The 55,834-nt window shown below is 50.7% G+C and carries 53 protein-coding genes and 2 pseudogenes; 20 read left to right on the top strand and 35 right to left on the bottom strand.

Going from position 1 to position 55,834, the window contains the following annotated elements; all coding sequences use genetic code 11:
* Positions 1–333 precede the first annotated feature (333 nt).
* Both lysS and TRESADRAFT_RS11265 read left to right on the top strand, forming a co-directional pair.
* On the top strand, positions 334–1,968 hold the full coding sequence (gene lysS, locus TRESADRAFT_RS11260) for a lysine--tRNA ligase (protein ID WP_002705809.1): 1,635 nt from the start codon (positions 334–336) through the stop codon (positions 1,966–1,968).
* Positions 1,969–2,507: 539 nt separating this feature from the next.
* Positions 2,508–3,344 (top strand): hypothetical protein, encoded by an 837-nt coding sequence (locus TRESADRAFT_RS11265; RefSeq protein ID WP_002705810.1) that lies wholly within the window; start codon positions 2,508–2,510, stop codon positions 3,342–3,344.
* Positions 3,345–3,465: 121 nt separating this feature from the next.
* On the opposite strand, the gene TRESADRAFT_RS11270 is transcribed toward TRESADRAFT_RS11265, so the two are convergent.
* The gene (locus TRESADRAFT_RS11270; protein ID WP_002705811.1) at positions 3,466–4,740 is read right to left on the bottom strand and encodes an O-acetylhomoserine aminocarboxypropyltransferase/cysteine synthase family protein; all 1,275 of its coding nucleotides are present in this window, start codon (positions 4,738–4,740) and stop codon (positions 3,466–3,468) included.
* Positions 4,741–5,013: 273 nt separating this feature from the next.
* Between TRESADRAFT_RS11270 and TRESADRAFT_RS11275 the strand changes: the two genes are divergently transcribed.
* The 3 genes from TRESADRAFT_RS11275 (at position 5,014) to TRESADRAFT_RS11285 (ending at position 7,050) form a co-directional block, all read left to right on the top strand.
* On the top strand, positions 5,014–5,553 hold the full coding sequence (locus TRESADRAFT_RS11275; RefSeq protein ID WP_040843035.1) for an NADH peroxidase: 540 nt from the start codon (positions 5,014–5,016) through the stop codon (positions 5,551–5,553).
* 183 nt (positions 5,554–5,736) lie between these two features.
* Positions 5,737–6,672 carry a hypothetical protein gene (locus TRESADRAFT_RS11280; protein WP_002705813.1) on the top strand — a complete coding sequence of 312 codons (936 nt, stop codon included), beginning with the start codon at positions 5,737–5,739 and terminating at the stop codon, positions 6,670–6,672.
* Between the two features lie 9 nt (positions 6,673–6,681).
* Positions 6,682–7,050, top strand: coding sequence for a hypothetical protein (locus tag TRESADRAFT_RS11285; protein WP_002705814.1), 369 nt, complete (start codon positions 6,682–6,684; stop codon positions 7,048–7,050).
* A gap of 325 nt (positions 7,051–7,375) precedes the next feature.
* On the opposite strand, the gene TRESADRAFT_RS11290 is transcribed toward TRESADRAFT_RS11285, so the two are convergent.
* From TRESADRAFT_RS11290 to TRESADRAFT_RS11300, 3 genes are all read right to left on the bottom strand, one after another.
* Positions 7,376–9,055 carry an AMP-binding protein gene (locus TRESADRAFT_RS11290; protein WP_002705815.1) on the bottom strand — a complete coding sequence of 560 codons (1,680 nt, stop codon included), beginning with the start codon at positions 9,053–9,055 and terminating at the stop codon, positions 7,376–7,378.
* 77 nt (positions 9,056–9,132) lie between these two features.
* Positions 9,133–9,579 (bottom strand): MarR family winged helix-turn-helix transcriptional regulator, encoded by a 447-nt coding sequence (locus tag TRESADRAFT_RS11295; protein WP_002705817.1) that lies wholly within the window; start codon positions 9,577–9,579, stop codon positions 9,133–9,135.
* On the bottom strand, positions 9,579–11,708 hold the full coding sequence (locus tag TRESADRAFT_RS11300; protein ID WP_002705818.1) for a methyl-accepting chemotaxis protein: 2,130 nt from the start codon (positions 11,706–11,708) through the stop codon (positions 9,579–9,581). The genes TRESADRAFT_RS11295 and TRESADRAFT_RS11300 overlap by 1 nt, the downstream gene beginning before the upstream one ends.
* Before the next feature lie 190 nt (positions 11,709–11,898).
* On the opposite strand from TRESADRAFT_RS11300, the gene TRESADRAFT_RS11305 reads away from it, so the two are divergent.
* Positions 11,899–13,581: a formate--tetrahydrofolate ligase gene (locus TRESADRAFT_RS11305; protein WP_002705819.1), complete on the top strand. Its 1,683-nt coding sequence runs from the start codon at positions 11,899–11,901 to the stop codon at positions 13,579–13,581.
* 72 nt (positions 13,582–13,653) lie between these two features.
* On the top strand, positions 13,654–14,433 hold the full coding sequence (locus TRESADRAFT_RS11310; RefSeq protein WP_002705820.1) for a YesL family protein: 780 nt from the start codon (positions 13,654–13,656) through the stop codon (positions 14,431–14,433).
* 290 nt (positions 14,434–14,723) lie between these two features.
* Here the strand turns inward: TRESADRAFT_RS11310 and ribH are convergent, their stop codons facing one another.
* The 8 genes from ribH to TRESADRAFT_RS11350 all read right to left on the bottom strand — a co-directional run bounded on the left by ribH (position 14,724) and on the right by TRESADRAFT_RS11350 (position 23,042).
* The gene (gene ribH, locus TRESADRAFT_RS11315; protein ID WP_002705821.1) at positions 14,724–15,212 is read right to left on the bottom strand and encodes a 6,7-dimethyl-8-ribityllumazine synthase; all 489 of its coding nucleotides are present in this window, start codon (positions 15,210–15,212) and stop codon (positions 14,724–14,726) included.
* A gap of 81 nt (positions 15,213–15,293) precedes the next feature.
* Positions 15,294–16,427 carry an NADase-type glycan-binding domain-containing protein gene (locus TRESADRAFT_RS15325; protein WP_050985091.1) on the bottom strand — a complete coding sequence of 378 codons (1,134 nt, stop codon included), beginning with the start codon at positions 16,425–16,427 and terminating at the stop codon, positions 15,294–15,296.
* A complete protein-coding gene (locus TRESADRAFT_RS11325; RefSeq protein ID WP_002705823.1) occupies positions 16,424–17,641 on the bottom strand; it encodes a bifunctional 3,4-dihydroxy-2-butanone-4-phosphate synthase/GTP cyclohydrolase II in 1,218 nt (405 codons plus the stop codon). The genes TRESADRAFT_RS15325 and TRESADRAFT_RS11325 overlap by 4 nt, the downstream gene beginning before the upstream one ends.
* A 64-nt stretch (positions 17,642–17,705) precedes the next feature.
* Positions 17,706–18,362: a riboflavin synthase gene (locus TRESADRAFT_RS11330; protein ID WP_002705824.1), complete on the bottom strand. Its 657-nt coding sequence runs from the start codon at positions 18,360–18,362 to the stop codon at positions 17,706–17,708.
* Between the two features lie 2 nt (positions 18,363–18,364).
* Positions 18,365–19,504, bottom strand: coding sequence for a bifunctional diaminohydroxyphosphoribosylaminopyrimidine deaminase/5-amino-6-(5-phosphoribosylamino)uracil reductase RibD (gene ribD / locus TRESADRAFT_RS11335; RefSeq protein ID WP_002705825.1), 1,140 nt, complete (start codon positions 19,502–19,504; stop codon positions 18,365–18,367).
* Positions 19,505–19,722: 218 nt separating this feature from the next.
* Entirely contained in the window at positions 19,723–20,121 is a 399-nt protein-coding gene (locus tag TRESADRAFT_RS11340) for a hypothetical protein (protein WP_002705826.1), read from the bottom strand.
* Between the two features lie 235 nt (positions 20,122–20,356).
* A complete protein-coding gene (locus TRESADRAFT_RS11345; protein WP_040843038.1) occupies positions 20,357–21,667 on the bottom strand; it encodes an ABC transporter substrate-binding protein in 1,311 nt (436 codons plus the stop codon).
* Positions 21,668–21,752: 85 nt separating this feature from the next.
* Positions 21,753–23,042, bottom strand: a complete 1,290-nt coding sequence (locus tag TRESADRAFT_RS11350; protein ID WP_002705828.1) for an aminotransferase class I/II-fold pyridoxal phosphate-dependent enzyme — start codon at positions 23,040–23,042, stop codon at positions 21,753–21,755.
* Positions 23,043–23,109: 67 nt separating this feature from the next.
* On the opposite strand from TRESADRAFT_RS11350, the gene TRESADRAFT_RS11355 reads away from it, so the two are divergent.
* From TRESADRAFT_RS11355 to TRESADRAFT_RS16750, 8 genes are all read left to right on the top strand, one after another.
* Positions 23,110–24,099, top strand: a complete 990-nt coding sequence (locus tag TRESADRAFT_RS11355; RefSeq protein WP_002705829.1) for an AAA family ATPase — start codon at positions 23,110–23,112, stop codon at positions 24,097–24,099.
* A 5-nt stretch (positions 24,100–24,104) separates the two neighbouring features.
* Complete coding sequence (locus TRESADRAFT_RS11360) at positions 24,105–24,995, top strand: DUF58 domain-containing protein (protein ID WP_002705830.1); 891 nt, start codon at positions 24,105–24,107, stop codon at positions 24,993–24,995.
* Positions 24,995–26,005, top strand: a complete 1,011-nt coding sequence (locus tag TRESADRAFT_RS11365; protein ID WP_002705831.1) for a hypothetical protein — start codon at positions 24,995–24,997, stop codon at positions 26,003–26,005. Before TRESADRAFT_RS11360 ends, TRESADRAFT_RS11365 begins: the two co-directional genes overlap by 1 nt.
* Positions 26,005–27,015, top strand: a complete 1,011-nt coding sequence (locus tag TRESADRAFT_RS11370) for a VWA domain-containing protein (protein WP_002705833.1) — start codon at positions 26,005–26,007, stop codon at positions 27,013–27,015. The genes TRESADRAFT_RS11365 and TRESADRAFT_RS11370 overlap by 1 nt, the downstream gene beginning before the upstream one ends.
* Before the next feature lie 12 nt (positions 27,016–27,027).
* Positions 27,028–28,647 (top strand): vWA domain-containing protein, encoded by a 1,620-nt coding sequence (locus TRESADRAFT_RS11375; protein WP_002705834.1) that lies wholly within the window; start codon positions 27,028–27,030, stop codon positions 28,645–28,647.
* On the top strand, positions 28,628–29,974 hold the full coding sequence (locus TRESADRAFT_RS11380; RefSeq protein ID WP_002705835.1) for a hypothetical protein: 1,347 nt from the start codon (positions 28,628–28,630) through the stop codon (positions 29,972–29,974). Before TRESADRAFT_RS11375 ends, TRESADRAFT_RS11380 begins: the two co-directional genes overlap by 20 nt.
* Before the next feature lie 13 nt (positions 29,975–29,987).
* On the top strand, positions 29,988–30,563 hold the full coding sequence (locus TRESADRAFT_RS11385) for a Smr/MutS family protein (protein ID WP_002705836.1): 576 nt from the start codon (positions 29,988–29,990) through the stop codon (positions 30,561–30,563).
* A 104-nt stretch (positions 30,564–30,667) separates the two neighbouring features.
* A complete protein-coding gene (locus TRESADRAFT_RS16750) occupies positions 30,668–31,231 on the top strand; it encodes a DnaJ domain-containing protein (RefSeq protein ID WP_002705837.1) in 564 nt (187 codons plus the stop codon).
* A gap of 52 nt (positions 31,232–31,283) precedes the next feature.
* On the opposite strand, the gene infA is transcribed toward TRESADRAFT_RS16750, so the two are convergent.
* Complete coding sequence (gene infA / locus TRESADRAFT_RS11395) at positions 31,284–31,505, bottom strand: translation initiation factor IF-1 (protein WP_002705838.1); 222 nt, start codon at positions 31,503–31,505, stop codon at positions 31,284–31,286.
* Positions 31,506–31,666: 161 nt separating this feature from the next.
* Here infA and TRESADRAFT_RS11400 point away from each other — a divergent pair, with 161 nt between their 5' ends.
* Positions 31,667–32,023, top strand: coding sequence for a TraR/DksA family transcriptional regulator (locus TRESADRAFT_RS11400; RefSeq protein ID WP_002705839.1), 357 nt, complete (start codon positions 31,667–31,669; stop codon positions 32,021–32,023).
* A gap of 130 nt (positions 32,024–32,153) precedes the next feature.
* On the opposite strand, the gene TRESADRAFT_RS11405 is transcribed toward TRESADRAFT_RS11400, so the two are convergent.
* The 4 genes and pseudogenes from TRESADRAFT_RS11405 to TRESADRAFT_RS11415 all read right to left on the bottom strand — a co-directional run bounded on the left by TRESADRAFT_RS11405 (position 32,154) and on the right by TRESADRAFT_RS11415 (position 36,294).
* Positions 32,154–32,993 (bottom strand): histidinol-phosphatase, encoded by an 840-nt coding sequence (locus TRESADRAFT_RS11405; protein WP_002705840.1) that lies wholly within the window; start codon positions 32,991–32,993, stop codon positions 32,154–32,156.
* Positions 32,990–34,747, bottom strand: a complete 1,758-nt coding sequence (locus TRESADRAFT_RS11410) for a response regulator (RefSeq protein WP_002705841.1) — start codon at positions 34,745–34,747, stop codon at positions 32,990–32,992. The genes TRESADRAFT_RS11405 and TRESADRAFT_RS11410 overlap by 4 nt, the downstream gene beginning before the upstream one ends.
* Positions 34,748–34,862: 115 nt before the next feature.
* Positions 34,863–35,021: pseudogene (locus tag TRESADRAFT_RS16840) on the bottom strand (histidine kinase dimerization/phospho-acceptor domain-containing protein); the annotation flags it as partial.
* On the bottom strand, positions 35,002–36,294 hold the full coding sequence (locus TRESADRAFT_RS11415; RefSeq protein WP_002701601.1) for a response regulator: 1,293 nt from the start codon (positions 36,292–36,294) through the stop codon (positions 35,002–35,004). The gene TRESADRAFT_RS11415 and the pseudogene TRESADRAFT_RS16840, both read right to left, overlap by 20 nt.
* A 786-nt stretch (positions 36,295–37,080) precedes the next feature.
* Between TRESADRAFT_RS11415 and TRESADRAFT_RS11420 the strand changes: the two genes are divergently transcribed.
* Positions 37,081–37,665, top strand: a complete 585-nt coding sequence (locus tag TRESADRAFT_RS11420) for a DJ-1 family glyoxalase III (RefSeq protein ID WP_002701602.1) — start codon at positions 37,081–37,083, stop codon at positions 37,663–37,665.
* Positions 37,666–37,821: 156 nt separating this feature from the next.
* On the opposite strand, the gene TRESADRAFT_RS11425 is transcribed toward TRESADRAFT_RS11420, so the two are convergent.
* A complete protein-coding gene (locus TRESADRAFT_RS11425) occupies positions 37,822–39,585 on the bottom strand; it encodes a subtype A tannase (protein ID WP_002705842.1) in 1,764 nt (587 codons plus the stop codon).
* Positions 39,586–39,778: 193 nt separating this feature from the next.
* On the opposite strand from TRESADRAFT_RS11425, the gene TRESADRAFT_RS11430 reads away from it, so the two are divergent.
* Entirely contained in the window at positions 39,779–40,666 is an 888-nt protein-coding gene (locus tag TRESADRAFT_RS11430) for a LysR family transcriptional regulator (RefSeq protein WP_002705843.1), read from the top strand.
* Positions 40,667–40,684: 18 nt separating this feature from the next.
* Here the strand turns inward: TRESADRAFT_RS11430 and TRESADRAFT_RS11435 are convergent, their stop codons facing one another.
* The 17 genes and pseudogenes from TRESADRAFT_RS11435 to TRESADRAFT_RS11510 all read right to left on the bottom strand — a co-directional run bounded on the left by TRESADRAFT_RS11435 (position 40,685) and on the right by TRESADRAFT_RS11510 (position 52,324).
* Positions 40,685–40,927, bottom strand: coding sequence for a DUF7683 domain-containing protein (locus TRESADRAFT_RS11435; protein ID WP_040842997.1), 243 nt, complete (start codon positions 40,925–40,927; stop codon positions 40,685–40,687).
* 10 nt (positions 40,928–40,937) lie between these two features.
* Entirely contained in the window at positions 40,938–41,192 is a 255-nt protein-coding gene (locus TRESADRAFT_RS11440) for a DUF7336 domain-containing protein (RefSeq protein WP_040842999.1), read from the bottom strand.
* A 92-nt stretch (positions 41,193–41,284) separates the two neighbouring features.
* Entirely contained in the window at positions 41,285–41,593 is a 309-nt protein-coding gene (locus TRESADRAFT_RS11445) for a hypothetical protein (protein ID WP_002705844.1), read from the bottom strand.
* Complete coding sequence (locus TRESADRAFT_RS11450) at positions 41,593–41,796, bottom strand: hypothetical protein (protein ID WP_002705845.1); 204 nt, start codon at positions 41,794–41,796, stop codon at positions 41,593–41,595. The genes TRESADRAFT_RS11445 and TRESADRAFT_RS11450 overlap by 1 nt, the downstream gene beginning before the upstream one ends.
* 17 nt (positions 41,797–41,813) lie before the next feature.
* The gene (locus TRESADRAFT_RS11455) at positions 41,814–42,182 is read right to left on the bottom strand and encodes a hypothetical protein (protein WP_002705846.1); all 369 of its coding nucleotides are present in this window, start codon (positions 42,180–42,182) and stop codon (positions 41,814–41,816) included.
* Positions 42,183–42,194: 12 nt separating this feature from the next.
* On the bottom strand, positions 42,195–42,947 hold the full coding sequence (locus tag TRESADRAFT_RS11460; RefSeq protein WP_002705847.1) for an AAA family ATPase: 753 nt from the start codon (positions 42,945–42,947) through the stop codon (positions 42,195–42,197).
* Positions 42,948–43,109: 162 nt separating this feature from the next.
* Positions 43,110–43,397: a helix-turn-helix domain-containing protein gene (locus tag TRESADRAFT_RS11465; protein ID WP_002705848.1), complete on the bottom strand. Its 288-nt coding sequence runs from the start codon at positions 43,395–43,397 to the stop codon at positions 43,110–43,112.
* Positions 43,387–43,746 carry a type II toxin-antitoxin system RelE/ParE family toxin gene (locus TRESADRAFT_RS11470; protein WP_040843002.1) on the bottom strand — a complete coding sequence of 120 codons (360 nt, stop codon included), beginning with the start codon at positions 43,744–43,746 and terminating at the stop codon, positions 43,387–43,389. The genes TRESADRAFT_RS11465 and TRESADRAFT_RS11470 overlap by 11 nt, the downstream gene beginning before the upstream one ends.
* Before the next feature lie 45 nt (positions 43,747–43,791).
* Entirely contained in the window at positions 43,792–44,295 is a 504-nt protein-coding gene (locus tag TRESADRAFT_RS11475; RefSeq protein ID WP_050985093.1) for a GNAT family N-acetyltransferase, read from the bottom strand.
* A gap of 129 nt (positions 44,296–44,424) precedes the next feature.
* The gene (locus tag TRESADRAFT_RS11480; protein WP_002705850.1) at positions 44,425–45,330 is read right to left on the bottom strand and encodes an NAD-dependent epimerase/dehydratase family protein; all 906 of its coding nucleotides are present in this window, start codon (positions 45,328–45,330) and stop codon (positions 44,425–44,427) included.
* Between the two features lie 87 nt (positions 45,331–45,417).
* Positions 45,418–46,206, bottom strand: coding sequence for a hypothetical protein (locus TRESADRAFT_RS11485; protein ID WP_002705851.1), 789 nt, complete (start codon positions 46,204–46,206; stop codon positions 45,418–45,420).
* A gap of 96 nt (positions 46,207–46,302) precedes the next feature.
* A complete protein-coding gene (locus TRESADRAFT_RS16855; RefSeq protein WP_479668565.1) occupies positions 46,303–46,470 on the bottom strand; it encodes a type II toxin-antitoxin system PemK/MazF family toxin in 168 nt (55 codons plus the stop codon).
* The gene (locus TRESADRAFT_RS16860) at positions 46,433–46,642 is read right to left on the bottom strand and encodes a type II toxin-antitoxin system PemK/MazF family toxin (RefSeq protein ID WP_479668566.1); all 210 of its coding nucleotides are present in this window, start codon (positions 46,640–46,642) and stop codon (positions 46,433–46,435) included. Before TRESADRAFT_RS16860 ends, TRESADRAFT_RS16855 begins: the two co-directional genes overlap by 38 nt.
* Before the next feature lie 105 nt (positions 46,643–46,747).
* Entirely contained in the window at positions 46,748–48,094 is a 1,347-nt protein-coding gene (locus TRESADRAFT_RS11495; RefSeq protein WP_002705852.1) for an acetate and sugar kinases/Hsc70/actin family protein, read from the bottom strand.
* An 11-nt stretch (positions 48,095–48,105) separates the two neighbouring features.
* The gene (locus TRESADRAFT_RS11500; protein ID WP_002705853.1) at positions 48,106–51,213 is read right to left on the bottom strand and encodes a DEAD/DEAH box helicase; all 3,108 of its coding nucleotides are present in this window, start codon (positions 51,211–51,213) and stop codon (positions 48,106–48,108) included.
* A gap of 185 nt (positions 51,214–51,398) precedes the next feature.
* Positions 51,399–51,800, bottom strand: a pseudogene (locus tag TRESADRAFT_RS11505) (tyrosine-type recombinase/integrase); the annotation flags it as partial.
* A gap of 143 nt (positions 51,801–51,943) precedes the next feature.
* Complete coding sequence (locus tag TRESADRAFT_RS11510; protein WP_141607360.1) at positions 51,944–52,324, bottom strand: hypothetical protein; 381 nt, start codon at positions 52,322–52,324, stop codon at positions 51,944–51,946.
* A gap of 280 nt (positions 52,325–52,604) precedes the next feature.
* On the opposite strand from TRESADRAFT_RS11510, the gene TRESADRAFT_RS11515 reads away from it, so the two are divergent.
* Positions 52,605–52,949 (top strand): metal-sensing transcriptional repressor, encoded by a 345-nt coding sequence (locus TRESADRAFT_RS11515; RefSeq protein ID WP_040843004.1) that lies wholly within the window; start codon positions 52,605–52,607, stop codon positions 52,947–52,949.
* Between the two features lie 79 nt (positions 52,950–53,028).
* Positions 53,029–55,590: a heavy metal translocating P-type ATPase gene (locus tag TRESADRAFT_RS11520; protein WP_245534353.1), complete on the top strand. Its 2,562-nt coding sequence runs from the start codon at positions 53,029–53,031 to the stop codon at positions 55,588–55,590.
* Positions 55,591–55,834 lie beyond the last annotated feature (244 nt).

A 55,834-nucleotide genomic window follows, 5' to 3' on the forward strand; every position in this document is an offset into this window, starting at 1 on the left:
GTTAGCGTATTATAGAAGCTGTATATTGTGCTCATTTTGAAAAAAAACGATGTTCAAGGCAGAAATCCGTCTTTTTCCATTCTGTCCCAGAAAAAGCGGGCAAAATTTCGTCATGGTCCCGCATTTCTGTATTTGGCGTACACGGATTCAGAAGCAAGTTCTCAATGGCGATGGAAATCGTGTGTCCGCCGAAAATACGGACATGGCCAAATAAAAAGCCTGAAAGTTTTGCTCAGCATCCCCCGTTTCCGCTTAATTGTGAATCGTCCCGATTTTCGGTAGAATTGTGCTTCCTGCGAATCAGCAAAAAATCATTTTTTCAAGGATTTATATATGGCAGAACGAAACGAAAACGAGCTTTGCCACTGGGCGGACACCCAGGCGGCAAGAATCATCAAGGAGAAGGGCGAGCGCGACTTGTACACCTGCGCCTCTGGAATCACGCCTTCTGGAACTGTGCACATCGGAAACTTCCGCGAAATCATCACGGTGGACTTGATTGTGCGCGCTCTCCGCGACAGGGGCAAGAACGTCCGCTTCATCTATTCGTGGGACGACTACGACGTGTTCAGGAAGGTTCCGGGAAACATGCCGAACCCGGACGAGCTTGCGAAATACCTCCGCTTCCCGATTACGATGGTGCCGGACACATTCGGACGCGACGAGAACTATGCGCGCCACCACGAGAAAGACATCGAGAACCAGCTTCCGCGCGTGGGAATCCACCCGGAATTTTTGTACCAGGCTTCCCGCTACCGCGCCAACCGCTACGCCGAGGGAATGAGAATCGCTATGCAGAAGCGCGACGTCATCAAGGAGTGCCTGAACGCATACCGCGACGACGAGCACAAGATGAAGCCGGAGGACGTTTATTGGCCGGTTGCCGCATTCTGCTGCAAGTGCAACAAGGACGAGACTGAAATCATCGACTACGACGGCGAGTACGGAATCACATACAAATGCAAGGCTTGCGGACACGTGGAGAAGGGCGACCTCCGCACTTCCAAAGAGTTCAAGCTCGGCTGGCGCGTTGACTGGCCGATGAGGTGGAACGAGGAGAAGGTCTGCTTCGAGCCTGGAGGAAAGGACCACATCAGCCCGGGCGGAAGCTACGACACCGCGAAACTCGTCTCGAAGAAGCTCTACGGCTGGGACGCGCCTGTAACGATGAAGTACGATTTCGTAAAACTCAAGGGCGTTCCTGGAAAGATGTCATCTTCAAAGGGAAAAGTAATCTCCCTCGTAGATGCTCTCGAAGTCTATCAGCCGGAAGTTCTCCGCTACATTTTCGCTTCGAACAAAGTTGACCACGAATTCTCTATCTCGTTCGATTTGGACGTCCTCACAATCTACGAGGCGTACGACCGCACCGAGAGAATCGTCTGGGGCGACGAGCTTCCGAAGGAGAAGGACGAGAAGAAGAGGGAGGCCATCATCCTCCGCGAGAAGAGAATCTACGAGCTTTCGCAGATTGAGAGCGGAATGCCGAAGGTGAAGCCGTACCAGGTTCCGTTCCGCCTTTTGACGACGCTCCTTCAGACGTATTCGGGCGACATCGACGCTGTGATAGCGACGTTCAAAGATATAAAGAGCGAGCAGGTCGAGTGCCTGCGCCGCCGCCTTGTCTGCGCTTGGTACTGGATTACGTCGTGCGCGCCCGAATGCGCCGCGGACATGTGCTTCCGCATCCGCGAGGACGGCTCGAAGGCCGACGACATCGCGGGCGACATCCTCACGGCAGTGTGCCGCGTCCGCGACGAAGTCGTCCCGAACCTCGACACGTTCGCCACCGACAAGGACTGCCAGCAGGCTATGTACGCCATCGCGACCGAGCTCGGGCTTGAGGCGAAGGCTCTCTTCACCGCGCTCTACCACGCGCTCGTCGGAAAGGACCAGGGCCCGCGCCTTGCGAATTTCATGCGCATCATAGGAAAGGAGCGCCTGACGAAGATTCTGTCGGTCTATTGATGTACTGAAAAGTGAGGGAAGCCCCTTCCGCATCCGTTTCGGGGCGCGGCGGGGGCGTTTTTGAGGTGCCGCTTGCGCATTGCGATAATTCGGCACGTATAGTAAACTGGATGCCGGAAAGCGTCGTTTCGGGGGACCTGCATTTTTGCGTGCGGGTCCTTTTTTTTGTCCGGTTTCTTTGGCGATTTTGTCCCGAATTTGCGCCATTTTATGCGCATTTATCGGGGTTTTTGGGGGATTTTATACGGATAAAACCAGCGCGTTCATCCGCATAAACGGAACTGTCCGTGCGGATGAACGGAGCGCGTTTATGCGGACGGAGCGGGCCGTGCCATCGGGATGAATTTTCCGGTGCGCGCGGATGCGTTTCCGCTGCGAAAGCCGTTTCGGCACGACGGGGTTGGGGCATCGTTTTGACATTCCGAAAATCCTGTTCCCGAAATCCCTGTTCCGGCTTCGGCAGGCGGTCAGGCGGCGCGAATGTAAATTGCTGTTTTCCGTATTTTTCCACTGATTGCGAGTGTGATATACTCGTGCGCATGTACTACATTTTTGACGAAAAAACAGGGAAGTGGACGCCTTCGCGTACGGAAAAACTGCGCGACGTCGAGTGCGATTCCGAGAAACTCGTGCTGCAGCTCGTCACCATAGAGCCGAACGCCGAGAAGCTGACAGTTGATTTCCGCGCGACATACGCGAAGGTCGAGAAGATTGTCGACGAGATGAAGATGCGGCAGATATATTACGAGAGCGTGTTCGACATGAGAAACCATGCCGTAATCGAAAATCCGCTTGAGCGGAGCCAGTTCAGCCTGCTTGAGTCGTCGGAATGCCAGATACCGCTTGAGGTGCTCGAAATCCTCAAGAACGTGCTCGAGCTTCTTTCTTCCGGCGTCTACGGGATGCGGCTCGGCTTCGCTCCGAAAACGCTTTCCGACATCGAGAACTACGTGCGGAACCCGCTCCGCCGCATCGCGGGCGACGAGAACAAAATCGAGAACACGAAGATAAACTACCTCGACACAAGCTCGCTCGGCTGGCGCGACAGCGGCATGGATTACGAGTTCATCCTCCCGAAGAACACCGACGAGGTGTATTTCTACTCCGACTGGCTTTCGATGTTCAGGAAGGAGGACGGCAAGGATTACATCGCCGAGGTGCTTGCCAACGACATCGTGCTGATGTTCGTGAAGAAGGGAAACGAGATTGTCGCGGGAATCGAGCTGCACGGCCCGAAGATTGTGCAGGTCGCCGGAAAGTACAAGAACTGGTTCTACGGAAGCAAGGACAAATACAACGATTTCTGCGTCAACGTCAAGCGCTGGGCGGTGAAGCATTCCCTGAAAATCGCCGACGAGGAATTCTCGCGCCGGTAGGACGGGGCAAGAAAACAAAAGGGCTGCCCAAAAAGCGGTGCCGTGCGGCGGCTTTCGCTTTCGGGGCAGCCTTTTAGTTTGCGCGGGAATCTGCCGAAAAGGCGGTTCAGGCGCTTTTTTTTCAGAGCGCGGCGAGCGCGTTCTTGATGTCGGCGATAAGGTCGTCCGCGTTCTCAAGCCCGACTGAGAGGCGCACGAGGTCGGGCGCGACTCCCGCGGCGAGAAGCTCCTCGTCGTTCATCTGCCGGTGGGTGCTGCTTGCCGGATGGAGGCAGCAGGTGCGCGCGTCGGCGACATGCGTCGCAATCATGCCGAGCTTCAGCCCCGCCATGAATTTTTCCGCGGCCGCGCGTCCGCCCTTGACGCCGAACGAGACGACGCCGCAGGAGCCGTTCGGGAGGTATTTTTTCGCGCGCTCGTAGTATTTTCCCGATTTCAGCCCCGGGTAGTTCACCCACGCGATTTTGTCGCTGCTTTCGAGGAATTCCGCTATTTTCTGGGCGTTCGCGCAATGGCGCTCCATGCGGACGGGGAGGCTCTCAAGCCCAAGGTTCAGCATGAACGCGTTCATCGGCGACTGCACCGTGCCGAGGTCGCGCATGAGCTGTGCCGTCGCCTTCGTGATGTACGCCGCTCCGTTGCCGAACTGCGTGGCGTATGTGATTCCGTGGTAGCTTTCGTCCGGGGTCGTAAGCCCGGGGAACTTGTCCGCGTGCGCCATCCAGTCGAACTTTCCCGAATCGACGATGACGCCGCCGACCGTCGCGTCGTGCCCGTCCATGTATTTCGTCGTCGAGTGCGTCACGATGTCGGCGCCCCACTCGAACGGGCGGCAGTTTATCGGCGTGGCGAACGTGTTGTCCACGATGAGCGGGACGCCGTGCGCGTGCGCTGCTTTCGCGAACCGCTCGATGTCGAACACGATGAGCGCGGGGTTCGCGATTGTCTCTCCGAAAACAGCCTTCGTGTTCGGCCTGAACGCCGCCTCAAGCTCCTCGTCGGTGCAGTCCGGGTCCACGAACGTGAAATCGATTCCCATGCGCCTCATCGTCACGTTGAACAGGTTGAACGTGCCGCCGTAGATGGTTGAGGACGCGACGACGTGGTCTCCTGCCCCCGCTATGTTGAACACGGAGAGGAACGTCGCCGCCTGGCCGCTTCCGGTAAGCATTGCCGCGCTTCCGCCTTCAAGCGCCGCGATTTTCGCCGCTACCGCGTCCGTCGTGGGGTTCTGCAGCCTCGAATAGAAGTATCCGTTCGCCTTCAAATCGAAAAGCTTTCCCATCTCCTCGCTTGAGTCGTACTTGAACGTGGTGCTCTGTACAATCGGAAGCATCCGCGGCTCCCCGTTCTTCGGCTCGTATCCGGCGTGGAGGCATTTGGTCTCGATTTCCATTTTTTTTCTCCTGTAGTTTTGAATTCCTGTTTCCGCGGAAAAATTCGGAAAATCCCCGCGGCGGTTTTATTCTACCTCATTGCGATTTTTTCGTCGCTTTTGCATCCGTTATCCCGTATCATAAAAAAAAAGAAAAATCGCGGCCGATGCGTTTTTTCCTTCTTTTCCGCTTGACGTACGGAAAAAATTGTATATAATACAATATTGTAATCGTTACAAAAAAAGCGGAGAGCTGAGATGCCGCATGACGATTCGATACAGGGGGTATATATTATGAAGAAATGGGTTTGCAAGGTCTGCGGATATGTGCACACTGGCGACAACGCTCCTGAGGTTTGCCCTCAGTGCAAGGCGAAGAATGCGTTCTCCGAGATGAAGGAGAGCGCTGGTTTTGCCGACGAGCACAAAGTCGGAGTCGCAAAGGGGCTTGACGAGAGAGTCGTCCAGGATTTGCGCGACAATTTCAACGGCGAATGCTCGGAGGTCGGAATGTACCTTGCGATGGCGCGCCAGGCGGACAGGGAAGGCTATCCCGAGGTCGCTGAGGCGTTCAAGAGATATGCGTTTGAGGAGGCCGACCACGCCTCCCGCTTCGCGGAGCTTCTCGGGGAAGTCCTCACGGATTCCACAAAGAAGAACCTCCAGATGCGCGCCGATGCGGAAGCCGGTGCGTGCGAGGGAAAGCTTGCGCTCGCAAAGCTCGCCAAGGAGCTCGGCTACGATGCCGTCCATGACACTGTCCACGAGATGGCAAAGGACGAGGCCCGCCACGGTGCCGGATTCCAGGGACTTTTGAAGAGGTACTTCGGCTGATTCAGCCTTATGTAGTTGTCGCCCCGCGCGGAGAAGTTTTTTCCGCGCGGGGCATTTTTTTTCGTCGGGGCGCTGCGGTTTGGAATGCTTGATACGTTTTCAAGACTGGGGGAATGATATAATATAACAAAAAAAATATTGTCGTCCCGGACTGAAATCCGGCATGACGCGAATGGTGAGCATATGACGTATCTTCTGAAATCAGTTCGGGCGGCGTTTGTCCTTGCGGCGGCTCTTGTTGTTTCCGGCTGCGCTTCCCTGTCATTTGAAAAAACGGGTGACATAATCAGCAAATCGAACCTTTGCGCGGGCGAAAAAATCGGGGAGGGGCGCATCTTCTTTTCGGAGAAGAAAAGCGCGCTCGGAGCTTTTTTTGCCGGAAAAAGCGTGGAAAAGCCGCGCGATTTGAAAAAGGGCGATTTCTTCATCTCCGGAAGGCGGACAATCTCCGACACGCAGGGGTCTATACGGTTTTCCGGCGAGGACGCGCTTTCCGATTTCATTTTCTCGTCGAACGGATATGCGTACCGGTGGGAGGGGAGCGCGCTTGAGGACGGAGAATCGGTTCCCCTCATTTACGATTTTTACGTTTACGGCGATTTCCCGAAGGATTTCGACCTCGTGAAAGGATATTGCGGCGCGCCGGAACCTTCTTCCGTTTCGCAGAAAGTCAGGGCGTTCCTCTTCGATTCCGTTCCCGACGGCGGCGGGCGGCTTACGATGCCCCATCGCATAGACAGCTCCCGCCGGAAGATTCCGTTCGTCGTCGCGGAATTCGTGTCGGAAAGCGGCGCGGAATTCGCCATAAGCGCGACTCGCGACTACGGGTACAGGATTGGCAGGGCGACGGGAAAGTACGCGGAGATGAGCGAGGGCGAGCTTTGGGAGCTTTTCAGCGACTGGACGACGGTGCGGGATTTCGTTTTTGACGGGAACCAGGTCTTCCAGATTACGGACAAGGAGGGCGGCGTCCTTTATGCCGAATGCTCGTCGGGCGGTTATGAGATGTATGCCGCCGCTTCCGGAAACGCCGGGGAGGTCGGGCAGTGCATAAAGTCGTTCATCGGGTATTTGTGGGCGCTCGACGAGCACAACAAGTCGCGCTCCCGGCTTGAGTAGAGGAATTTTATGAGACGAAAAATCTGCGTCCTTGCTTTTGTTGCCTCCGCTTTTTTGTTTTTGTCGTGCGAGGCGTTCTTTGAGGCGTTCTTTTTTGCGGAAATCGAGGGCGCCGAATTCTCCGGCGACTTCAGGACAATCTGCGTCCATTACGACAAGGTTCCTTCGGATGCAAGCGTCTCCGTCACGGTATACAGGAAATCAGGATGGCGTGACGACTCATTTTGGGTGGTCGATTTCAGCTACAACGCGTTCCGGAACGCCCGGGAATCAATCGTCGTGCTGAACAAGGAAGTCCCGGAAAAAGGCTCGGTCGTCATAACGGCGGCTGACGGCAATTCCGAGCTTTTCGGCAAGACCGTCCTTTACCGGAAGTGACGTCGCGCGCTTTTTTAATTGGCTCTGTCCGGATTTTCGGTGGATACATGTTTCTGTCGACATTTTTAGAGATTGTCACACGGATTTGAGATTCCTAACGGAATCTCTTTTGAATGAAAACGCGGGATGATAAATCCGATTGTCATATGACAAAATTTAAATCAACCGTTTTTACGGACATAGCCTTTTGATTTGTTTTCCGAACGGATTTCTTTGGAATCGGATTCCTTGAAAAATCCGTTCGGCATGACAATATCTGAATCAATCGTTTTCAGGCAGGGCGTATCAAAAAAGGCGGCTGGAAAAATCCGGCCGCCGTCAGCTGTTATTTGTCGTTCTCGCGGATTTCGACGCGGCGGATTTTTCCGCTTATCGTTTTCGGAAGCTCGCTGACGAATTCGAGGACGCGCGGATGCTTGTAGCTTGCCGTCTTCGACTTCACGAATTCCATGATTTCCTGCTCAAGCTCCTTCGTCGGCTCGTATCCCTTCGTGAGGACGACGGTCGCCTTGACTGCCTGCCCGCGGTGCTTGTCCGGGATTCCCGTGACCGCGCATTCGAGGACGGCGGGATGCTGCTGGAAGACGCTCTCAACCTCGAACGGGCTGACCCTGTATCCGGCCGTCTTTATGAGGTCGTCCGCGCGCCCGACGAACCAGATGTATCCGTCCTCGTCGTATTTTGCCGTGTCGCCGGTGTGGTACAGGCCGTCCTTGAACGCGTTCGCCGTAAGCTCCTCGTCGTTGTAGTAGCCCGCGAATAGCCCGACGGGATGCCCCTTCGTGAATTTGAGGACGATGGAGCCGACTTCACCGGGCGCGCATTTTTTGCCGTCGCCGCCGATTATCTCCAAATCGTATCCGGGGGCGGGTTTTCCCATCGAGCCGGGCTTCGGCTCCATTCCGGTGAAGTTTCCGGCGATAATCGTGCTTTCCGTCTGCCCGTATCCCTCGAACATCTTGATTCCTGTCTGCTCGTAGAATTTGTTGTAGACCTCGGAGTTGAGCGCCTCGCCCGCAGTGACGCAGTATTTGAGCGACGAGAGGTTGAACTTCTTGAGGTTCGAGCGGATGAGGTAGCGGTAGACGGTCGGCGGGGCGCAGAACGTGTTTATTCCGTATTCCTCGATTTTGTGCATGAGGAGGGCTGGCTTGAACTGAATCATGTCGTACACGAAGACGGCGCTGCCGCAAATCCACTGGCCGTATATCTTTCCCCAGACCGCCTTAGCCCAGCCCGTCTCCGCCACCGAGAAATGGAGCCCGTCGTCGATGACGTTCTGCCACCACTTCGCGGTCGTGATGTGCCCGAGCGGGTAGAGGAAGTTGTGCTGGACCATCTTCGGGTTTCCCGACGTTCCCGACGTGAAATAGAGGAGCATCGTGTCGTTTCCGCAGGGGAACGCGCTTCCCTCGGGCTTCTTGAAATCTTCGCCGAACGCCGCCACTTCCTTTCCGAAGTCGAGCCATTCCTTTTTCGTCTTCGTGTCGTTTTTCTGCGAGCGGACAATCACCATTTTCTCGACGCTCGTGGATTTTTCGAGCGCCGCCTCGATTTCGCCGATTATCTTTTCCTCGTCGAGGGCGACAATCATCTTCACCTTCGCCGCGTTGAACCGGTACTCAATGTCTTTCGTCAGCAGCTGGTTCGTCGCGGGGATAGCGACCGCGCCGATTCTGTGCATGGCAAGGAGAATCACCCAGAATTCCCAGCGCCTGCGGAGAATCATCATCACTTTGTCGCCTTTCCGTATTCCCTGCGCGGAAAAAAATGCCGCGGCCTGCTTCGATTTCCTTGAAAGCTCCGAGAACGTGAACGTCCTCTCGTTGCCGTCGTCGTCGCACCACACGAGCGCGCGTTTCTCGGGCGCGTCCTTTGCGTATCTGTCCACCACGTCGTACGCGAAGTTGAAGTCAGCAGGCGCCTTTATCTCGTATTTTGATTTCAGCTCGTCGTAGGAGATGTTTTCGTCGGTTAGATTTGTAAACTCTTTTATCAGGTTCATTTGAAAATCCTTTGTCTGTTGTTTTCGCGTAAAATTAGACAGCGGAGATGAAAAAATGTTGCGGAAAAATCAGTTTTTTATGGGAAATCTCTGTCGTCCGATATGTTCTGCGAGAGGCGGACGAGAAGAGAGAGGAGCGTCCTCACGTCCTCGTCCGCAAGCCCCCGGTACGCCGTTGCCAGAAGTTCCTGCGACAGCGCCGATGTCGTCTCGTTGTATGCGCGCCCCTTTTCCGTGAGGGAAACGAATTTCCTGCGGGAATCGGACGCGCAGACATGAATCTCGACAAGCCCGAGGTTCTCAAGCTTCTTTACGAGGGCTGTCGTCGTCGATTTGTCGCGGTTTATCTTTTCCGTCAGCTCGGAGAACGACAGCGCGCCCTTCGAGAGGCAGAAAAGAATGAATCCGTGGGAAGTCGCAAGGTCGGGAAGACCGTTCTCCGCCATTTTTTTGTGGAGGAAATTCTGCGACTGCGAATGGATGCGCGAAATCAGCGACAGCACCGATGATACGCTGTATTCCATCAGCTTATCTTGAATCCGTTTATCTTCGTCGAGATTGCGTTTATTGCCGAGTCGACGCGCTCCGCCGCTTCCGTGAGCTGCGTTTCGATTTTTGAGACGCTCTTCGCCGTCGAGCTTGTCCGCTCAAGCGATTCCTCGACCTCGCTTGCCGAGCGCGAAAGCTCCTCCGCGATTCCGTTGAGCTCGTCCTGGCTTGCCTTCATCTTGTCGCCGGCGTCGCGCACCACGAACGTCACCTCGCGCATCTGCTTGAGGACGTCGATTATCTGCTGCGAGCCGACGTCCTGCTCGCTCATCGCGTTGCGTATCGTCGTGACAATCTGCGACGTGTTGTCCATCTCGCTGTTCGTCGATTTGTAGATTGCGTCGGACTGCGCCGCCGCGTTCACGATTTTGTCGATGAGGGCTTTGATGTCCGCAATCTTCGTCTTGATTTCCTTCGACTGCACCGATGACGATTCCGCGAGCGTCCTGATTTCGTCCGAGACGACCGCGAATCCGCGCCCCGCGTCCCCCGCGTGCGCCGCCTCGATTGCGGCGTTCATGGCGAGAAGGTTCGTCTCGCTCGCGATGTTCGCGATTGTCTTGTTCGCGACGTCCAGGTCCTTCGATTTCTCCGACATCTCGTCCACGATTGTGCGGATTTCGCGCTGCGCAAGAAGACCTTTCTTGGAAAGTTCCTTGAGCTGCTCGAACGTCACGCTCATGTTCTCGCTCGATTTCGTGACGCTCCTGATGTTTCCTATCATCTCCTCGACGGCGGAGCTTGCCTCCTCGACGGCGTTGCTCTGGCTGTTTATGAGTGAGTCGAGGTTCGTGACTTTCTCCGCGATTTCCCCGACGACGCGCTTCGAGTCCTGGACCGATGTGAGCTGCGTGTGCATCTGCCCCTCGGTCTCGCTGATTGATTTGTCGAGGTGCTCGACGTGGTCGTGCGTCTGCCCCAGGCTCCGGAGGAAATCCTCGTTCGCGGAAGACATAAGGTCGCGCGAGTTTGAGATGTCCGCGAAAAGCTGCTGCTGCTTCGCCATGAACTTGTTGAAGTTGTGCGTTATCTGCCCCACCTCGTTCGTCCCGCTTTCAGGAAGCCTGCGCGTGAGGTCTGCGTCGCCCGTCGAAATCTGCCCGAGGTTCTTGTTGATGAACTTGAGCGGCTTTATGGAATGGAAAAGGAGGAGCGATGTTATCAGCGCCATCATCACTGCCGTGACGAGAATCGTCACGCCGAGGATGAGCGCGAGCGTGTTCGCCGTCTTCTTCATCGTGCTCGTCGGGATTACGGTGATGACCGTCCACGATGTGCTCGGAATCGCGCGGAGGAAAATCTCGTTCTTGACGCCTGCGTTGTACAGCGTCGAGTGCAGGATTGACCTGTTCTTCGTCTTGCTCGGCTCTGCCGTCCGTATGTATTCGAGGGCGTCGTCGGCGAATTTCGACTGCTCAAGCGTCCAGCACGGGAACTTCAGTATCGTCTCCGTCGCGGGGCCGGCGATGTAGTATCCGCGCGAGTCGACCGTCACGCCGAATCCTTTGGGGCTTGCGATGTCCTTTCCCTTTATTTTGAGGACCGCGTTCTGAAGGTTCGACACCGGAGCGAAACCGACGAAGAATCCCTTGTCGTGGAAGTTTCCCGTCTTGCAGTACGGAATCAGCCCCGTCTCGTAGCTGTCGCCAATCGGCTCCGCGTAGAGCTGGTCGAGCTGGTTGTCCTTCATCTTCCTGAAATACGGGTATGTCGAGCAGTCCTCGATTGTCCCGTCGTCGTTGTAGAGCTTTTCAGTCGCATAGTCGGCGTACGATATCCTCACGAAGTTCTTGCTTCTCATCTTGCTGTACGAGATGAGCATACTGTGTATCTCGACCGGGTCGAACGACTCCATGCCGACCTCGTTGAACATCGTGTATGTGCGGATTTGCTGCATGTGCATCTGGTTTCTGTTGCTGATTGAGTCCGCGGCGGAGTTCACCAGCTCCATCGTGTCATCTACGACCATCTGGTCCACCTGCTTTGACGTAAGGATTACGCAGATTATGGACGAGCCCAACAGCAGCATGACCATTACGGCTATTATTTTCCATGCAATCTGGATAGCCAGGCTGCTCTTCTTGCTTCCGCTTTTCGTTCCCATTTATCTCTCCTGGAGTAGAATTTTAGATAAAATATCTTAGTATTATAAAGCAGAAAGGATTCTTTTTCCGTGCCGATAACAAAATGTTATCGTTCTTTTACAAAAACGGAAAGCGCCTATTTTGCGCACACTATCACGAAAATAGTGTAGAATCGAGCCCGAAAAAAAACACGAGCAGTTGGGGGAATGTATGACAGACATAGAAATCGCTCAGAAAAACGTGATGGCTCCTATTGCGGACGTCGCGAAAAAAATCGGTATAGGCGAGGAATCGCTTGAGCTGTATGGACCGTACAAGGCAAAAATCACAATGGCGGAACTGCGCGCGCTGCAGGAGAAGGCGCGCGACCCGCAGAAACGGGGAAAACTCATCCTGACGACGGCCGTCACCCCGACACCCGCGGGCGAGGGGAAAAGCACCGTCTCGATCGGGCTTGGCGACGGGCTGAACAGGATAGGGAAGAAGGCGGTAATCGCGCTGCGCGAGCCGTCGCTCGGGCCGTGCTTCGGGGTGAAGGGAGGCGCATGCGGCGGCGGATACGCGCAGATTGTCCCGATGGAGGACATCAACCTTCATTTTACCGGCGACATCCACGCAATCTCCATCGCGAACAACCTCATCTCCGCGATAATCGACAACCACATACACCAGACGAACGCGCTGCGCATCGACCCGCGCACCGTGACGTGGAAGCGCGTCGTCGATTTGAACGACCGCGCGCTCAGGAACATCACGATTGGGCTTGGCGGGCGGACGGACGGCATTCCGCGCGAGGACCATTTCTGCATCTCCGTCGCGTCGGAGCTTATGGCGATTGTCTGCCTCGCGACCTCGATTTCCGACCTCAAGAAGCGCATAGACAACATCACGGTTGCGCAGACGTTCGACAGGCGCCCGCTCAAATTCGGGGAATTCAAGTGCACCGGCGCGATAGCCGCGCTCCTCAAGGACGCGATAAAGCCGAACCTCGTGCAGACGCTCGAGAAGAATCCCGTTTTCGTCCATTGCGGCCCGTTCGCGAACATCGCGCAGGGAACGAATTCCGTGAACGCGACGCTCTGCGCGCTGGCGAGCGGCGATTACGTCGTCACCGAGGCGGGGTTCGCTGCCGATTTGGGCGCGGAGAAATTCATGGACATAAAATGCCGCGCCGCGGGAATCTCCCCCGATGCGGTCGTCGTTGTCGCGACGGTGCGGGCGCTCAAGATGCACGGCGGGATGGCGAAGGCCGACCTTTCGACGCCGAGCATCGCCGCGCTGCAGAAGGGCTTCGAGAACCTTTCCGTCCATCTCGACAACATCAAAAAATTCGGCGTCCCCTCAATCGTCGCCGTGAACAAATTCGTGACGGACACCGACGAGGAAATCGCCATGCTCGAAAAACTCTGCGAGACGAAGGGCGCGCGCGCTGTCCTGTGCGAGGGCTGGGCGAAAGGCGGCGAGGGAATGGAGGAGCTTGCCCGTGCCGTCGTAGACATCACGGAGAAAACGAAGGCGGACTTCCGCTACCTTTACGAGTCGAGCGCGTCGTTCGTGGAAAAAATCCGCACAATCGCGCGCCAGATATACCGCGCCTCCGACGTGGAATTCCCGCCGAGCGTCCTGAAAAAGCTCCGCGAATACGAGGAGATGGGATACAAGGAGCTTCCCGTCTGCATCGCCAAGACGCAGAATTCGCTGAGCCACGACCCCAAGCTTATGGGCGCGCCGAAGGATTACATATTCCCCGTCCGCGACGTCCAGCTGTATTCCGGCGCGGGATTCGTCGTCGTCCTTGCGGGCGACATCATGACGATGCCGGGGCTTCCGAAAATGCCTGCCGCCCTCAACATCGACATCGACGACGACGGCGTGATTTCCGGGCTGTTCTGATTTTTTGTCCGTCCGGCTCCTTTTTTCCGCTGCCGGGCGGAATTTCTTTTTTTTCGTGATTTTGGAGTGTGAATGTTCAGGTTCTTTTTGAAGAAAAATTTTGCGGACGGGTGGGACAACATGTTCTTCCTGATGGTTTCGAACGTGTTCGCGATTGTCGTGCTCGCGGCGGCGTTTTACGGAATTCGCTTCTCGCTGCGGGTAAATCCGTTCCTCCCGAACGCCGTCCTCATCGGTGCGGGCGGAATCTTGATGACGCTCATCTTCGCTTTCGGGGCGAATGCCGCGAAAATCGCGAATTTCGGTTCGGGAAGCTTCGGCACGTTCTTCAGGGCGTTCTCGTATGCGTGGCGGATAGGGTTCTTTTCGGGCGCCGCGCTCATGCTGCTAGTCCTGATGATTCGGTTCGGCGTAATCTACTACCTTTCAGCCGGCGGATTTTTCTCCCTCGCCATGATTGCGTTCCTCGGGTGGTTCTCGTTCATATCGGCGTGCGCGCTGCAGTGGTTCGTCCCGCTTTACTTCCTTCAGGAGCAGAACGGCTTCTCAAAGTGCCTGAAAAAATCGTTCATAATTTTCTTCGACAACCCGCTTTTCTCGGTCGGCGTTTTCTTCCACAACGTCGTCATCTTCCTGATTTCGTGCGCGTTCTTCATGATTGTCCCCGGCTTCTTCGGGCTGACGCTCTCCTCGACGAACGCGCTCCGCCTCCGCCTGAAGAAATACGACTGGCTAGAGGAAATGGAGCAGCGCGAGCCTGGATTCTCGACGGACCGGAACCGCCGCAACGAAATCCCGTGGGACGACCTCCTCGCCGAGGACCGCGAGACGCTCGGCCCGAGCGGGCGGTGAGCATTTCTTTTTCCGTTCCAAGATGGCTTGGTTGGAGTAAGCGTGCGCCGGTGCGCATTTGCGCACCTTCCTTGCCAGGAGGGCGGAGGCTTGCGGGTTTTTTCCCGTTCTAAGATTTGCTTGGTTGGAGCAAGCGTGCGGCGGTGCGCATTTGCGCACCTTCCTTGCCCGGGGGGCGGAGGACTTGCGGGGTTTTCCCCGTTCCAAGATTGGCTTGGTTGGAGCAAGCGTGCGCCGGTGCGCATTGCGCACCTTCCTGAGGGGAGGTGCGCGTTTGTGAGAGGGGCGGGTTAGAGGCTGATTTTTGAGAGGGCCTTCGTTTGTTTTACGAGGTTGACCATCTCGATTGCGCCGATCGCGCAGTCGTAGCCTTTGTTTCCGGCTTTTGTGCCGGCGCGCTCGATTGCCTGCTGGATTGTGTCGGTTGTGAGGACGCCGAACATGACGGGAATGCCTGTCTGCAGTGAAATCTGGGCGATTCCCTTCGAGACTTCCGCGCAGACGTAGTCGTAGTGGCTTGTCGAGCCGCGGATGACGGCGCCGAGCGCTATAATCGCGTCGTATTTCTTCGACTCCGCAAGGTGCTTGCAAGCGACGGGAATTTCGAACGCTCCGGGAACCCAGGCAAGGTCGATGTTGTCCTCGCTGACGTCATGCCTGACGAGCGCGTCGCGCGCGCCGCCAATCAGCTTCGAAACGATGAATTCGTTGAATCTCGACGCGACGATGGCGATTTTCATTCCGCCGGCATCGGTCAGTTTTCCTTCGATGATGTTCATTTTTGTCTCCTTCAAAAAAATAGTGTAGGTGCGCGGAATTCATTCCCCGCATTCCATTCTCGTTTTGTGTGCGGTGGTCTCTCAGTTTTCGCCGAAAATCCACTTTCCTCCCTTCGTCCGGAAATCGAGCTCGGCGAGGCACGTGTCGCTGAACGAGCTTCCCTTGTGGATTGAGAGGACTGTGAGCGCGCTTTTGTCCCATGGTGATTCCTGCGCTTCCGTCTTCCCGTCCGCGCAGGTGAATTCCGCTTTCGCGCCGGAGGAAATCCTTGCGATGCGGTTGTTCGCCTTGTAGAGCTTTTCCGTCTGCGCGTAGCCGTTGACAATCCGTATCCTGTCCGTCTCCGACGACGGGGATTTCACGGAGACCGAAATCTCCATCATGTCGTCGTCCGTGTCCTCGATGAAGCTTGTCGCCGGGTTTCCGTCGAACGCGTTCTGAATCGTGTAGAGGAACGGGCGTTTCCTGTCGATGAGCGCGAAGCTTCCCTCGATTTCGGCGTCGCAGTCCTTTTTGATGTCCATTTCGAGCGAGTCGCCGTAGAGGAACGCCGTCCCGAATTCCATGAACCACGCGCGGCTTTTCCGCTCGGCGGTGCGCTTCGGGCCGATGTGCGTTTCCGTCTCGCTCGTCGTGTGGAGCAGTATGCCGTTTATCATCCCGTCCCTGTTGATGATTTCGACGCTTGAGAACGAATTCTCGCAGAAGAACCATTCGTTCCCGTCGCTGTTCCAGTAGCGGAACGGTTCCGCGCAGAGGCATCTGAGCCCTTTTTCCGTCTCGACGAACACGAGCTGGAACACGTTCTGCATCGGAACGCCGAACGCCTCCCGCTTTATCGCCGAGCGGAGCCGCGCGAAAAGGGAGCGGCCTTCCGTCCGTTCCGATTCCGATTTTTCCTCGCCGAGCAGCTTCGCGCCGTAATCGTGGTCTGCCGCTATTACGCGGTAGATTTTCCCGTTGATGTATTTCTCCTCGAAAATCGCGGTCACCGAAAGAACACGCGGGGCGCGGTCGTCCCTTGCCGTGTAGGCGCGCACGACCGGCTCGATTTTTTCCTTCAGCGCGGAAAGCACGTCCTCGTTCGTGACGCGCCCGATTCTCTCGTAGTTGTTCCCGAACAGAACCTGCCTGAAATCCTGCGCGCGCGCCGCCCCGGCCGACAAGGCGATGAGCATGAGCGGAACAGCTGCCTTTCTTGCGTGGAATCTCAAAGCATATGCCCCATTCTTCGCTTTTTCGTCAGCAGGTACTCGATGTCCTGCGGGCGCGTCTTGACGGCGAGGGGAACGCGCTCCGTTATCTCGATTCCTTTCCCGCCCGCGTTTATCTGCTCGATTTTGTCGGGATTGTTCGTCATCAGCCGGATTTTCCGCACGCCGAGGTCGCGCAGAATCTGGATTCCGCAGTTGTAGTCGCGCGCGTCTGCCGGAAGCCCGAGCGCGAGGTTCGCGTCTACGGTGTCCATCCCGTTGTCCTGGAGCGAATACGCCTTTATCTTGTTTAGAAGCCCGATTCCGCGTCCTTCCTGCCGCAGGTACACGAGGATTCCGCGCCCTTCCTCCGCGATTTTTCTCATCGCCGCGTCGAACTGGTCGCCGCAGTCGCATTTGAGCGAGCCGAACGCGTCACCCGTAAGGCATTCCGAGTGCACCCTGACGAGGACCGGCTTGTCGCCCGTGACGTCGCCGAGGACGAGCGCGGCGTGCTCCGCTCCCGTTATCCTGTCGTGGAATCCGAAAAGCCTGAAGTCGCCGTACCGTGTCGGAAGGCGCGCCTCGGCTTTCCTCTCGACGATTTTCTCGTGGCTTTTCCGGTATTCGATGAGCTGCTCAATCGTGATGAGCGTCATTCCCCATTCTTTTCGCAATTTGTCGAGCTCGGGAAGTCGCGCCATGTGTCCGTCCGCGCTCATAATCTCGCAGCACAAGCCCGCTTCTTTCAAGCCCGCCAAGCGACACAAATCCACAGTCGCCTCAGTGTGTCCCTGCCGCGCGAAAACGCCGTTTTTCACAGCGATGAGCGGGAACATATGACCGGGACGGCGGAAATCAGAAGGCTTCGTGTCGTCTTTGGTGAGCGCAATCGCCGTCGCCGAGCGGTCAAACGCGCTGATTCCCGTTGAAGTCGAAACGTGGTCAATCGATACAGTGAAGGCGGTTTCGTGATTGTCAGTGTTTTTTGCGACCATCGGGAAAAGCTCAAGCTTCTCTGCGATTTCCTCGCTAATCGGAGTGCAAATCAAGCCCTTTGCATTGCACGCCATAAAGTTGATGTTCTCGCCTGTAGCTGCCTCCGCCGCACAAATCAAATCGCCCTCGTTCTCGCGGTTCTCGTCGTCGGTAACCATAATTATTTTGCCAGCGCGCAAATCCGCCAACGCCTGCTCTATGCTGTCAAATTGTATCTTCTCGTCATTCTTATCCATAAAAATATTTCTCCTCACAGGCACGCCTGTTTCTCCCTAATCTATGCCTGTTTTCAAAGTAGCCTTATCTGTGGAAGCTCGGAAAGTTCGTCATATCGATTTCAGTTTGCTTTGTTTCCTCTTTGCCAAAACTCACAAAATGCTCGATATACTTTCCGACTACGTCGCACTCCACGTTTATGATGCTGCCGACTCGCTTGTTTTTGAGCGCGGTGTTCTCCCATGTGTGCGGAATGACAGCCACGCTGAACTCGCCATAATTGCCTTCGTTTTTCACGCTCGCCACCGTCAAACTGATTCCGTCAAGCGCAACCGAGCCCTTTTCGATGATGTAGCGGAAAAGCGGCTTTTCCACGCGGAAAAAGACATTGTACGCGTTGTCTTCCCGCCGTATCGCCGTAAGCCTTCCCGTGCCGTCGATGTGTCCCGAAACGATATGCCCGCCGAATCTGCCGTCAGCCCTCATCGCGCGCTCAAGGTTCACGGGAGAGCCTGCGGAAAGCAAAGACAGCGACGTTCTTCGGAACGTTTCGGGCGTAACGTCTGCCGAAAAGCTCGCGTCGTCCTTTTTGGTAACCGTGAGGCAAATGCCGTTTACAGCCACACTTTCGCCGAGTGTCAGCTCAGAAGCGAACTTTGCTTTTATCTGCAAAACCAAAGAGCTGCCGTTTTGTTCGATTGAGCCGATTGAGCCAACGTCTTCAACAATTCCAGTAAACATCTTTAGACCTCTCCCCCTGCCCCTCGTTTGTACTTCAAAAGCACATCGTCGCCGAATTGCTCCACGCCCAAAAGACTGAACTGTACCGCGTCGTCTGGGCTGTCCACGCCATCGCCACGAATTGGCACGCGAATATCGGAAACTCCTCCGAAAATCTTTGGCGCAACATATGCGTGAACCTCGTTGGCAAAGGGCAAAACAGAAGCCGCCAACTCTCCGCCGCTTTCGACAAGAATGCTGTCGATTCCGATTGAAGCAAGATATTCAAGCACTTCTTTTATGTTGATTCTGTGCTTTTCGTCCAAGCTGAAACTTGCTGTTTCAACGCCTTGATGGAAAAGCCACTCCCGCCTGTCGCTCGTGTGCGGGTTGAAAAATCCGTAAATCACGGTAACCTTTGACGTTTTTGCAGACTTCACGAGCGCGCTTTCCTCGGGTATTTCAAGATTTGTATCGATAACAATGCGCTCTGGTTGGTGGTGCTCTTTTCCGTCGTCGAGTCGGCAAGTCAAAAGCGGGTCGTCGGCTTTCACGGTTCCTATCCCCGTCATAACCGCGGCAACGCTAGCGCGCGTTCTATGCACATTCTCGCGAGCCTTTTCGCCCGTAATCCACTTGCTTTTGCCCGAAACGGTCGCCGTTCTGCCGTCCGCCGTCATCGCATATTTCAAAATGACATATGGCATTTTGTGCGTAATATAATAGAAGAAAACTTCGTTGAGCTTATCACATTCTTCTTTCAAAAAGTCCTGCACAACCTCGATACCCGCGGCTTTGAGCTGTTCCACTCCCTTGCCGTTCACAAGGTTATTCGGGTCGCGGCTGCCGATAACGACGCGCGCAATTCCAGCCTCGATAATCGCATTCGTGCAAGGAGGTTGCTTTCCCGTATGACAGCACGGCTCAAGAGTAACGTACATCGTCGCGCCTTTCGTGTCCACGCCCTTTTCACGAGCATTTTTCAAGCAATCGCGTTCTGCGTGCAAATCGCCGTATCTATGGTGGTAGCCAGTCGCAAGCACAATGCCGTCTTTGACCAGCACCGCGCCAACCAAAGGATTTGGGTGAGTAAAACCCTCTCCTTTTTTCGCCTCATTTATCGCAAGAAGCATGAATTCCGCTGATTTTTCCGTGTCCGCCATGAAAAATAGTTTTATACCAAACTATTTATACTGTCAACGGGGTGCGGGCGTGGCGGCGAACTGTCATCCTGAACTTGTTTCAGAATCTGCAATCAAGAGATGCCGAAACAAGTCCTGCTGGCTGAAGGCTATGCTGGAAACAAAAAAACGCGCCCTTTTCGGCGCGTTTCCTTCCTCTCCTCTGAGGCGTCCTGTCGGCATCTTCCCGCCTTCCTTCCTCATGCGTCCAGCGTGAAGAGAACGCCGACGTCCGGCGTTGCGCCCGCCAGCCCGTATCCGGTTGCCTTCGCGACCTGGATTGTCGTCTGGAGCTTCATCTGGAAGCTGTCTATGAGGACGTCAATCTGCTTTTCGTTGAGCGGGGCTTCCTTTGAGGAGTCGATGTTCGGGAATGCGCGCATCGAGATGAGCTGGTCGATAAGCGAGTTCAGAATCTGGACCTTGCTTACCGTGACGCCCATCTGGTTTTCCCGTGCGGCGACGCCGGAGACATGCTCGAGCTGGGAGTAGACGACGTTTGCGGGACGGACGGGAACGTAGACCTTGTCCGAGCCGTTCGAGGCGTTCTGGAATGAGACGCTTGAGATATTGTTGTTCACTGAAACCGCATCAACCATTTTTCCCCCCTTTCTATAGAAATCAGACTGCTGTGATTGTGAAGAGTGACCTGCCCGAAAAACGCATCGTTCGGTTTGTGCTGCTTTGATGAATGCGGGTGAAAATTCCGGGCGCTTTACTTTATTTTCGGCGCGCGCGATTTTTTTTTAAGGCAAATTTGGCGCCGCATCGTTTTCCGTAATCGGGGAGGGGAAAAAGGGATTTTTTGCGCGGGAAAGCCGTCGTTTCCGCTCGTCAGTTGAACTGCTTCGCCCACGACTTGAGTCGCTCGTCGATTGATTTCGCGTCCTGCCAACCTTCCGTTCTCGTCGACTCGGCAAGGTGCGGGATGACGACGCGCTCCTTCAGGCTTTCCCAGCGGGTGGGGAGCGGGGCGGGCGCGCGGATTGCCGATTCTCCGGGCAGGTTTCCGAGCAGGTTCTTGTAGAACGTCGGGAAGAACCTCTCGTTCACGCCCTTGAGCGCCGAAAAACCGCCGCAGATTCCGAACGTCTTCGTGCCGAGGTTCATGCGGAAGCTCCTGTCGAGCATCGCGCGCTGGTTCTCCTCGTCCATCATCCACAAGAGGAACGTTTTCGCGTCCCTGCGGTTCCGTGCCGGCGATTTCCTGTAAATTCCCGCCGTCGTAATCTCGTCGTCCGCGAGTATCGTCTTGTTCGTCGTGAGCCACCGGAAATGCAGGTTCTCCGTCTGCTCCGGGGCGAGGGAAAAGAATTTGCTCGTCGTCGTGTACGCGAAAAGGCACCTGCCGGACGCGACCTGCTTGTAGTTCGGCGTGTAGAGGTATTTGAACGAGAAATCCTGCTCCGCGGTTGACGAGCTGTTCGCGTTTTTCGTCCATTCGCGCAGGAATTCCTCTGCAATCTCGAGCGATTCTTCGTCCCATGCGAGCGCGTTTCCTTCCTCGTGGAAGTCGGCGCCCGTCATCTTCGCCGCCGTGTAGAGGAAATCGCTGTTCCATGAGGGCGCGAAGCCCATTTTCGTGTAGATGCCGCTTTTCGCCGTCGCGTTGAATTCCTTCGACAGGTCGCGGATTTCCTCAAGCTCGAGCATGTGCGCGTTCTTTACGAGCGGCTTGTTCTCGTCCGAGAAGATGATTACCGGGAGATTGAAGCTCACCGGGATGAGAATTTGCTTGCCGTCCTCGTTCTTCCCGTAATCGAGGAGCGAGGAGTAGAAGAATTTCCTGTCGATTTTCCGTTTCGAGATTTCCCCGTCGTCGTCGCGCTCTCCGAGCATGTCGTCGAGGTTCGCGAAATACTTCTCGTTGCCCGAATTCTTGAGCAGCGAGCCGATGATGGCGTCGGGCGCCGCCTCGTCCTTCGCGGGTGGGAGGGACGCCGAGAGCCGTTCTTTGTATACGACGACCGCCTTCGTCTTGTCGTGCGACGCGTTGAAAAGCTCCGCGTAGGAGGCGATTTCGGCTTTGTCCGTCCATATCGTTATCGTCGAGGTCGGGCTGTCGTCGCATGCGCAGAAAAAGAGCGGGATGATGGCGAGTGCCGCCGTCAGTGCGGATATTGTTTTTCTTATGGAATTCTTCATTTTGTCGGATTGTCGGAAAAAGGAGATGGGGTTTGCAGAAAAACTGGGGCGGTTCGGAATCATGCCGTCCGCCCCCGTTTTTTTTTTACATTTCTTCGGCGGCTTCGTATATCGCGCTGTAGACTGTCTCTATCTTGTCCTCGTCGAGCGAGCTGAACGCCACCCTGAGCGTTTTGCTGTCGATTGCGATTGTGCCGATTCCGCGCTCGTTGAGGAGCTTGAGCCTCAATGATTCGGCGTCGATTCCGTTGAGCGCGAAGCTCATGAAATATCCCGAGTTGAACGGGAGCGGCGTGAGCTTTTTCGACGCGTGCGAGTCGACGAACGCGCGGACGACCTTGTATCTCCGTTCGAGGACAGCGCGGTATTTCGCCTTCTCCGCGTTGAGGTTCGGCTCGCCGAGCGCGCGGAGCATCATGCTCTGCGACGGCGTCGTCGAGCAGCTGACGGACGAGCGAATCAGACCCATGAGCTTCTTGACGAGCGCGTCGTACTGCGCGTCCGTCATGCCCTTGCAGCCGAACGTGACGAATCCGTTCCTGAATCCCCACGCGAAGTCTTCCTTCGTCGGCCCGTCAATCTTCACCGCGAGCACGTTCTCGTGGATGTCGCAGAGCGCCGCGAAAAGCGACTGCGGGTAGATGTCGTCCTCGTAGTTCAGCCCGAAATACGCGTCGTCGTCCCAGACGATGATGCGCGTCCCTTTCTCCGCCTCCGCCTTTATTGCCGCGATTATCGCCTCTGCCTCGGCGTTCGACGGGGAGTATCCCGACGGGTTCTGCGGGAAGTTGAGGATTACGCGCACGGAGCCGCTTTTCTCCGCCTCGTCGCGCAGCGCCTTCTTGAACGAGTCGATGTCGAAACCGCCGTCCCTGAACATGTTGAACTGGTGTAGCTCAGAATTGCGCCGTGTCTCGACGATAAGCGCATAGTTGTCCCAAGATGGGTCTGCCGCGAGGAGCGGATGCTTCTCGTCCACGAACAAGTCCGAGAGGAACGAGATACCTGCCGTAAGTCCCGGCACGACGACGGGAAGCGAGAAAGTCTTCCCTTTGAGGAGCGGGTTCTTCTCGAGAAGCTTTTCCTTCCACTTCGCGCGGAGGTCGGGGTTTCCCGCTGTCGGCGCGTACGAGACCAGCTCTGCCGCCGAAAGCTCCGGCGCGAATTTGTGGACGGAGCCGAGTATTATCGGTTTTCCGCCCTCCAGCGCGGTTCCAATCGTGGCGTTTGCCGTCTTGCCGAGTTTCTTTGCCTCCGCACTTTGCGCGATAATTCCCTTCGGGAAGTAGATGCGGCTTCCGAGGTCCGAAAGAAGCAAGCCGGCTGTCGTTCCGGCGAGCGTGTCGTTCAATTCTTGAGCTAAGATATGTAACATGATAAATTCAGTTTACATTTTTGGAAAATAATGTGCAATTATTGGGAAAAACGGGTAGGGAGCAGCTGTGTCTGATACGGAGAATTTTGAGGTTTGCAGAAAAGTTATCGATTTGTGCCGCGAGGAGATTTCCCGCAGGGTCGTCGGGCAGAAGGATGTCGTCGACGGGATTCTGACGGCGGCAATCGCCGGGGGCCACGTCCTTCTTGAGGGCGTGCCGGGGCTTGCGAAAACGCTTGCCGTGCGGTCTTTCGCTGATGTTTCGGGGCTGGACTTCAAGAGAATCCAGTTCACGCCCGATTTGCTTCCCGCCGATGTGACGGGAACGCTCATCTACGAGCAGAATTCGGCGACGTTCTCCGTCAGGAAGGGGCCGGTGTTCACGAACGTCGTCCTCGCCGACGAGATTAACCGCTCTCCCGCGAAAGTCCAGTCCGCGCTTCTTGAGGCGATGGCGGAGCGCCAGGTCACGATTGGCGAGAACACCTACAAGCTTCCCGAGCCGTTCATCGTCCTCGCGACGCAGAACCCAATTGACGAGGAGGGGACGTACAACCTCCCCGCGGCGGAGCTGGACAGGTTCCTCCTCAAGCTAGTTGTCTCGTATCCGACGCCGGAGGAGGAAATCGCCGTCGTCAGGACATGCGGGAAGGCTCCCGACATCCCCTTGCGGAAAATCCTCGACGCGGAGAAGATTTTTGCGATGAGGAAGCTCGTCGATTCGATAAAATGCGACGACAAGATTGTCGAGTACATCGTATCAATCGTCAGCGCGACCCGCGCCGACAAAGACAAGCGCCAGTTCAAGAGCCGCCAGAGCGAATTCTCGAAATACATATCGTTCGGCGCGTCGCCCCGTGCGGGAATAGCGCTCCTTCAGTGCGCGAAGGTCCAGGCCCTGTTCGCGGGGAGGAATTTCGTCCTTCCCGACGACGTGAAAAGCGCGGCCCTTCCCGTTTTGCGGCACCGGATTGTCCTTTCTTACGAGGCTTCCGCCGATTCCGTCACTTCCGACGAGCTTATCGGGAAGATTCTCTCTCTTATGCCGGCTCCGTGACTGCGATGAAAGAGATTCTCTCAAAAAATCTTGCCTCGCGCGCGGCGCGCCTCAGAATCGCGTCCATCTCCTTGTCGGAGGGGATTCGGAGCGGAAATTTCCGCTCGGCAAGCAGGGGGCAGGGGATAGAATTCAGCGACGTGCGCGAGTACATTCCCGGGGACAACGTGCGCGCAATCGACTGGAACGTCACGGCGCGTATGGGGCGCGCTTTCATAAAGCAGTACGAGGAGGACCGCGAGCTGAACGTCCTCGTCGTGCTCGACTGCTCCCGGTCGATGTTCTCCGGCTCGTCGGACGGGGTGCGGATTGTGAGCGCGTGCGAGGTCGCGGCGCTTGCCGTCCTCGCGTCGGAGCGGAATTCCGGGGCGAGCGGGGCCGTTTTTTTTGACGGTTCCGTGCGCTTTTCGTGCCCGCCGAAACCGGGCCGCGAGAACGCCCTTTCGATTCTCTCGAAGATTGACCGGCTCGAATTCCCGTCCGGGGCGGTGAACGGTTCCGCGCTCTCGTCCGCCCTCCGGTGCGCGTCGAACCTTCTCCGGAAACGCTCGCTCGTCTTCGTCGTCTCCGATTTCCGCGCCGCCGGGTGGGAGAAGGAGCTTGCGTTCCTTTCGTGCAGGAACGACGTCATTGCCGTGAGGATTTCCGACTCGACTGATTCCGAGCTTCCCGTCGTGGGGACTGTTCCGTTTTCCGACAGCGAGACGGGCGCATCGGCTGTCCTTCCTACGTCTTCGTCGTCGTTTGCCCGCGCGTGGTTCGAGGCGAACAGGCGCCGCGTCGATTCATGGGAGGAGCTGTGCGCGAAGCACGGCGCGCATACGCTCGTCGTGTCGACCGCAGAGGATTCCGTGCTCGCGCTTTCCCGTTTTTTTGCCAAGCGGAGGAGCCGCTGATGATTTTTAGGGCCGTTCTCCTCGCGCTTGTCTGCCTTTCCGCGCTCCCCGCGTTTTCCGTCGATTCGTCGCCGGAGGCGAGGCAGCTCGTCATCCCGAAAAACATTTTCGTGGGCGATACCGTCGTAATCCGCTATGAATTCAGCTCCGACGTGTGCCCGTTTCCCGCGGAGGTGGCGGAGCTTTCCGTGGTGGAGCTTTCCCCCGACTATTCGGTGTTCGCGCGGCTTTCGGGAAAATGCCTCGTGAAGTCCGTCGAGGTGAGCCGCACCGGAAGCTTGTATTCGCTGCGTGCCGAAATCGTTCCGTGGAAGACTGGCACAATCGATTTTCCCGCGTTCGATTTGGGCGCGCTCATGCAGTTCTCGACGAAAAGCCGGAGCGTTCCCCCCGTCGTCTGGGTCGATTTCGAGCCGCTGTCCGTCTCGTCGATTGCGGAGCATTTGGGGGCTGATTCGTTCCGCCCGCCGTCCGCGCCGCTTCTCGTTCCCGGGACGAAGCTCATTCTCGGCCTCGTTCTCGTCGCGGCAATCGCGCTTTTCTCGGCGTTCGTCTTCTCGCTCACGAGAATTCCCGCCATCTCCGCGTTTTTTTCCCGCCTCGTCGTGTCGCTCTCGCTGAAAAAGAACGCGCGGATTGCCCTCCGGAATTTCCGGAGGCTTCTGAAGAATTCCGATTCGCTCGGAGATGTCGAATTCGCCGCGCGCGTGCAGTCGGTAAGCAGGAATTATCTGAGCGGGCTGCTCGGCGAGGAATTCTCGTCCGCGACGACGGGCGACCTTCCGCGCGTGTTCTCGTCCGTGTTTGGAGACGACGTTCCCCCGGAGATTGAGATTTTCGTTTCCGTGTTCGCCCGGACTGATTACATACGGTTCGCGCACGGGCTGTGCGATTCCGAATTCAAGGCTGACGAGCGGCGGTCGATGGTGTCGTCGCTCATAAAGGCAGTCTCCGCCGACGTGGGCTCTGGAGCCGCGCGCGATGATGCCGGATTCGAGGAGGTGTGGTGATGGTTTTTCAGAATCCTGCGGCGTTTCTTTTCATTCTCGTCGTTCCGCTTCTCTTCGCGCTGAGGAAGGCGGGGTTCTTCCGGAAATTCTCGATTCCGCTGACGCTCTCGGATTGGGGAGGGGCGGCGTTCTCGTGGAGGGGGCGGCTTGCGGCGTTCCTTTCCTTTTTTTCTGGCGCGCTCATGCTTTTTGGCTACATCGCGCTTGTCGTCGCGTTTTCCGACCCTGTGGTGCGCCATCACGAGAAGGTGTTCACGTCGCGCGGGACGGAGATTCTCTTTGTCGTCGATACGAGCCCGTCGATGGCGGCGCGCGACATTCCGTACCTCAACTCCACGATAAACAGGCTCGATGCGGCTCGGCTCGGCATAAAGACGCTTGTCGAGGCGGAGAAGGGGGCGACGTTCGCTCTTGTCGCGATGGCGAGCGAGGCTGTGTCCGTCGTTCCTCCGACATGCGACCACGACGTATTCCTCGACCGGCTCGATTCGCTGAAAATCGGGGCGCTCGGGGACGGCTCGGCGATTGGGACGGGGCTGTGCTCCGCCGTGTACCATCTCGTCGCGACGTCCGCACCGAGAAAATGTATCGTCCTCGTCACCGACGGCGAGAACAACGCCGGCTCGATTCACCCGGAGACTGCTGCTGCCCTTGCCGATGAGAACGGAATCTCCGTGTACGTCCTCGGCATCGGAACGCGCGGGACAGTCCTCGTCGAGTACGTCGACCCGAACACCGGGGACGTGCGTTCCGGACTGTACGAGTCCGATTTCGACAGGGGCGCGCTCGAGCGGATTGCGTCTGCCGCTGGCGGGCGGTATTTCGGCATAGAGACGATTCCGTCGTTGTCCGAGTCCCTTTCCTCGATTGCCGGCAGGGAGCGCGTCATCCAGAATTTTCATATCAGGACGGTGGAGGAGCTTTTCTACCACAAATTCCTTGTCGCGTCCGCGGTGCTTTTTATGGCGGGCTGGTTCGTGAGGCGCGTGTGCCTCTCCGAAATACTGTGAGCGGAGGCGGAAATGCTTTCTTTTTCGATTGAGCGTCCATACGCGCTTCTTTTCATGCTTTGTTTTGTGCCGGTGATAGCGGTGATGGTTTTCAAGTACGTGCGGCTTTCGCGCGCTCTCCCGTCGTTCTGCCCGGAGGACGGAGTCGTTTCGGGGCGGAGGGCGCTCCGGCATTCGTTCTTTTCGAGCCTGTTCCTCCGGTTCGTCGCGTGGGTGGCGGGATGCCTCGCGCTCGCGGGAATTTCGTGGGGGACGAAGCAGGTTCCCGTTCAGAAAAGCGGCGGCGCGGTCTGCCTCGTGTTCGACATATCGTACAGCATGAACGCCGCCGACGTGCGCGGCATGAGCAGGCTCGATGCCGTCCGAAAATACGTCGGCGCGCTTCTTCCGAGGATGGACGGCGTTTCCGTCTCCGCGGTAATCGCGAAAGGCGACGGGTTCGTGGCGCTTCCTCTTACGGAGGATTTCGCGGCGGTGTATTCGCTCGTCGATTCCCTTTCCCCGCACCTTATGACGGCGTCGGGAAGTTCTATCGGGCGCGGAATCGAATGCGCGCTCTCGTCGTTTCCGCGGAATATGGCGCAGGCGAACATGATTTGGGTGTTCACGGACGGCGACGAGACCGACGACTCGATGTATCCGGCGCTCGTCGATGCGGGGCGGTTCCGCATTCCGGTGACGCTGGTCGGGTTCGGCTCGGAGGACGGGACGCGCGTGATTGCCGGGGACGGGAAGACGGAGGTCGTGACATATCTGATGGCGAGCCGGATGAGGAGCATCGCCGAGGAAATATCGAAGGAGGCGCGGAAATCGTTCCACTCGCAGGGGCTTGTCCGCTACGTCGATGCCGATTCGAAAGGCTCCGCGACCGTCCTCCTCGACCAGCTTTCCCCGTCGTCAGAGCTGTGCGCGTTAGAATTCCGCCCTGTGGAACGGCATGTCCTGCTTATTTTCGTGTCGCTGATTTCGTTCGTCCTCTCGTTCGTCATGGGGGAGCTTGACGTTGCTGGGCTGAGGCGGAAGGCGCGCGCGTCCGTCTCGATGGTTGCCGTTCTGCCGTTTTTTCTTTCATCGTGCTCCGACGCGCGCTCGCTTATTCTCGAAGGCTCTTGGTTCCATTACAGCGGGAAATTCCGCGAGGCGACGGCAGATTTCCTCACGGCGGCTATGGAGACGGAGAAGGACGACGCCTCGCATCCGTACGCGCTTTTCGGGCTTGCCTCGACATACATATCGCTTGAGGAATACGACGCGGCGCTCGAGAAGCTCGATGATGCGCTCGAGCAGATTGGGAGCGACGGCGAGGGAAAGCTTCGCGGCGCGATATTCTACAACGAGGGCGTCGTCCTCGGTCGGAAGGGCGAATTCGACTCGGCGCGGGAGATGTTCAAGAAGTCCGTCGTCGCCGACCCGACGAACATGGACGCGCGGATAAACCTCGAATTGTGCATCCGGCGCGAGTCGCTCAACAACACGCGTTCCGGGGCGTCGGAGATGAAGGGCGTCTCCGAGTCGCGCGGCGAGCCGAGCCCCCTCGAGCGCTCTCTGTTCAACCTCATACGGGAGGGCGAGCAGAACCGATGGAAGAAGATGGAATCGAAGGAGGCGGACGATGGCGGAATCGACTATTAGGAAGTTCATTTTTCTTGCGGCAGTGCTTGCCGTTCCCGTTTTTTTTGCGTCGCCGCTCACGCTTTCGAGGGCTGAGATGAGGGGGCTTTCCGTATCGTGCGAGGCAGACACCGTGTTCACGCATTCCGACTGCTCGTTCGTCCTTTCCGTGCCGGGCGTCGCGCCGTCGTCGATTCAGACCGACCTTCCGGAGCTTCCTCCCGACGTGAAATTCATCTCGTCGAAGAGAAGCGAATTCATCGATGGTGACGGGGACAGGGGCACGGAAATCCGCTTCTGGTTTTCGTTTTCCGACGCGGGGACGGTCACGGTTCCGCCGCTGATGGCGAAAATCGGCTCGTTCGTAATCGAAATCCCGTTCGCCACGATTGTCGTCTACGAAAATCCGTCCGTCGTCCTTCCTGCCCTTTCCGTCGTGCGCGATGACGGCGGGGACTTCGAGGGGCTCCGCGCGTGCGAGCCTGTCGGTTTTTCCGTTTACATGCAGTATTGCGTCCAGATTCTCGGGATGGACGCGAAAATCCCGAAGAATTCGATTTTCCGGGAGCTTTCCCGCGAAGGCGTCGTGGGAAGCGGCGAGCGCAGGACCGAATTCTCCCCTGAGAAATTCAAGATTGCCTCGTTCGAGTGGATTCCGCTTGTCTCGGGCGAGGTCGAATTTCCCGACATTCAGGTCGATGCGATTGCGTACAACGGCGACCGCCGGCGGATTTCCCTTCCCGTTTCGAGCGTAATCGTCGCGCCTCCCGTGCGCGGGCAGTTTTCTTCAGGCGGGGAGGACGTGTTCGCGGATGCGTTCGCGAGGAAGGAGGAGAAATCGGGCGAGCGCCTCGGCTCAATCTCCGCCGAGGACATCGAGGAGGTGCGGAATCTGCGCTGTCGGGAGCGGCATTCCCTTCCGTTCTCGGCAGCCCGCGACGAGCGCCTTTCGAAGGAGCTTTCGCTCGGCATAGAGAATCCGGACGACGAGCCGAGCGTTCCCCTCGCTTTTTCGCTTGCCGTGCTTTCTTCCGCGATGCTCTTCCTCTTCGCCGTTTCCGTCGCGACTCGGCACGTGAGGCGCTCGTGCTTTTTTGGGATTGCGTTCGCCCTTTCCGCCGTCGCGTCCGCGATGATGGCGCATTCCGTGACGAGAACGTATGCAATCGTCTCGGGCGGAAGCCTTTCGCTCGTCCCCGAGGAGTCGTCCGACAAAGTTTCCTCGTCGCGCTCTGTTATACGCGGACAGCGCGCCCGGATTGTGGAACATATCGGTGATTGGGTTTATATTGATTGCCCGGAAACGGGGGGATGGATTCCGTCCCGTGAAGTTCTGAAAATCAGGTAATCGGGGGTTCGCTATGGATTTCGGTGATATTCTCAATCAGTGGGACAAAATGCAGAGCGAGGAGAGCAAAAAGGAGAGGGAGCGCAAGGCAAGCCAGCAGGTTTCCCGGAAGAAGGCGAACGCGCCCACGAAGGAGGAGAAGCTCGCCGCCTCGCAGAAGAAGACGTTCGAGGAGATTATGGCGGAGGACGCGCAGAAGCGCATAAATCCGATAGATTTGTGGCTGAACAGGTTCGGGACGACGGACAAGGACGCGGAGGCTGCCGAATACGAGGAGCGCACGAAGATGGAGCGGCGCGAATTCGTGCGCACGATGAGGCCGGAGGCGAGAATCGACCTGCACGGGCTGACGAGGGACGAGGCGTGGTCGCGCCTTGAGTCGTTCGTCAGCGATTGCGTCAGGCGCAACCTCAAAAAAATTCTCATCGTCCACGGAAAGGGAAACCATTCGCACGGCCCCGACCCCGTCCTCGGCCCGATGGTGCGCACGTTCATCGAGCAGAACCCGAATCTGGGAACGAGCGGGCATCCGGAACACGCGCTTGGCGGAACAGGCGCGACGTGGGTCGTCATAAAGGCGAATGCCTGAACGGGTGCGTCACGATTTGCGCGGTCGTTTGTTTGTTTTTTGTTGTCCTTTTCGCGGGAAATTGCGAAATTGAATGGGGCTCGGATATCCCAAGGAGGCTTTTTTTGAAGGATTATTATGAGACGCTCGGAGTGCAGAGAAACGCTTCTGCGGAGGAAATCAAGTCGGCATACAGAAAGCTCGCGATGAAATATCATCCCGACAGAAATCCCGGAGACAAGGATGCCGAGGAAAAATTCAAGGATGTCTCCGTAGCGTACGAAACGCTCGGCGACGAGAAAAAACGCCACGAGTACGACGCGTACGGCTCTTCTTCATATTCATACGGGCAGAATTCGGCGAACACGTACGGCGGAAGCAGGTCTCAGTCGTATTACGGCGAGGACGATCCGCTTTGGCAGTGGATGAACGGGAACGCGGGCGGAAACTATGGCGGTCGGCGGTACTACTATTATACGACGTCCGATGACTTTGCGAAGAAGACGAAGGCGACCCCCCAGGAGAACCTTTCGATGCTTCTGCAGAGCAGCCTCGTCGCGCTTATCGGGTTCGTCCTGTTCAAGTATTCGTTCCTGTTTTTCTTCCCGATTGGCCCGCTCATCTGCATCGCCGTTATCGTCAAGGGGATTGCGGGCGCGCTCGGTTCCATCCGCCGCCTCATCTTCTGATATCATTCGGGCATAAAAAAACCGCCGGCATATGACGGCGGTTTTTTTTTGACTAACGCTCGCGGAAAATGATTCTTCCGCGGTTCAAATCGTAGGGAGAAAGGGCGACTTTCACGCTGTCGCCGGGAACGATTCTGATGTAGTGCTTACGCATCTTTCCCGACAAGTGTGCCAAAATCACATGCCCGCCGTTCTTCAATTCGACGCGGAACATCGTGTTCGGCAACGCTTCCTTTACAATTCCCTCGACCTCGATCGCTTCTTCCTTAGCCACGATTCCTCCAAAATAAAAGTTGTCTTTTTGAGAATTTATATTTATATTATTATGTATTTATCAGTGAAATTGTCAACAAATGACATACCTGCCCGTATGCTGTTTTTTTAGCGAGCGGCGTTTGTGGACGGTTTTGATGAGCATTCAAAAAGGAGATATAAATGGAAAAAGAGTTCATCGAGAAAATGCAGGAGAAACTTCTCGCTGAAAAAAGCGTTATCGCAAAGTCCCTTGCCGACCAGAACGCTGATTTCAAGAAAATCATCGAGGGCGGGGAAAAGGGCGACGAGGCTGATATCGCGTCCGATGTCGTGGACGGCACTCTTCTCGAGTCGCTCGGAAAGCAGGATTTGAACCGCCTGCAGATGATAAACAACGCGCTCGACAGGATTAAGCAGGGAAAATACGGCTACTGCCTCATCTGCAAAAAGGAGATTCCGAAGGAACGGCTTGAGGCGATTCCGTATGCGTTCCTCTGCGTCGGCTGCCAGAGCCAGAACGAGCGCAGAAACCGCTGATTCTTTTCCAAAAAATAAAAGGGCTGTCCAATACGTTCGCCGCATGGTGTCATTCCGAACCCGTTTCGGAATCTCTACATTGAATGCGGCATGACAATACTGTTTGGACAGCCCCTTTTTTTTCTGCGTGTCAGAGCGGGGCGAACGCGAACGATGCCGGTGTCGGAAAATCGACGACGGTTTCCGTGTAGCCCGCCGCTTTTGCGCATTGCGCGGCAACATCGAACGCGCAGTCGAGAGCTTCCTTCGAGTGCGCGTCGGAATTTATCGTAATCGGGACGTTCCGCGCCCTGAGCAGCGAAAGAAATTCCGCGCCCGGATACGGCGTCTTCCTGTATCCGCGTGAAATCGCGCCCGTGTTGATTTCCGCGACGACGCCGGCCCTCGCGATTTCGTCGGCCGTCTTCTCGATTTCGTTCAGGAACCATTTCTCCGACTCGTCGATTATCGAAAGCGTGTCGTTGAATTTCAGGACGAGGTCTGGGTGCCCGATTATGGAAAAATCCCCTTTTCGGAGCATCTCTCGCTCAAGCTCGAAATACCGTTCCGTCATTTTCCGCGCGCTTCCGCCGAAAAAATCGTTTGCGAGGCGCAAAAGCTCTGACGGGGAGTCGTCCACCGTAAGGCATTCGTTTCCCGCTGGGACGTAGTGGACGGAGCCGATGATAAAATCGGGGGCGAACGCTTCGTATCTTTTTATGCTCGGGACGGAAATGCCGGGAATGTAGTCGACCTCGAATCCCGCGAGAATCTTCATCTTTCCGGCAAAAATCGATTTTACCCGGGCAATCTCATCCCTGTAGGCGCCGTATTCCTCGACGGCTATGTGCCAGTCCGACGAGAACGGATAAAGCGCGTGAGCCGAGAAGCCGAGCGCGGAGAACCCCTTTTCGTATGCGAGCGACGCGTTCTCCCCGACGGAATCCTTCCCGTCGCAGAATGTGGTGTGCGTGTGGAAATTCGTTTTCATTTGTCAGCCTCTTTTTCCCACGACGAGATGATGGGGCGCGCGAAATCGGTGAATTCGGAAAACGCCGCGCGAAGCTCCGCCGTGTCGAGGAGCGCCGTTTTCTGCACGGTGTCGGCTGCCTGCGATTTGTCGTCAAGCTTTTTCGCCGCCTCGAAAATCGACTGCGCGTAAACGGACGCCGCGCTTCCCTTTATCGTGTGCGCGTCCTGGTGGATTGCGGCGCTGTTGAGCGAGTTGAAGAGGTTCTGGTCGATGCTCGCGATGAGCTTTTCCGTCTGCGTGATGAAATCGGTGATGAGCCCGCGCGCGAACGACTTGTCGCCGTCGACTGACGACAGAAATTCCCTGTGGTTCCAGATTTCGTCCTTCGTGCTGTCGTCGGGAACGGGCGCGAGCATGTCGATGTTCTTTATCTCCGTCATGAACGGAATCTGCAGCGCGGTGTTCCATTTTTCGAGGGTCGCCTTTATCGCCGCGCGCTTGAACGGCTTCACGAGAATGTCGTTTATCCCGATTTTCATGTAGTCGGCGAAATCGTTCGAGTCGTTGTTCGCCGTGCACGCGACGATAATTCCGTTGTAGCCCTTCTCGCGGAGCTCTTCCGTCGCCTCGACCCCGCTTTTGTTCGGCATGAATATGTCCATGAATATGAGCGGGATGTCGGGAACCTCGTCAATCTGCGCGACCGCCTGCTCGCCGTCCTCCGCGAGGTAGACCTCCGCGCCGAAATTCTTGAGGAACGCCTCCATCAGCTTCCTGTTGACGCTGTGGTCCTCCGCCACGAGAATCTTCAGACCGCGCGCGATTGACGAATCCTGCTCGCGCTTGTTGATTATCTCGTCGCGGAGCCGCTGCATCTCGTTCTCGTCGGCGCACCGTATCCCGAACGCCGTCTCAAGTATTTCGACGAGCTTGTCCTTCTTCACGGGCTTGTAGAGGTATCCGTCGAACCAGTCGAGGAGCTTCATCTTCGCCTCTCCGCGCATCTGCCCCTCGGGCGAGAGAAGGTACAGCTTAATTTTCTCTCCGCCCCTGCTGCTCTTTATGTTCGACGCGAGATGCCAGCCGTCTATCGACGGAATCATCATGTTTATGAACGCGATGGTGAACGGATGGTGAATCCTTCGCGCGAATTCGAGCTGGCTCATCGCCTCGTCGGAGCTGCTCGCCGATTCGATTTCCTTGATGCCGAGCATCCTGAGCCGCCGCTCAAGGCTTCTCTTCGCAAGCTCGTTGTTCTCGACGATGAGTATCCGCGTGTTTTCGGGAATGTCGCTGATTTTTATCTTGTTCTTGTCCTCAAGCCCCTCGACGGCCGCCGGGAGCGGGATGAGCACCGTGAAGATTGAGCCGCCGTAGGGGTTCGCCCGCACGCCTATTGTTCCCTTCATCGTGCGGACGAGGCTCTTGCAGATGGAAAGCCCCAGCCCCGTGCCTCCGAACTGCCGGTATGTTGAGATGTCCGCCTGGAAATAATCGGTGAAGAGCTTCTTTTTCTTCTCCTCGCTGATTCCGATGCCGCTGTCCGTCACGCGGAAGCATATCGTCCCCGACTGGTATGAAAGCTCGATGTGGATGTAGCCGCTGTTCGTGAATTTCACTGCGTTCTTGACGATGTTCAGCATTATCTGCTGGACGCGCACCGTGTCGCCCATGACGAGCGAGGGGACGCTCTCGTCGATGTCCGTGACGATTTCCACCCCCTTGTTGAACGACTCTATGCTGACGAGGTTGACGACCTGCTCCGTGACCATCGCGATGTCGAACGGAATCGTCTCGAGCTTGAACTCGTTCGAGCGAAGCTTGGAGAAAGTCGAGGATGTTGTTCGCGAGGTCGAGCAGCACTTCCGCGCTGAACTGAATCTGCCTGATGTACTCGGTCTGCTCCTTGTCGAGGCTCGTTTCCTGAATCAGCTCTATCGTGCCGATTATCGTCTGAATCGGGGTCCGTATCTCGTGGAGCGTGTTCGCGAGGAATCTGCTCGCGTAGTTTATGCCGTCGTTCCGGCTACTCAGTTTTTCCAGCATTGAGCACTTCCATTGCCTTCTTCACGATATTCTCCGGCTTCTGCGGCTTGAGGACGTAGCTCCGCGCGCCGAGCGACAGCGATTTTACAATCATGTCGCGCTTTATCGCCTGCGAGTAGACGATGACGGGAGTCGCGATTGTGTTCTCCTTGAGCTTTATGAGAACCTCAAACCCGTTCATGTCGTTCATGAATATGTCGAGGATGATGATGTCGTAGTGCTTTTCTTTCTTTTCGACGACCTTCTCCACGAATTCCCTTCCCGAGGCGAAAAGGTCGGTCTCCGCGCCGATTGACAGGAACGCCTTGTGGATGAGCGCGCGCACAATCTGGTCGTCGTCCACGGCGGCAACGCGCAGCGTCGTTCCCTCCGATTTCAGCTCCTCCGCCGTCTCCGTGTCCGTGGCGAACCGCATTCCCATGCTCTCGGAATCCTGTGTTTCCGCCGTCGCCGTCAGGATGTTGTCGGAGATGACATCCGCGACGTTCGCGCCCGACGAGCTGTTTTTCGGCGTGACGATTGAGTTGAGGATTGTCGAAAGGTCCTTCGTGACCTCGATTCCCTCGTATTCCGGATGCCCTTCGATAAGCTCCGAGACGATTGAGTCGAGCGAGAGAACTTTTACGTTCTTGCGCGAGATTCTGTTGTCGGCGAGGATGTTGTTGAACAGCAGCTCGAGGTTCATTCCGTCGACGAACGAGAGGCTCAGCGACGTCATCATCAGTATGACTTTGGGGTACGAAAGGTCGTTCGCGTTGATGAGCTCGGAAATCTTGTATTTGAGGAGCGAAATCTTCTCGCGGTTCAGCCCCATCGCGACCTCGATGAAAATGACGTTGTTGTTGTCGTTGAGGTGCAGGTCGAGAACGCACGGCGTCGTGTCGATTGAGAAAATGCCGTTGAGCTGCTTTCCGATTGCGTCGAAGAAAACGTCGAACTTTATCGGCTTCTTGAAGTATTTTATGACGCCGAACTGCACGAGCTTTGCGACAGCCTCGGTGCTCAAATTCGGGCCTGTTATGATTATCGGCGTTGTCTTTGAGTTTGGATCGCGTGACTTCTTCTGGAAAAAGTCCACAATATTTTCGTTTATCGGGTTTCCCGAGCTGTGCTTGTCGATGTTAAGGATTATGAGGTCGGGAAGCGTGTTTATCATCTTCGTGTAAGCGTCCCTGTTCGTGGCCGTCTCAACTTCAACCCGTTCAGAAGACAATTTTTCTTTCACGAAATCCCGCAGCATCGGGGCAGCATCGATTATCAGAACTTTTGCCATAATACTACTATTATCGGAATATTCCGGGGTGGGAATTAGCGCTTGCGGGGGTTGTTCGTTCTAAGTTCGGCTTGGTTGTAGCAAGCGTGCGCCGGTGCGCAGGAGGCGCACCTTCCGTGGTGGGTGGGGGCGCGTGATGGTTGTGATTCTCGCGTTCGAAGATTCGCTTGCGGGGGGTGTTCTAAGTTCGGCTTTGGTTGTGGCAAGCGTGCGCCGGTGCGCTGGGCGCACCTTCCGTGGTTGGGGGGCGCGTGATGGTTGGAATTCTCGCGTTCTGAGATTACGCTTGCGAAGTGTTTTTCGTTCTAAGTTCGGCTTGGTTGTAGCAAGCGTTCACCGGTGCGCGGGAGGCGCACCTTCCGTGGTTGGTGGGGGCGCGTGATGGTTGGAATTCTCGCGTTCGAAGATTCGCTTGCGAAGTGTTTTTTCGTTCTAAGTTCGGCTTGGTTGTAGCAAGCGTGCGCCGGTGCGCGGGAGGCGCACCTTCCGTGGTGGGTGGGGCGCGTGATGGTTGGAATTCTCGCGTTCTGAGATTGCGCTTGCGAAGTGTTTTTCGTTCTAAGTTCGGCTTTGATTGTAGCAAGCGTGCGCCGGTGCGCGGGAGGCGACCTTCCGTGGTTGGTGGGGGCGCGTGATGGTTGGAATTCTCGCGTTCGAAGATTCGCTTGCGGGGGTTTTTCGTTCTAAGTTCGGCTTGGTTGTAGCAAGCGTGCGCCGGTGCGCGGGGAAAAAAATATTGTGGAGTTGTGCTAGAATTGGAGCAGGTTTTATTTTGGAGGAAGTTTTATGAGCAGAATAGCGGTTTTTCTTGCGCCGGGATTCGAGGAAATCGAGGCGCTGACGTCGGTTGATTATTTGAGGAGGGCGGGGCAGGATGTCGTCACGGTGTCGGTTCCTGCGGACGGGTCGGACGAGATAACGTCCGTCGTGGACGGGGCGCACGGAATTTCCGTGATTACTGACCAGGTTCTCAAGGATTTCGCAGGCGAGAGCGAGGGAACTCTTCCCGACGCCGTTTTCTTTCCCGGCGGAATGCCCGGAGCAGCGAACCTTGCCGCGTGCGACTATCTTCTCGACCTCGTCGACCTTATGGCGGGCGAGGGGAAAATCGTCGCCGCGATGTGCGCAAGCCCCGCGGTGTTCCTCTCAAAAACAGGCATCCTTTCCGGAAAAAAATGGACGTGCTATCCGGGGATGGACGAGGGAATCGGCGAGGGGACGCACGTTCCCGATGTTCCGTTCGTTTTTGACGGGAACCTACTTACGGGGCGCGGGCCGGGGACGGCGGAGCAGTTCGCGATGAAATTCGTCGAGATTCTCGCGGGTGTGGAGACGGCAAAAAAAATCCATGACGGAAGCTGCCAGCGCTGACGGGCGGGACTCGTCGGGATGTTCGGCGGATGATGAATTCTCGCCATTCCGGACGTGATTCGGAATTTTAGATGCTGAATCACGTCCGGAATGACAAAATTTGAATCAACCGTTTTTCAGAATCCGCCTCGTGATGTCGCCGGCGTTCGTATGCGCTCACTTCTTCAGGCAGTCCTTAATCCAGCTGATGAGATTCTGCGTGGAAGTTCCGTTTCTCTCTGCCTCGGTGTGGTAAAGTCCCCAGACTTCCGCAAAATCGACAGACTCGACTTCGCTTCCGTAGTTTTTGAGCGCGAGCGAATAGGCTAGCTCCGTGCTTATGGCGGTGTCCCCCTGGAAGATTCCCGCGTGGACTCTCCAGAATTTCGCTGCTTTCGCGGTTTTGTATCCTGAATAGGCGGGGCTCAGATAGTACATCGGGTTGTACATATCTGCTCTTTTTTCCATCGATATACCGAGGGAATCGGTTTTCGCCAAATCGTTTTTGTACTCTTCTGCGAGCGCCGGGTTCGCCTTTTCAAGGACGTTCGCCATCAGGGCGTCAAAATGCGCGCCTTTTCCGTTCCCGAAACCGAAGAGCGTGTTTTCCGGCTGCGCTCCGTTCATGTCATCGAATGCGCCGACATTTTTCTGGAGCTGCTTCACGTTTCTCATGAACGATTCGACGCTCGTGATTTTTGCGGTGCTGCTTTTTTCGTCATAGATGACCCATTTTTCGTTGGCGTTGAGCGCGGAGATGTATTCGGCCGCGGAGGCGTATGTTCCGCTCAAATCGACATTCCCGCTCTTTTTTTCCGCGTTCCTGCCCACTCCGTCCATATCCTCTGCCGAAATCGCGTTTCCGCCTGCCGTTCCCCTCGGCCCTCTCGGCTTCCAGCCCGCGGGAAGAATCATGTTCTGCCCGAGCGCGGCTTTCTGCTCGTCCGCGTTGTACGGAAATTCAGTGTCGGCAAGGAAATTGTTCAGCGATGTTTCGATTACGCCTTTGAGATAGTCGTAATACGTTCCCGCATGGTAAAGGCCGTCCGCGGACTGCTCCAGCGTCAGCGTGTTTCCCTTTTCGTCCTTCAGGCCGAGTGAATTTATGTACAGCGCGAATTCCTTTGAAAGCCCGTCAGAGACTTCCTTTGTTTCCGCGCTGAGGTTCGTGCGGGCGACTCCGAGCTCCCATTCATAGGCGGCGTCGGCGACATTCAGGTTCGTAATCGGGCACCAGTCCATGCTTCCGAGGACGGCATCGCTTTCGCTCATCACGGCGCCGATTTCCTGCAGGTACGGCTCGTATTCGGGAGCGTCCCCCGCTGCCCCGAGAATCGCGCTCTGCGCCCCGCCGCCGGACATTCCGTAGGTGAAATAATTCCGGGTGTCGCCGGGAAGATTTTCCTTGTTGTAGCGGACGTAGCGGATTGCCGCCTTGAAGTCGGTCACCCCGGAAGGCGCGCCGGAATCGCGGCCTCTCGCGCCCGCGTACACGAAGATGAATCCCTCGTCAGTATATTGCTTTGCGGCAGGAACATAGGCGGAAGGCGGTTCAAGGGCGGCATATCCCGGCGTCTGAATCGGCATTACGAACGGGGCGTCCTTCGCGGAGAATCCCCGGACCGTGCTCTTGGCGTCGATTTTTGCGGTGAACGTTCCGTCGCCGTTGTCCGTTCCGTCAAAATAGGAGCCGGGAACGAACACTGCGAGGTTCTCGTATTTCGCGTCGGATGGATTTGCCGCATACGAAAGCCCCAGCTGATAGTAAACGTCGTCCGTCTTGTTGTAGAGCCATTTCGACATGTCGATTTTTGGAAGGCTTGATTCCGCGCCCTCGTTTTTCGGAGACGAGGCGCATCCTGAGAAAGTCGCCGCAACGCAAAAGGAAAAGGCCGCTGCCAGAGCCGAAGCCGTTCCTTTGATAAAGGAATGTAAGTTCATATTGTTCTCCCGTTCAGTTGATTTTTCATTGCAATGGTTATGGCTGAAGTAAACCTGAGCGATAACGAGGTTATCGAACAGGCTTAGTATATGTTCCCGAAAAAAATATGTACAATGCCGATTTTTTAGCTCAGTATAACTTTTTTGCATACTGTGATATAAAAGGCGGTACGGTTTTTGAATGGGAGGGCGTATGTTCGAATTGCACCAGATAAAACAGCTCGTTGCCGTCGCCGAATGCGGGACGATTTCAAAAGCTGCGGAAAAACTCAACATAACGCAGCCCGCGCTGAGCCGCTCGCTCCGGAACCTTGAGTATGAGATGAAAACGCCCCTTTTCGCCCGCTCGAAAAATAAAGTCGCCCTCACTGAGACAGGGAAATTTGCCGCCGAAAACGCCGGAAACCTTCTTCGCCAGGCGGAGCTCATGCTCGGCGAAATCCGGCAGTTCTACAGGACGCACACGAAACTGATAGTCGCTTCCTGCGCCCCGTGCGACACGCTTTTTCAGCTGCGGGATTTGGCGCGCGATTGCTTTGACGGCATTGAGTGCGAGACTGTCGTTGATGATGAGGATGAGATTTCGGAGAAGCTTTCGCAGGGGATGTATCACATGGCGCTTTTTTCGGAACGGGCTGAGAACAGCAGCCTCATTCAGATTCCTGTGGTGACGGAAAAACTGTTCGCAATGATTCCGGAAAACCATCCGCTTGCAAAGAAAAGGGACGGGCTTTTCTTCAGCGAAATAAACGGGGAGCCGGTGATTCCGTTCCCGCTAAAAGGTCACTGGAACGACCTTCTTGTCCGGAAACTTCCCGATTCCCGCCTTCTGTACCAGTCCGATGTCGAATCGTTTGACAAGGTTGTCCACGCCTCGAACCTGATTAGCTTTGAGTCCGACATGCTTCAGATTGATGTGGAAAACCACGTGAGGATTCCCGTCTTGGACCGGGAGGCGCTCATCACCTACCACTTTGCGGTTCTCAAATCATGCAAAGACCAGTTCGCGGATTTGTTGCGGCTGATAAAAGGCGGTGCGCTTTCAACTCCCGGACGGCCCGGGCGCGGTGCTCCGCTTTGAAGCTTTGTTATGTGTTTTTTATTTTACTTCTGAACATGATAAGAAATAAGTATATTTATCAAATTCAAAATCAATATCTATAAACTTTTTATAAAAATCAACATCGGCTTTTTTTATTTCATATTCATAAATCAATAACGGATCGGTATTTAATTCTTCATTATATTTTTCCCTTAAGAGACTAAAATCGTGCGTGATGACAATTTGATTTACCAATAATTCAGTTTTATTGTCAAAAATTGTTATAGACCGTTCTATCATTCATACTTCCTTATTCTCTCCACTTTACAGTAGTAAAACCTTCTTTCCAGCCAGAAATTTCATCAACAACTTCTTCTGTAATATAGAATCCTTCTTCAATATCATCGCCATCAATCAATTTTGGGAAATCCTTAAATCCCGGTTGTTTTGCTAATATTTTCATAGCATCTTCCGCTTTTTCTTTTGTGGAAAAAATTCCTAAAAATTTTGTATCTTCTACATCGTCGTAAAGAACATGCACATGCTCAAGCTTATATACTTTCATTCTTCCTTCTGAAAGCACCCCAATGTGGGTGTCCGTGTAACAATGAGTTAAACCGCACAGGCCTTGAGCCTGTGTCGGCTTTGAACTTCTTGTTAGGTTTTATTCTTATTTCTAACTTTATTTTGCAAGGATTCCTTTATTTTATTAACTTCTTCATTGGTATTGTAGATTGAAAATTTTTCTTTACTTTCCATTTCCTCGGTATATTCATCGAAAACCTCTTGCGCACCTTTTGTAAGACCTTCTCCTCCGTTTATAATCGTTCCTGCTACAGTTTTGCCCTTTTCTTCTAAATCTTCAATATTCTCTTTAAAGTCATCAATAATTTTTTCCATGACAGGTTTTGATATTTTTCCAGAATAGTCTTTGTTTTGAGCTAAAACAATTTTTCGTTTTCCCATTATTTTCCTCTCTTCAACTCTTCATTGTATGCCTTATAATCAAAATCTTCAGGTATGCTAAGTTCATAGTCAATACCACCATCGGGTTCATTCGTGATAGTTTTTTTCATAAAGTCAACAGCACCATTCGTATCTTGCATCATCAAACCACCTATCTCTGTTGTTTTTCCCTCAAGCTGAGAACCATTATTTCTTTCTTCCATAAATCCCACCTTGGCAATCAAATGAGTACCAAAACTTTTGAGCTATTATCACAATCTTGTAAAAGCATTCCTGTAATTTGATTCTTCACTAATGAAAAATCTTTTAACTGCCTACCTTTTTCTTCTTTCAGGGTATTTCCCTTTGCGTCTTTGAATTCTGCCCAAGTTTTATTTTCTACTTCTATTAAATTGGCAAGAAATTCTTTTACAACATCATAATCCATCGTTTTATAAGAAATTTCTTCGGAGTCCTCCATATATTTTTTTTCAACAAAGAAATCGCAGCATACTTTTTTCAAAACTTCTGTCAAATTGACACCACGATTTCCCTTTTCAAAAACAACCTCGCTATTAACCACTTTCCCATAGATTATTTGCATTGACATAACAAACCTCCATTAATGCACAATAATTTCATTATTTATAGAATCAATTTGATTCATAATAATCTTATTTCTAAAATACGATTTTATGGAATCCATTGTTTCATGTTCTGATAAAAAAGTATCGCTAATAGAATTTTCATCAACTTCGTCTGTTAGACCAATAGTATGCAAACAAATTCTGCAAAACTCTATTTTTTCATTTTTGCTTGGTTTACCGATTTCCTCACAGATTGAAAATCGTCTTTTCAAGGCATCATCCATCTGACGATAGACATTGGTACACCCAATCAATATCTTTTTCTTATCGACAGAAAGATTATCGATAAAATTCATCATTTCTATTAAAAGTCGTTTTAATTCAGACAGTTCATCTTGAGTCGTCCTGTTTATGAAGAATTTGTCTATCTCATCAATAAAAAGAATACCTTCGTCCAACTTTTCAAACCTTTGCAACTCATCTGCCAAATTTTTAACAGATTCCCCCAGACCAGAAGTAATAATCTCGGACGGTTTTATTAAATAAGCCTCAAGACCATATTTGTTTAAGGCATACAACATCGCATTTTTGGCGATTGAAGTTTTTCCTCCACCAGCAATTCCATGCAATAAAACAGTTCCTTTTATATCAAAAAAGTTGAACATTTTAATATCTTTAGAATCATTTTCTATAGTATCAATTAAGTTTTCAATTTTCTTCTCTACTGAAAGACATTTTGCACCAATAAGTCTTGTTTCTTTCAAAGTTGATTCATCGATTCTGTTCATTTTTCTCTCAAACCTTAGGGGTGAACCTTTGTTCTTAGATAAAATCTGCCGGATGATTTACCTTACTGACAGCAAGTGGCGCAGTGCGCCATCAACCTAACAACTGGTTGTACCGCAGCGGGCTTGACCTGATGTCGGCTACGAAACTTTGTTATGACATTTTTACAACATTGCAACTTTAAGCTGTTTTCCAAATACAGATGCAATTTTTTGAAGAGTAGATAATCGGATATCTTCAGAATGGTTTTCCATTCGTGAAATAACGCTTTTCTTAGTTTCAAGTTTTTCTGCTAACTGTTCTTGTGTCATTCCGCTCTCTAGTCGCATTTCTTTTATCATCATACCGATTTTGAATTCTTCATAACCTGCATCAAAATCTTTTGCAAATTCTGGATCTTTTTCTTTACGCTGAGAAATATAATCATCTAAATCAAATGTTTTATTTGCCATTTTCTTTACTCCTTTTCAAAAAATCTTTCATTCTTGCTTCACAAACTTCAATTTCAGACTTTGGTGTTTTCTGAGTCTTCTTTTGGAAACCATTTGTAAGAATTACAATATTTCCATTGTGAAAGAATCCTAGCAGCCGATAAATATTTCCACCCAACTCAATTCTGACTTCGTAGAAATCGGTATCTGATAATTTCTTAAAGTATGTTTTAGGAACTTTCTCAATTTCCTGAACAGCCTTAAGAACCCATGCTATTTTTTGAGCAACTTTTGGCGTTTGAGAATCGATAAACTCCGCAACAGGACATTTTCCGTCAGCAGTTGTATAGAATGTTACTTTTCTGTACACAGGTCATGTTAGCATATATGCTAACTTCTTGTCAAATAAAATATTTTATTCTCCAGTTTTTTTATAATACCTGGCCGTATACTTTAATCCATCCCATTTCCTAATACTTTGTTTTGAGTATTTATATTCAAACCCCAATGACTCGCAGAATTTCTGAGATTTCTTATTTTCTTCAAAGCAACTGTAAATAAACTCTTTTCCACCGAGTTCTTCAAAAATCATTTTTAAGAGGAGCTGCATTGCCTGTTTTCCAAAACCTTTTCCCTGATACTTACTGGCAATACAGATTCCAGTATCTTCAAAAATACAATCACCTGTGTCTACAGCTCCAAGAAAACCAATAACTTCATCAGTTTCTTCAAGGCAAATATAAAATGCAAGATTTGATTTTTGATATTCAATAGTTTTTTGTAATCTGATTTTTGCTTCTTCTATGTTCTCTACTGGTTTCCAAAGCATAAATTTTGCAAGTTCTTTATCTTGCCAGATATTATTCCACATAGAGTCCAAATCTTCTGTTCTTGCTTTTCTTAGGATGATTTTTTCCATTAATTTATATATTCCACTTAATAAAAAAAAATTACAAAAAGCAGGCCAGAGGCCTGTCGTCATAACAATTGCTTAAACGGTGGCGCGGCTTGACCGCGACATCCGCTTTGAAGCTTTGTCATGTGCTTATTATTCAAAATTTTTATTTATAAAATCAAGGTAAGCCTTTCGATTTACTTTGTCTTTATTATTTTTATACCAGCAATATGATTCTCTTAAGCCTTCCCTTAAATTCGTAGATTCTTTTAAAAGACTTTTTTGTCTGGTGATATCTAATTTATATTCATAATTATAAAAACTAAAATAATTTCTTTGTTCAATTTCCTCATTTACATTTTTAAAAATAACATCCTTTCCGACAACTTCATAACAAAGTTTTACCCATTCTTTAATGGAAACAGATTCTTCATTTCCAACATTAAATATTTTTTCTTCAGGATGCGTTTTTATTATTTTTTCGATAATTTTACATAAATCTTCTATATAAAAAAATTGTAATTTCATATCTCCATTTGAAGGAATATAGAAGGGGCGATTATTTTCTGCACATTCAAATACGAAAGCTTCACGATATACATTATTTTCTGGTCCATATAAATATGGGGGTCTTATAATATATGAATCAGGTTTTACGGAACGCAAATATTCTTCTGCTTCAATTTTATTCATTCCATAATCTTTCCAGAATTTATTAAAACCAACTTTTACATTTTCCATAAATGGCTGTTCTTCTGTTTCCGGATAAACTGCACTTGAACTCAAAAAAATATAATCAGGGACATCTCCAACTGACTCATAAATTCCCTGAACATCGTTTTTATTATAAGAAGTAATATCTAGAACAATATCAAAATTATATTTTTTTAATTTATCCTGTAAATCCTTTCTATCAAGGTTGATAAGCTTAGTATTAGCTGGTTGAGGATGATTATTTCTATTCAATACGAATACTTCATACTCATTCTTATTTGAAAAATATTCTGCTACATATTTACTTACAAAAACAGTACCACCAGTAACTAAAAGTTTTTTCATTTTTCTCCAAGCGCCCCAGTGCGGGCGTCCGTGTAACAATATTTTAAACCGCAGGCGGCTTGACCGCCTGTCGGCTTTGAACTTTTGTTATGTGTTTTTCTTTATATATTCGACAATAAAAGTTTTGTACTCATCGGCAGAATACTCTGTTTTATTGTTTATAGCAAGTTTATTCCAAAACTCATTTCTTGCATTTTGTATTATACATTTTTGATTTGTAACATCGGGTTTTCGATTCTGCATAAATTTTTTTATATTTTCTGCATATTCGCTTACAAATGAATTTTTATTTTTTTGCAATTTTCTTAAGAGTATGTATTTCTTAAAACCTGATTTACTTAACAAGGGCGTGGAAAATGATTCTAAGTATTCTAATAAACAAATATTAGTAATAAAATCGTTTTCGTTAAAAATATTTGAAAAGAGTTTGTTTTTCATTTTTGAATCATAAGCATATAGCCACAAAAATTCTGAGATATAATCATACATTAAAAGTGGATCATTTCTTAAAACTTGGAAAAAATATTCTTCCAATACTTTTTTACAGTTTTTACGATGAATGTTTAAAGTGTCGCAAAGTATTATTAAAGAATTTCTTCTTATATCAACCGAAGAATCATATAAATGTTTTTCAAAGAATAAATAGATTTTATCATCTTCAAATTTTTTGATAATAGATTCTCTATAACTATGAGAATGTCTTACAGAATCTATTATGAAAGAAGTGAAAACTTGATATTCATCTTTAAAATATTTCTCGAAAAATATATTTAAATTTTGAATTTTTAATAAATTCTGACAAGGTTCTTTAAGATATTTATCATCCAAATATAGATAATAATTGTTTATTTTTTCTATTAATTCTTCATCATTCATTTTTTTTCTAAGCACCCCAGTGTGGGCGTCCACATAACAATGAGTTAAACCGCACAGACCTTGAGCCTGTGTCGGCTTTGAACTTCTTGTTATGTGCTATTCCTTTGTTACATAGTCTATTTCAGATTCTATTTTCTGAAGTAAATTTTTTGGAAGCTTTGAAATTTTTTCTTCTAGTCGTATCTTATCAACAACAACAATTTGATGAATCAAAGCAACAGAATCTTTAGACAGCCCAGATTCTTTTTTTAGGAAGAAATACATTTCCTTTTAATTCAGCATTTATTGTATTAGAAGTAAGAGGAATTACGACTTTTTGATTAAGCCCATTTAGATTATCTTTATCAGCCTGAATTATAATTACGGGTCGACGCATTCCTGGCTCACTTCCAAAAGGAATGCCGAAATCTAACATATAAACATCACCACGTGTCATTCTTTACACTCTCCCATACAGTCGCTAAACTCGACTCTCTAAGCTTCTGTAAAGATTTATCTTCAGAATAGTCATCATTCAAATTTGTTAAATTTTCATGAAAATTTAATCTCCATATATTTCTTTTTGTCTATCCTCCAATTCAAATCTTAAATCAAAATCTGATTTTTCTTCTCGCATAAATGACTCCTCTCTGTCAATTCCACTAAACAAGCATTTTCTGTTAAATTGCCATGGAAAACCTTCTATTTCTGGAAAACTAGAACGCGTTAGTTGTTCTGCAATAATCAAGCGATTATGTGGAATATTGTTTAATTGTACAGTTTTACGTTTTAACGGTGGTATGTTAGTCTTTGAAAAAGCATAAGAATGTGAAGAAATAATCGAATGATACCAATTAAAATCTGCACCACCACCAAAGCTGTAATATGGTATTTCTTTTCTTTTCGAATTTTGTTCTTCCATTAAGTAAGTATTTCTTTCCTTTACTTCTGCAATACCACTTGCAAATTGTACATCAAATTCATGTGCCTTTTTTAGTTTTCTATCATTATTATGTTTTGGTTCCCAACCAAATGGCATATGCACATTATTTATTTTTAGATATTCTATACAGGAATCTCTTTTTGAATTGTATTCATTCGGATACATATATTGCAAAAGAATTTCAACTCCTAATGGCATTACATTTTGAGAATAGATCTTAGTCTTTTTTTCGCCTTCTTCTGTACGTGAAACTGCTATGCTGGCAAAATCAACCGTACCACCACCAATATCAAGAATTGTATAAATTCCTTCACCAGTTGACGGCTGTTCAATAAACCATAATGCTTCTGCATATAATTCTGGAATTGTTTGTATATTTGGAATCTCTTTTTGGCTATGTGAATCGTAATACGAAAACAAATCTCCAATAGTCATGCCATCATTAGTTAGTACATCACTTAATTGATAAGCAACTGCAATAGCCTTGTCATAAGCTCCCTTATATTTATCAGAAAAATTATCTACAGGACACCCCATGTTTATTGTATATTTGATATCTGTCGTCTTTAGTATTCCAGAAATCTGTTTTTTTACTTCTTTTATCAAGCATGCAAGGTAGTAAACAGAACACAAAAATTCAGGCTTAATATTAAAAGCAGTATTTTTTTGTAGTAATTCTTTACTTGTAAAAAGACCTTCATTAATCATGCTATATTTAAAATATTTTAAGACTTCACAATTATCGTCTTTGTGAAAATAAAGTTTGTTCTCAGTTGGATTATAATAAAGTTCTGTAGGCAGAAAATAAGACTTACTGCCACTGACTTCAAACTGTATTGGTTGTTTTACTTCGCCACCTTGATTAAAATATACTTTTGTAAAACTTGTTCCGAAATCAATACCTATAATAACAATTTTCTGAGTTTGCTGTTCAGTTCTTGAAGTAAAAACCCTTCGTAAAGCCATTATAAACCTCTCTAATAAATTTTTATTATTCCCATTCCTATATCATTATAAGAACATCTAGCCTTTACCTTGTTGTCAATATTACGAATTTGCATTTCATAGTTTTCCTGCGCTTTTTTGATTTTACTTTCTCTAAGTTTTATACCTTTTTGCTTTGAACTATCGGAAGATTGCATTTCAAAAATGGTTTTCCTTAAACTTTCAATTTTTCGATCTGTCATAAGTTTCAAATAGTCCTTCTGTTGTTTACACATTTCTTCGTTCTCTTGTAAGAACGAAGTTTCAAAGTTTTCAAAATCACTTCCGGAAACATCAAATATTTGTGTCATTGCATCACAAGACTTTGATGATATATTTTCTGCATCATCTTTCCATGAAGGATTCGATTCTCCAAATGCAACAACTTTCATAATTATTTCTTCGGAAAGAAGAGGAGGCAAAACTTCTTTCGTTTCAATGTTACATAGATAATATTTTACTTCCTTCTTATCTTTATAACCTTCTGCAATCCATTCTTGTAATGAATAAGAATAAATTCCTTTTGGCAACCTTTCTTCCTCATCATGCATCGTAACAGAAGAACAGCCGTAACTTGCTGTAGGATATTTTGATTTTTCCTCTGTAATCCACTTTATCAATGGATTTGAATAAGAAATTACTTCGTAATTATTACGTTTTACTTTTTCCCTTTGGGTTGAATCAAAAAGGCATAAAAGCTCTGAAGTTCCATACCTTAAAGTTGAATTCAATCCTTCCTTTCTTAAGAATTCTGAATAATTTTGAGCAGCTTCTGGCGACAAAGTTATTAAAGCAGCTTTGTTTATTGATGGAAAATCTATAAATTTAGAGCCAGGCCACATGGACTCTAAATAGTCACGCACATAGAACATTAAATCTGTAGAATGTATAAAACGTTCTGTTTTTTTTGCTTCTTCAACATTCTGAATGAGATAGTCTTTGTAAGCAATTGATGATGATGCACTGTTTTCCAAATCTTCCAACTGATTTTTTTTCATTATAATGGTGTCAATTTTTTCATCAGCTTTTTTTAATTTTTCTTCTTCGGTTAAATCTCTATTAAGCAAATCCAAAGCAAGATTCTGAATTTCATTTCCCAATATCTCTTCTATATCGCCAATTGAGTTTTTAAAAATGTTGATTCTATTATAAAGTCTATCTAGAACTTTATCTTCAACGCTATCAGAACAAATCATATTAAAAATATGAAGAATATCAGACTTTTGTCCAATTCGATCAATACGTCCAATTCTTTGTTCCAAGCGCATTGGATTCCATGGTAGGTCATAATTGAATTCTGTATCACAGAATTGCATATCGATACCTTCAGAACCAACTTCTGTAGAAAGCAGAATATTTATAGATGGATTATCTCTAAAGTTTTTTACTACTTCATGCTTATTTATTCCAACACCGCCCATCATGCTTATACATGAAATATTATCATCAGCAAACTTTTGAGCCAAATATTTGATTGTTCCGCGATAAAAAGAAAAAATGATAATCTTTGTGTTTGGATTATCTTTTAGTTTTTTTAGAATAGCATTTTTTACTGCTAAATATTTTGAATCAACCTCCATCAAACGCTTAATATCTATATTGATGTCTGAAATCGTTTTTGCTACATCAAAATCATCATTTTCTTCATCATCGTCATCTGAATAGAACCCCAAATCATCCAATAACTGTTCTTCGATATTTGTAGAATAATCATCATTATCTTTTTTGGATTTCCAATCTATAAAAGCAGCAGGCATGCAACTAGCCATTTGTCTTTGTCGTGCAATTATTTGGAATTGACAGAAAGAGTTTGCATACTCCGACGCTTCCTCAAGAGATTTTGTAACACTATTATACAAATATTGCTCATAATCTGTTAGATGGTATGTAATTGTATAAGCATCTCTTGTTGGTCTTTTTTCAAAAGCGTCTCGTTTCCTAGTTCTTGTTAAATAAGAAGAGTAGAATACCTTTTTCAAGAATTTATTATAGTAATCAATACAAATCTCTCTATTATCAATAATGGATGGTAACTTTTCTTCAAAATCATTTATAAAGGAATCGTCCCGATAAAAATATCCTTCTCGGATTTCTGAAATCAATTCCTCGTATTTTTCTAATGGTGCATTAGAACGAAGCAAATTAGCGATTCGAATAAAGTTTTGACTTTCGTTTAAAAGGCGATAAAAAGCATATTGGTCGTAAAATTCTTCTGGAGAAAGGATTCTTAACAGATTAAACAAATTTTCTTCACCTGTTTGAATCGGAGTTGCAGAAAGAAGAACTAGATTTTTAGCATTGTCCCGTAATTTGGATGCTGTCTTGAAACTTGCAGTTTCTGAATTTCTAAGATAATGTGCTTCATCAATGATAACTAAATCGAATACTTCCTCTTTGTTACTAGAGGAAAGTTCTTCTAAGAAATCATCTAGCTTTGCACGTGGGGAATTATCAAAAGACTTATTTTTCTTTTCTTTATATCTAACCCCTTCAAGACTTATTATCAATGCAAAGTGTTTTTTTAGAGGTTGAGCAACAGCCTGTTGTATATTATCTAATAATTCTTGAGCCTTTATTATTTCTGACTCAATGGAAAAATAATTATACAAATCATTTTTCCATTTTTCACAAAGAACAGCAGGGCATACGATTAAAAGCCTTCGACTGTTCTCTCTAGCAATTAATTCTTCCCAAATATACATCGATTCTATAGTTTTTCCTAAACCGACTTCATCAGCTATAAGCAATCGCCCTGTAGCTGATTCTATAAATTTCATAACTGGCTTGAACTGGTGAGGAAAAAATTCTGTTGCACTGTTATTCATTGAATAATAAATATTTGTAATGTCACCTTTGATTCTAGCAAAAGCAAGTATTCTTCTTAATTCATTAATGCCTAAGAATTTACCGGTTTCAAACATTCCTTGTAAATCATCTTCGATAAATTTTTCTAAGTATTCAGCTTTTATGTACTGGACATCTTGTTGTGAAAATCTGACTTTCCATTCTATATTGTTATTTCTTTCTCGTTTACCCTGAATTACACCAATTTTTTTTGAGAAAGAATCAACTACATTATCTCCTACATTGAAGACATCCATTTTATTCTCCGAATTTTATGTGTATTTTCGTCCCACTGGGGCGTCGGTATAACAAATATTCTCCGTATCCACGGTAAACAGTTTATACTGCAAAAATGTCAGGGTAAGCTGAACCGTAAATATCTTAAGCCTATAATAACATGCTTTTATGCTTTGCCGCAATTTTTACACGGATACATGTAAAATCAAAGTCTGTCCAGGGGACTCAGTACTCCGCCGGCACCGCGGTTCAGTACATGAGTGTAAATCATGGTGGTGCTTACGTCGCTGTGGCCGAGGAGCTCCTGAGTCGTGCGGATGTCGTAGCCTGATTCAAGCAGGTGAGTAGCAAATGAATGACGGAATGTGTGGCAACTTGCGTTTTTGTTGATGCCGGCTTCAAGAATCGCATTTTTTGCGGCGCGCTGGACCAAAGATTCATCAATATGAAATCTTCCTTCTTCTTTTGTCAGTTCGTTTTTCCAGCGGTTTTTCTGAGGAAAGAGCCACTGCCATTTCAATTCGTTACAACCGTGCGGATATTTTGCTCCGAGAGCTTCTGGCATAGCGACTTTGCCCCAGCCTTCTGCCAAGTCTTTTTCGTGAAGTTTTTATCCGCTTTGAAGCTTTGTTATGTGTTAATTCTTTAATTGTAGTTGTATTTTTGTCTTTTTATTCTAAAAGTTCAAAAAATATGAGAGTTGAAATGAATTGTTCGACTTTGCAATTGGCTTGAACTATTTTCCACAGTCTATAATTCGAACCATTTTACAGTATTAGACCTTTTTAAACTTTTAAAAAATTCAATGGCAATTTCATAAGCTTGTTCTACGGAAATGACCAAGTCTTTTGATATTTCTGTCTCGGATGTTTCCGAACCTATATTGAAAATTATAAAATCGTCCTTGAAATCATTATTTTCAGAATACGCATAATATCCACATTCGTTTGTTTCATCAAAAAAATGTACACAGGCATATTCATTTTTTATTAAAATTGTCATATATGGATAATCGGAATCTGTTCTCAATTCAAATTCATTGCTTTGAGTCTTTGACCTTGTTTTTAATGCTTCTATCAATTCTATAGAAGTATTACAATTTTTTTCCTCATAAAAATCAGTAACAAGCATATTTTTCCCCTTCCTGCGCCTCAAGCAGCAGCCGTCCTCATAGCAAATATTTTCCGTATCTACGGTAAAGATTGCAAACTGAATCAAAAACATCACAAACCTATATACAGCGGATGTTACGATTCTTGTCGTCATTGGTGTGAATGATTAAGTGTGCCTCAAAAAACGACAAAAAGTGGTTGACAGTATACCCCTTGTGGGTATAAGTTTTACTCCGAAAAATAAATATACCCCCTTGGGTATTGTTTTTAGGAGTTCGATTATGTCGGAAAATCAAGATATGGATGATATAGATTGTTGCTGTGAGAAAAACGAGGAGACCGAAGAGGCTTGCCCGCATTGCTCAGGAAAGCACAAGGTTCGGGACGAAGCGGAGTTCAAGACGCTCATGAACCGCCTCAAAAGAATCGAGGGGCAAGTCCGCGGAGTTGAGGGAATGCTTGAGAACAACGCGTACTGCACGGACATTTTGATGCAGGTTTCAGCGATAACGAGCGCACTCAACAGCTTCAACAAGGCTTTGCTCGCAAATCACATGAAAACGTGCGTTGCCGATGGAATCCGAAATGGCGACGAGAGCGTAATCGATGAGTTTGTCGTCACGCTTCAAAAACTGATGAAGTAGTCGATAAAACAAAACGCAGAAAACAAACCGCAAAAAAAACTTTGGAGAATATTTTATGGAACATTATATTGTTACCGGGATGACCTGTGCTGCCTGCCAGTCAAGAGTCGAAAAGGCTGTCAGCGCAGTCGCGGGTGTTGAGTCTTGTGCTGTAAATTTACTTACAAATTCCATGGGAATTACAGGAAATGCAAATCCTTCTGAAATCATAAATGCCGTTGAAAAAGCGGGCTACGGTGCGAGTTTGAAAAACACTGGCGCGGAAAAGAGTGCGTCTGGCGGAACATCGGCCTACGAAGATGAATTAAAAGATACCGAGACTCCAAAAATGAAAAAGCGCCTTGTCGCCTCTGTCGTTCTTCTGATTCCGCTTTTGTATGTCTCAATGGGTCATATGCTTTGGAACTGGTCTCTTCCGCCCTTCCTCGACGGCAATCATGTGGCGATGGGCTTGTATGAGCTTTTGCTCTCTGCCTTCATCATGGTGATAAACCAAAAGTTTTTTGTGAGCGGCTTCAAGGCTCTTCTTCACAAATCGCCGAATATGGACAGCCTTGTCGCTCTTGGCTCTGGCGCGGCGTTTGTCTACAGCGTGATTGCGCTTTTTTTGATGAGCGGCGCGGTTTTGGCGGGCGACGAGGAAAAAATCAAATATCTGATGAACCATTTTTATTTTGAGTCTGCCGCCACGATTCTCACGCTCATCACTGTGGGAAAAATGCTTGAGGCAAAATCAAAGGGAAAGACGACTGACGCGTTGAAGTCATTGATGAAGATGGCGCCGAAAACTGCCGTGATTGTGGAAGGCGAAGGGGAAGCGCGAACAGAGAAAACTGTGCCGATTGAGCAGGTGAAAAAAGGCGAGCGCTTTGCGGTGCGACCGGGCGAGAGCATTCCTGTTGACGGAATCGTCATCGAGGGAGAGAGCGCCGTCAACGAAGCCGCACTCACTGGGGAAAGCGTTCCTGTTGAAAAAACGGCGGGAAGCACAGTTTCGGCGGCGACGATAAACACTTCGGGCTTTTTGGTTTGCGAGGCGACGAGAGTCGGCGAGGACACGACACTTTCGGGGATTATCCGCATGGTAAGCGATGCCGCCGCCACAAAAGCGCCGATTGCAAAAATCGCTGACAAGGTTTCTGCCGTTTTTGTCCCAGCGGTCATTTTGATTGCGCTCGTGACTTTTGCTGTCTGGCTTCTTGTGGGACAGAGCGTCGGCTATGCTGTTGCTCGCGCGGTTTCAGTCCTGGTCATCAGCTGTCCGTGTGCGCTCGGGCTTGCGACTCCTGTTGCAATCATGGTCGGAAGCGGAATGGGCGCGAAGTCTGGCATTTTGTTCAAGACGGCTGCCGCTCAGGAAATGGCCGGAAAAACGCAGATTGTCGCTCTCGACAAAACGGGCACGGTCACGACAGGAATCATGCAGGTTACGGATGTCATTGTAGCGGAGGGCGTGGCGGAAAGTGATTTGCTTGAAGCGGCGTACGCACTGGAAGCAAAGAGCGAGCACCCGATTTCAAAGGCGATTGTCGAATATGCCGGGAAAAAGCAGATTAGACTTTTGGACACGAGCGAGTTTGAAATCAAGGCTGGAAAGGGACTTTCTGCCAGCGTCGACGGAAAAACAATCATCGGCGGAAACGCAAGATATATCGAATCTGTCGTAAACGAGATTCCGAATCAAGTTCGGAATGACAATTATCAGACAGAACTTGAAAAACTTGCTTCACAGGGAAAGACGCCCGTGCTTTTCGCGCGCGACAATGCTCTGCTCGGAATCATCGCCGTCGCGGACACAATCAAAGAGGATTCCGCAAAGGCAATCAGAGAGCTGAAAAACATGGGAATCCACACGGTGCTTTTGACTGGCGACAACGAAATCACAGCGCGAGCGATTGCCGCTCAGGCTGGCGTTGACGAGGTTGTGGCAGGAGTTTTGCCCGACGGAAAAGAAGCCGTAATCAGAAAGCTCATGGAAAGCGGAAAAGTTGCCATGGTGGGCGACGGAATCAACGACGCACCGTCATTGACCCGCGCTGACCTTGGAATCGCAATCGGAGCGGGAACGGACATCGCAATAGACGCCGCCGATGTGGTTTTGATGAAGGGAAGCCTTCTTGACGTGAGCGGAGCAATCAGGCTTTCGAGGGCTGTCATCAAGAATATCCACGAAAACTTGTTCTGGGCATTTTTCTATAATGTGATTGGAATCCCGCTCGCTGCCGGATGTTATGTTGCGGCTTTCGGCTGGAGCTTGAACCCGATTTTCGGCGCGGCTGCGATGGGGCTTTCAAGTTTCTGCGTCGTGTCGAATGCCCTGCGCCTTAACTTCTTGAAGAGTCACGATTCAAGGAGAGACAAAAAAGTGAAGAATCCCGTTTTGGGAAATCTTATATCAAATGCTGGTCAAGAAAAGGCTGGCAAGGAAAAATCTATGAAAATTTCTGTAAAAGGAATGATGTGCGGACACTGCGAAAAGCATGTAAAAGAAGCGCTCGAAGCAATCGAGGGAATCACAAGCGCGACAGCCTCTCACGAGAAGGCGGAGGTTGCAATCGAAACTTCAAAAGAAGTCGATGAGAGCGCGATTAAAGCCGCTGTTGAAAAAGCGGGCTACGAGTACAAAGGAATAATTGCATAATCATTGAGAGTCCCGCGTGAATATCAGTTCTTTCGGGACTTTTCATTGTTCCTGACACAAGAAAAAGCGCTCGTGACTGTCGTGGAAAATGAGTATTCATCATCCGCTTTTTGAAAGGAAATAAGACGGGCTTGGCGCGCCTCCGATGCGTTTTTTGTAAGGGGAAGAAAGCGCGTCCTGCCCGTCCCGAATCGATATTACGGAAACGGAAGCGTAAAAAAAGCAGTATTGCATTGGACAATTC

This window comes from Treponema saccharophilum DSM 2985, from assembly GCF_000255555.1.
GTDB lineage: Bacteria > Spirochaetota > Spirochaetia > Treponematales > Treponemataceae > Treponema_D > Treponema_D saccharophilum.

Excerpts from the sequence above, each read along its gene's own strand:
- TRESADRAFT_RS11450 (WP_002705845.1), bottom strand. The coding sequence starts at position 41,796 with ATGGAAGAAAGAAATAATGGTTCTCAGCTTGAGGGAAAAACAACAGAG.
- TRESADRAFT_RS11275 (WP_040843035.1), top strand. The coding sequence starts at position 5,014 with ATGAAGAAATGGGTTTGCAAGGTCTGCGGATATGTGCACACTGGCGAC.
- TRESADRAFT_RS11350 (WP_002705828.1), bottom strand. The coding sequence starts at position 23,042 with ATGTTACATATCTTAGCTCAAGAATTGAACGACACGCTCGCCGGAACG.
- TRESADRAFT_RS11410 (WP_002705841.1), bottom strand. The coding sequence starts at position 34,747 with ATGGTCACGGAGCAGGTCGTCAACCTCGTCAGCATAGAGTCGTTCAAC.
- TRESADRAFT_RS11325 (WP_002705823.1), bottom strand. The coding sequence starts at position 17,641 with ATGGATAAGAATGACGAGAAGATACAATTTGACAGCATAGAGCAGGCG.
- TRESADRAFT_RS11345 (WP_040843038.1), bottom strand. The coding sequence starts at position 21,667 with ATGAAGAATTCCATAAGAAAAACAATATCCGCACTGACGGCGGCACTC.
- TRESADRAFT_RS11495 (WP_002705852.1), bottom strand. The coding sequence starts at position 48,094 with ATGGCTTTACGAAGGGTTTTTACTTCAAGAACTGAACAGCAAACTCAG.
- TRESADRAFT_RS11375 (WP_002705834.1), top strand. The coding sequence starts at position 27,028 with ATGCTTTCTTTTTCGATTGAGCGTCCATACGCGCTTCTTTTCATGCTT.
- TRESADRAFT_RS11440 (WP_040842999.1), bottom strand. The coding sequence starts at position 41,192 with ATGAAAGTATATAAGCTTGAGCATGTGCATGTTCTTTACGACGATGTA.
- TRESADRAFT_RS11385 (WP_002705836.1), top strand. The coding sequence starts at position 29,988 with ATGGATTTCGGTGATATTCTCAATCAGTGGGACAAAATGCAGAGCGAG.
- TRESADRAFT_RS11295 (WP_002705817.1), bottom strand. The coding sequence starts at position 9,579 with ATGGAATACAGCGTATCATCGGTGCTGTCGCTGATTTCGCGCATCCAT.
- TRESADRAFT_RS11415 (WP_002701601.1), bottom strand. The coding sequence starts at position 36,294 with ATGGCAAAAGTTCTGATAATCGATGCTGCCCCGATGCTGCGGGATTTC.
- TRESADRAFT_RS11400 (WP_002705839.1), top strand. The coding sequence starts at position 31,667 with ATGGAAAAAGAGTTCATCGAGAAAATGCAGGAGAAACTTCTCGCTGAA.
- TRESADRAFT_RS11465 (WP_002705848.1), bottom strand. The coding sequence starts at position 43,397 with ATGGCAAATAAAACATTTGATTTAGATGATTATATTTCTCAGCGTAAA.
- TRESADRAFT_RS11485 (WP_002705851.1), bottom strand. The coding sequence starts at position 46,206 with ATGAATGATGAAGAATTAATAGAAAAAATAAACAATTATTATCTATAT.
- TRESADRAFT_RS11475 (WP_050985093.1), bottom strand. The coding sequence starts at position 44,295 with ATGGAAAAAATCATCCTAAGAAAAGCAAGAACAGAAGATTTGGACTCT.
- TRESADRAFT_RS11480 (WP_002705850.1), bottom strand. The coding sequence starts at position 45,330 with ATGAAAAAACTTTTAGTTACTGGTGGTACTGTTTTTGTAAGTAAATAT.
- TRESADRAFT_RS11270 (WP_002705811.1), bottom strand. The coding sequence starts at position 4,740 with ATGGAAATCGAGACCAAATGCCTCCACGCCGGATACGAGCCGAAGAAC.
- TRESADRAFT_RS11370 (WP_002705833.1), top strand. The coding sequence starts at position 26,005 with ATGGTTTTTCAGAATCCTGCGGCGTTTCTTTTCATTCTCGTCGTTCCG.
- TRESADRAFT_RS11305 (WP_002705819.1), top strand. The coding sequence starts at position 11,899 with ATGACAGACATAGAAATCGCTCAGAAAAACGTGATGGCTCCTATTGCG.
- TRESADRAFT_RS11340 (WP_002705826.1), bottom strand. The coding sequence starts at position 20,121 with ATGGTTGATGCGGTTTCAGTGAACAACAATATCTCAAGCGTCTCATTC.
- TRESADRAFT_RS16855 (WP_479668565.1), bottom strand. The coding sequence starts at position 46,470 with ATGTATTTCTTCCTAAAAAAAGAATCTGGGCTGTCTAAAGATTCTGTT.
- TRESADRAFT_RS11285 (WP_002705814.1), top strand. The coding sequence starts at position 6,682 with ATGAGACGAAAAATCTGCGTCCTTGCTTTTGTTGCCTCCGCTTTTTTG.
- ribD (WP_002705825.1), bottom strand. The coding sequence starts at position 19,504 with ATGGCGGACACGGAAAAATCAGCGGAATTCATGCTTCTTGCGATAAAT.
- TRESADRAFT_RS11425 (WP_002705842.1), bottom strand. The coding sequence starts at position 39,585 with ATGAACTTACATTCCTTTATCAAAGGAACGGCTTCGGCTCTGGCAGCG.
- ribH (WP_002705821.1), bottom strand. The coding sequence starts at position 15,212 with ATGAACATCATCGAAGGAAAACTGACCGATGCCGGCGGAATGAAAATC.
- TRESADRAFT_RS11445 (WP_002705844.1), bottom strand. The coding sequence starts at position 41,593 with ATGGGAAAACGAAAAATTGTTTTAGCTCAAAACAAAGACTATTCTGGA.
- TRESADRAFT_RS11435 (WP_040842997.1), bottom strand. The coding sequence starts at position 40,927 with ATGATAGAACGGTCTATAACAATTTTTGACAATAAAACTGAATTATTG.
- TRESADRAFT_RS11265 (WP_002705810.1), top strand. The coding sequence starts at position 2,508 with ATGTACTACATTTTTGACGAAAAAACAGGGAAGTGGACGCCTTCGCGT.
- TRESADRAFT_RS11380 (WP_002705835.1), top strand. The coding sequence starts at position 28,628 with ATGGCGGAATCGACTATTAGGAAGTTCATTTTTCTTGCGGCAGTGCTT.
- lysS (WP_002705809.1), top strand. The coding sequence starts at position 334 with ATGGCAGAACGAAACGAAAACGAGCTTTGCCACTGGGCGGACACCCAG.
- TRESADRAFT_RS11300 (WP_002705818.1), bottom strand. The coding sequence starts at position 11,708 with ATGGGAACGAAAAGCGGAAGCAAGAAGAGCAGCCTGGCTATCCAGATT.
- TRESADRAFT_RS11460 (WP_002705847.1), bottom strand. The coding sequence starts at position 42,947 with ATGAACAGAATCGATGAATCAACTTTGAAAGAAACAAGACTTATTGGT.
- TRESADRAFT_RS16860 (WP_479668566.1), bottom strand. The coding sequence starts at position 46,642 with ATGACACGTGGTGATGTTTATATGTTAGATTTCGGCATTCCTTTTGGA.
- TRESADRAFT_RS11310 (WP_002705820.1), top strand. The coding sequence starts at position 13,654 with ATGTTCAGGTTCTTTTTGAAGAAAAATTTTGCGGACGGGTGGGACAAC.
- TRESADRAFT_RS11510 (WP_141607360.1), bottom strand. The coding sequence starts at position 52,324 with ATGCTTGTTACTGATTTTTATGAGGAAAAAAATTGTAATACTTCTATA.
- TRESADRAFT_RS11430 (WP_002705843.1), top strand. The coding sequence starts at position 39,779 with ATGTTCGAATTGCACCAGATAAAACAGCTCGTTGCCGTCGCCGAATGC.
- TRESADRAFT_RS11280 (WP_002705813.1), top strand. The coding sequence starts at position 5,737 with ATGACGTATCTTCTGAAATCAGTTCGGGCGGCGTTTGTCCTTGCGGCG.
- TRESADRAFT_RS11420 (WP_002701602.1), top strand. The coding sequence starts at position 37,081 with ATGAGCAGAATAGCGGTTTTTCTTGCGCCGGGATTCGAGGAAATCGAG.
- TRESADRAFT_RS11520 (WP_245534353.1), top strand. The coding sequence starts at position 53,029 with ATGACCTGTGCTGCCTGCCAGTCAAGAGTCGAAAAGGCTGTCAGCGCA.
- TRESADRAFT_RS11405 (WP_002705840.1), bottom strand. The coding sequence starts at position 32,993 with ATGAAAACGAATTTCCACACGCACACCACATTCTGCGACGGGAAGGAT.
- TRESADRAFT_RS11500 (WP_002705853.1), bottom strand. The coding sequence starts at position 51,213 with ATGGATGTCTTCAATGTAGGAGATAATGTAGTTGATTCTTTCTCAAAA.
- TRESADRAFT_RS11515 (WP_040843004.1), top strand. The coding sequence starts at position 52,605 with ATGGATGATATAGATTGTTGCTGTGAGAAAAACGAGGAGACCGAAGAG.
- TRESADRAFT_RS11330 (WP_002705824.1), bottom strand. The coding sequence starts at position 18,362 with ATGTTTACTGGAATTGTTGAAGACGTTGGCTCAATCGGCTCAATCGAA.
- TRESADRAFT_RS11360 (WP_002705830.1), top strand. The coding sequence starts at position 24,105 with ATGAAAGAGATTCTCTCAAAAAATCTTGCCTCGCGCGCGGCGCGCCTC.
- TRESADRAFT_RS11290 (WP_002705815.1), bottom strand. The coding sequence starts at position 9,055 with ATGAACCTGATAAAAGAGTTTACAAATCTAACCGACGAAAACATCTCC.
- TRESADRAFT_RS11365 (WP_002705831.1), top strand. The coding sequence starts at position 24,995 with ATGATTTTTAGGGCCGTTCTCCTCGCGCTTGTCTGCCTTTCCGCGCTC.
- TRESADRAFT_RS11455 (WP_002705846.1), bottom strand. The coding sequence starts at position 42,182 with ATGTCAATGCAAATAATCTATGGGAAAGTGGTTAATAGCGAGGTTGTT.